Genomic DNA, 56,476 nt, shown 5'->3' with positions numbered 1-56,476 from the left:
GCCCGACACCGGTGAGCAGGGCCTGGAGATCTGTGAGGCCCTGGTCCGCTCCGGCGCCATCGACGTGGTGGTGGTAGACTCAGTGGCCGCGCTGACCCCCCGGGCTGAGATCGAGGGCGACATGGGCGACTCCCACGTGGGCCTGCTGGCCCGGCTCATGAGCCAGGCCCTGCGCAAGCTAGCCGGCTCCATTGCCAAAACCAACTGCATTGTCATCTTCATCAACCAGCTCCGGGAAAAGGTGGGCGTGGTCTACGGCAACCCCGAGGTCACCACCGGCGGCCGGGCCCTGAAGTTCTACGCCTCGGTGCGCATGGACGTGCGCCGGGTGGAGTCCCTCAAGAACGGCTCCGAGATCATCGGCAACCGCACCCGGGTCAAGATCGTAAAGAACAAGGTGGCCCCGCCCTTCCGGGAGGCCGAGTTTGACATCATGTATGGCGAGGGCATCTCCAAGGTGGGCGAGCTGGTGGACCTGGGCGTCAAGCTGGACATCATCCAGAAGTCCGGCTCCTGGTTCTCCATGGGCGAGATGCGCCTGGGCCAGGGCAAGGATTCCGTCAAGCAGTACCTGAAGGACAATCCGGAGGAGGCCGAGCGCATCGAGGCCGAGATCCGTAAGAACGCCTACAAGCTCATGCCCAGCCAGGGCCGCGCCGCGGCCAAGGCGGCGGGCCGGGCCGTGGACGTGAGCGCCGACGACTTTGATGACGGCGAGGATGGGGCCGACGCAGAATGAAACTGCTGAAGCTGGCCCCCTCCCAGCGGGTGCAGGGGCGGTGGCTCCTCCATCTGGAGGACGGCTCCCTGCTGCGCGTGGGAGAGAATGAGGTGGTCTCCTTCGGCCTCTATGCAGGCATGGAGCTCTCCGGGGAGCGGCTGGAGGAGCTGCGCGCCGCCGCCGCCCTGGGGGAACTGAAGGAGCGGGCCATCCGCGCACTCTCCCTGCGTCCCCTCTCCCGGAGAGAGCTGGTGCAGAAGCTCACCGCCCGCCCTCGGCCCACCCGGGACGGGAAGGAGCGGAAGGAAAAAGCGGCGGCCGACCCGGCGGCGGCCGAAGCGGTGGCCGACTGGCTGGAGGAGCTGGGCTATCTCAACGACGCCGAGTACGCCAAGAGCGTGGTGCGCCACTACTCTGCCAAGGGTTATGGGGAGCGAAAGCTCCGGGACGAGCTCTACCGCCGGGGCGTGCCCCGGGACTGCTGGGAGGAGGCCCTGGCCGAGGCCCAGGACCCGGAAGACGAGATCGACCAGTTCATCCGCCGGAAGATGCGGGGGGAGGACCCCCGGGACCCCAGGGCCCTCAAGCGCACCTCCGACGCCCTGGCCCGCCGGGGCTACCGGTGGGAGGAGATCAAGGAGGGGCTGGAGCGCTACGGCGCGGCACAGGATGACGAATAAATCCGCCGGGGCCATTTTGTAGTTGACTTTTGCGGCATATCGTGTAAACTTTCCTAGTATGGACCGGCTGGAGAATCCCTGTTTTCCTCCGGTCCAGAACCATGACGTTATGGAATTGGGGAGGAATCTCATTGAAGCAATATAAAGTGGCCTTTGTGTCCCTGGGCTGTGCCAAGAACCTGGTGAACACCGAGCAGATGATGGCCCTGTGCCGGGAGGCCGGGTATGAGATCACCGGCGAGCCCGCCGGGGCCGATGTGGCGGTGCTCAACACCTGCGGCTTTATCGAGTCGGCCAAGAGCGAGGCCATCGACAACATCCTGGAGCTGGCCCGGCTCAAGGACGAGGGGAAGCTGAAAAAACTCCTGGTGGCCGGGTGTCTCACCCAGCGCTACCGGGAGGAGATCAAGGAGGAGCTGCCCGAGGTGGACGGCATGCTGGGCACCGGCAGCTACACCGACGTGGTCTCCGCCGTGGAGGAGCTGATGGCGGGGGAGCACCCCGAGCACTTCGGCGACATCCACCGCACCTATGAGGACGGGGAGCGCATCGTCACCACCGCCCCCTATACCGCCTTTTTGAAGATCGCCGAGGGGTGCAGCAACGGCTGTGCCTTCTGCATCATCCCCAAGCTCCGGGGCCGTTACCGCAGCCGTACCATGGAATCTCTGCTCCATGAGGCGGAGGAGCTGGCCGAGCGGGGTGTGAAGGAGCTCATCGTCATTGCCCAGGACATCACCCGCTACGGTCTGGACCTGGAGGACGGGAGCAATCTCTCCAAGCTGCTCAAGGAGCTGTGCAAGCTGCCCTTCCGCTGGATCCGGCTCCACTATCTCTACCCCGAGGCGGTGACCGACGAGCTCATCGAGACCATCGCCAGCGAGCGGAAGATCCTGCACTATCTGGATATTCCCATCCAGCACTGCAACGACGCCATTCTCTCGGCTATGCGGCGGCGCACCACCAAGGCCGAGCTCATCGCCCTCTTTGATAAGCTCCGCGCGGCTATGCCCGACGTGGTCATCCGCACCTCCCTCATCTGCGGCCTGCCCGGGGAGACCGACGAGGCCTTTGAGGAGCTGTGCGACTTCCTGCGGGAGCAGAAGCTCCAGCGGGCGGGCGTGTTCCAGTACTCCCGGGAGGAGGGAACCCTGGCCGCCCGGATGGAGGACCAGGTGGACGACGACGTGGCCCGCCGCCGGGTAGAGCTGGTGGTGGACCTCCAGTCCCGGGTGATGGACGAGTGGAACGAGAGCCGCCTGGGCGAGACGGTGGAGGTCCTCTGCGAGGGCTTTGACACCCAGGAGGGCTGCTATGTGGGCCGGACCTGGGCCGATTCTCCGGAGATCGACGGCCGGGTGCTCTTTACCGCGGGCGGCGTGATCCCCGCGGGTGAATTTGTCTACGTACGCCTGACCGGGGTCTCGGACGGAGACCTCACCGGCGAGATCGAGGAGTGATGGCCATGAATACCGCAAACAAGCTGACCATGCTGCGGATCCTGATGATCCCGGTCTTTCTGGTGGTGCTGTACCTGGATTTCCCCTATAATCGCTATGTGGCCCTTGCCGTGTTTATCGTGGCCAGCGCCACCGACTTTGTGGACGGGCATATCGCCCGCAGCCGGGGACTGATCACCGATTTCGGCAAGTTCATGGACCCGCTGGCCGACAAGATGCTGGTCATGGCGGCCATGCTGTGGTTTGTGGAGGTGGGCCGGATGCCGGCCTGGGCCCTCCTCATCGTAGTGGTGCGGGAGTTTGCCGTGAGCGGCCTGCGCCTCATTGCGGTGGATAACGGCCGGGTCATTGCGGCGGCCTGGTCGGGCAAGGTCAAGACGGCCTCCACCATGGTGGGTATCTGCCTGATGCTGCTGCCGGTGCCCCACATGGTGGATGTGATCGTGACGGCGGTCATCGTCATCACCACCGTCTACTCCGGCGTGGAGTACTTTGTGAAGAACAAGGACGTCATCGACTGGAGCCATATGTAACGAAAAATCCCGGAGTTCATTCGAACTCCGGGATTTTTGCACGTTATTGGGCGGAGAAGGGGCTTAGACCCGTTTCCACTTGGTGCCTTCCTTGGTATCGATGAGCTCGATGCCCCGGGCCTTGAGTTCATCCCGGATGCGGTCTGCCTCGGCCCAGTTCTTGTCCTTCTTGGCCTGGGTACGGGCGGCCACCAGAGCGTCGATCTCGGGATCGGACTCCGCGCTCTCCTCCGCCTGGGGGGCGGCGGCCTTGGCGGCCCGGTCCAGGAGGCCCAGGCTCAGCACCTGGTCAAACTCGTCCAGCAGGACCCGCTTGGCGCGATCGCTGATCTTGGCCTTCAGCACGTCGTAGAGGACGGTCACACCCATGGAGGTGTTCAGGTCGTTGTCCATGGCGGAGCGGAAGGAGGCGCGCAGCTCGTCCATGGCGGCCTGGTCCAGCTCACCCTCGTCCTTCAGGGCGGCGACACGGGCGATGAGCTTGTCATAGGCAGTGCGGGCATTGTCCAGGTTTTCCCAGGAAAAGACCAGGCCCTTCCGGTAGTGGGACTGGAGGCAGAAGAAGCGGTAGACCATGGGGTCGTACCCCTTCTCCTCCAGCAGGGAGACCGTGAGGAACTCGCCCTTGGACTTGCTCATCTTTCCGCTGGTGGTGTTGAGGTGGTGGACATGGAACCACTGGGGGCACCAGGGATGGCCCAGATAGGCCTCGGACTGGGCGATCTCGTTGGTGTGGTGGGGGAAGGCGTTGTCGATGCCGCCGCAGTGGAGGTCCAGATACTCGCCGTTATACTTCATGGAGATGCCGGAGCACTCAATGTGCCAGCCGGGATAGCCCACGCCCCAGGGAGAGTCCCACTTGAGGGCCTGGTCCTCGAACTTGGACTTGGTGAACCAGAGGACGAAGTCGGCCTTGTTGCGCTTGTTCTGGTCCTCCTCCACGCTGTCCCGGACGCCCACGGCCAGGTCCTCCTCGTCGTGGTCGTTGAAGACGTAGTACTGCTGGAGCTTGGAGGTATCGAAGTAGACGTTGCCCCCGGCCAGGTAGGCATAGCCCTTTTCGATGAGGCCGGAGACGATCTGGATATACTCCTCAATGCAGCCGGTGGCGGGCTGGACCACGTCGGGGCGCTTGATGTGGAGCTTCTCGCAGTCGGAGAAGAAGGCGTCGGTGTAGAACTGGGCAATCTCCATGACGGTCTTGTGCTCCCGCTTGGCGCCCTTGAGCATCTTGTCCTCGCCGGTGTCGGCGTCGGAGGCCAGATGGCCCACGTCGGTGATGTTCATGACCCGGTTGACGTCATAGCCGGCATAGCGGAGGTACTTTTCCAGCACGTCCTCCATGATATAGCTGCGCAGGTTGCCGATGTGGGCGAAGTGGTATACGGTGGGGCCGCAGGTGTACATCTCCACCTTGCCGGGGGTATGGGTCTTGAAGTCGTCCTTGGTACGGGTGAGAGAGTTGTAGAGCTTCATATTGACATTCCTTTCTCCGGTAAATAGATCTTACAGATTGCCCTGCCGGGACTGCTCATCCAGCAGCATTTCGATGAATTCCAGCCGGGAGCTGAGGGCCTGCAGCTCCTTCTGGACCGGGTCGGTGATGTGGATCTGGTCCACACTGGTGGTGTAATCCACCTTTTCTCCGGCAATGCGCACCACCCGGGCGGGCACGCCCACGGCTGTGGCGTTGGGGGGGATCTCCTTGAGCACCACCGCGTTGGAGGCGATGCGGGCATTGTCGCCCACGGTAAAGGGGCCCAGTACCTTGGCCCCGCTGGAGACCATCACGTTGTTGCCCAGGGTGGGGTGGCGCTTGCCGTGGTCCTTTCCGGTGCCGCCCAGGGTGACGCCGTGGTAGATCAGGCAGTCGTCGCCCACCTCGGCGGTCTCACCGATGACGATGCCCATGCCGTGGTCGATGACGAAGCGGCGGCCGATCTTGGCGCCGGGGTGGATCTCGATGCCGGTCCAGAAGCGGCTCCACTGGGAGACCAGCCGGGCCAGAAATTTCAGACCATGACAGTACAGAAAGTGGGCCAGCCGGTGGTATAGGATGGCGTGGACGCCGGGATAGAGCAAAAAGATCTCCAGTTTACTCCGGGCCGCCGGGTCCCGGGCCTGATAGGCCGCCAAAGTCTCGCCGAGACGTGTCATGTTATCCCTCCTGTCAGATGATGAGAGGACCGTAAGAATGAAAAAACGCCCCTTATGCCCACATGGGCACAAGAGGCGGCGTCTCCGTCGCGGTTCCACTCTTGCATTTGCTCACAGCCGGTCCAGCAACCGGCCCGGCCGGTAACGGCGGCCTGCCGGGGGCCATTACGCCCCGCGCTCCCGGGCGCACTTCACATCCTCCGCCGTGGACACGCTTTCAGCCGATGACGCGTCCTCTCTGTCCGTCCGGTCAGGATGCTACTCTTCCCGTTCTTCACGCTCTTCTTGGTTCATTATATTATCATGCCCCCGGCGGGGTGTCAAGGGGGAGACAGCGGGGGAGAGTTGTGCTATACTGGGAAAAACCGAGAACGGAGGAGGAGTCGCTATGGCGCTGGTCCCGTGTCCCCTGTGCGGGAAGGAGATTTCGGAGTATGCCGTCAGCTGCCCGGGCTGCGGAGAGCCCATCCCCCACTATGCCCTTCTGGTGCTGGATGACCGGGAGGACTGGTTTGTGCTGCTGACCTATGTGTCCGAGTGGAAGGGCTGCACTCGGGAGGAGGCGGAGCAGTGGATCTGCGCGCCCTGTGTGCTCCGGCGGGGGATGACCTGGGCTGAGGCCCAGGAGGCGGCGCTGGACCTGTCGGGCTGCACGGTGCAGATCCTCCCCGAGGAGGAGGCCGATCAGCTCTGCCAGACCGCGCTGCTGCGCCGGACCCGGAAGCAGGAGGAAAAGCCCCACCCGCTCACCTTCTGGGAGACGGTCAAGGCGGTCATGCTGGGAGGCTTCCTGCTCTGGCTGATCCTGATGCTGCTCGGCGGGCTCTTTTTCGGATAGGAGGAGAAAAATATGGCGTTGATGCATTGCCCGGAGTGCGGGCGGGAAATTTCCGATCAGGCGTCGGCCTGTCCCGGATGCGGGCTGCCGGCGGCGGTGGATTACGACGTGCTGGTGGTACGGGTCCTGGAGGAGACGGCGGCGGTGAGCCAACTCCGGAAGGTACAGAGTCAAATGAAGGAGGAGGGGATCCGCCGGGAGCTGAAGACCCTCCCCGCCCTGCTGGCCACCGAGTGCAGCCATGCGGAGTTTGAGGAGCTCCGGCGCAAGCTGCCTGCGCTGCACCTGCGTCTTGTGCCGGGCGGGACCGGCCAGGCGGCGGTGAAACGGACCGCCGTGGGGACGCTGAGCCGGGGCGAGCTCTTCTGGCTGCTGACGGCGGGGAGCGCCACTGGCATATTCCTGGTCTGGCTGATTTCCCTCCTGCTCTCTCAACTGCTGTAAGGGCCGGACAAACAGAGCGTCCGCCGTTCCGATCACTGGGAATGGCGGACGCTTTTTTCGTTTGGTTAGGCCTGGGGGGCGACCTCCACGGAGACGGTGTATCCGTCCAGTCCGGGCAGCGCGGAGAGAAGTCCCTCCACAGCCTCCTCCGCCCGCTGGGCAGCGGCAGTGAGCAGGCCGTTTTCGATGGCCTTGTTTTCGAGAGCCGACTTCTGGTCGGCGGTGAAGCCGGTGTAATCGGTGATCTCGATGGGGTTGAAGATGTTGTGGGTCTGGTCAAAGACCTCGATGCTCTCCTCGTCGATCTCGTGGGAGAGGATGGCCGGAGCGGGGAGGGAGATGGAGATCTTCTCTCCCTGGACCTGAATCTCCACGTCGGAGAGGTCCACGCCCGCCTTGATGAGGCCGTCATAGGCCACGATAAAGCTCTTGGTGGTAAAGGGGACCTTCCAGCCGTAGAAGTCCACCTGGTTTTCGAACTTGCCCATATTGGTATAGTGGTACTCCACCGTGGACAGCTCCCGGATGCTGGAGAGCTGCTGGCCCAGCAGCTCGCTGGTGATGACGGGGGCGGCATCCCGGTGAGTCAGTACGGCGCCCAGCACGAAGGACACTGCCAGCGCGGCCAGCAGAGCCGCGATCAGGGCCAGTTTGGTCTTGAGCCGGAGCTTCCGGCGGACGGGACGCTCGGTCGAATCCTGTACCGGCATATGCATTTCTCCTTTCCTCGGTCATGATAACGGATACCATCATAGCGAAACGGAACGAAAAAAGCAAGAAGTGTCGGCACTTTGAGAGAATTTGTCACTCTTTTGTAAGAATCCCAGGGAAGTGGGGCGGTGCGGTCAGCCCTTCAGCCCCTCCAGGGCAGACTGGGCCAGCAGAGCCGCGCCCAGAGGGAGGGCATCGTCATCCGTCCGGAAATGCTCATTGTGCCAGCAGGGATTGTGCTGTCCGGGGAAGCCGGTGCCCAGCCAGTAGAAGAAGGCGGGGACATCCTGACCGAAGACGGCGAAGTCCTCCGAGCCCATATCGCCCCGGGGCTGGACGATGTTCTCCGCACCCAGGATGGCGCAGGCGGCCCGGCGGGCCAGGGCGGTCATCTCGGGTTTGTTGTCGGTCACCGGGACCTCGGGGATGAAGCGCACCTCACACTTGCACTGATAGGAGGCCGCGATCCCCTCGGCCAGGGCCTTGAGGCGGTTCTGGGTCTGCTCGATCACGGCGTCGGAGTGGGCGCGCACGTCGCCGGTCATGGTCAGGGTCTCAGGCACGAAGTTCTCCGGCGTGCCTGCGTTGATGGAGAAGACCGCGCACACCAGGGGCTCCTGGGGGTCGGTGTTGCGGCTGACGATGGTCTGGATACCGTTGACGATGGCGGCCCCGGCCACGATGACGTCCACACACTTGTGGGGAGAGCCGCAGTGGCCGGTCACGCCGGTGAGGGTGATGACGAAGTGGGACTTGCCGGACATGACGGCCCCGGGGATCACGCCCACCTGGCCGCAGGGGATCTCGGGGCGGGTGTGCAGGCCGAAGAGCCGCTCGGGGCGCTGGGGCAGCTTGTCCCAGAGGCCGTGGCGGATCATGGCCGCGGCGCCCTGGGTGATCTCCTCCGCAGGCTGGAAGAGGAAGACCACATTGCCGCACAGCTCTTCCCGCCGTTCGGCCAGGAGCTGGGCGGCGCCCAGCAGACAAGTGGTGTGGAAGTCGTGACCGCAGGCGTGCATGACGCCGGGGCACTCGGAGACCACGCCGTTGTCGGCGGGCTCCTGCTGCTCAATGGCGTCGATGTCAGCCCGGAGAGCCACGGTGGGGCCGCTCTGGCCGCCCCGGAGGAGGCCGACCGCGCCGGTCTCCATACCCAGATCGATCCGCTCGATCCCCAGCTGGGTAAGGCGCTCCCGGATGATACCGGTGGTGCGCCGCTCTTCAAAGGAGAGCTCCGGATGGCGGTGAATGTCGTCCTTGATGGCTTTGAGCGTGGGGGAGAGTTCCTGCGCACGGGAGAGAAGTTCGGACATAAAAAAGACCTGCCTTTCCAACAGACGGAATATCAGATGGGGGAAACCGAAAAATAGTTTCCTACGCAACCTCTTTCTTGCGGAGCGGGGCAGAACGTACTATAATAACAAAGTGTCGTGTCCGCGGACCGAGGTGCGATGGGTTCCGTAGACACTATAATACGATGGTTTGGCTTTTTCAAGTGGCAAACCTCCAGAAGTGGAGGAGATTCAAACGCAGCAGTCCAAAAATGATTTTTCCAAGGGAAGCATCCCCCGCAACATCCTGAGTCTGGCCCTGCCCATGACGGCGGCCCAGCTCATCAACATCCTATATAATATTGTAGACCGCATGTACATCGGGCGGATCCCGGGGGAGGGGCGGCTCGCCCTGACCGGCCTGGGTCTGTGCCTGCCCATTATCTCGATCCTGATCGGCTTTGCCAACCTCTGCGGCATGGGGGGCGCGCCCCTGTGCTCCATCCACCGGGGGAAGGGGGAGGATGAGGAGGCGGAGGCTATTTTGGGCAACTCCTTTGCGCTGTTGCTGCTCTTCGGCGCAGTGCTTACGGCCCTGTGCCTGTTGTTCCGGGAGCCCATCCTCTACCTGTTCGGGGCCAGTGACGTGACCTTTCCCTACGCGGAGGAGTATCTGACCGTCTACCTGCTGGGTACCATCTGCGTGATGATTGGCCTGGGGATGAATCCCTTCATCAACTCCCAGGGCTTTGGACGGATCGGGATGGGTACCGTGGCGCTGGGCGCACTGGTCAACATCGTGCTGGACCCCATCTTCATCTTTGTGTTCCATATGGGTGTGCGGGGCGCCGCTCTGGCCACCGTGCTCTCCCAGACCTGCTCGGCGGTGTGGGTGCTGCTCTTCCTCACCGGGAAAAAGACGCTGCTCCGGCTGCGCTGGTCCGCTTTCCGCCTCAAGGGCGAGCGGGTGGCCCGGATCCTCAGCCTGGGGGTATCCGGCTTTATGATGTCCATGACCAACAGCCTGGTGCAGGTCCTGTGCAACGCCACCCTCCAGCAGTACGGCGGCGATCTCTACGTGGGCGTGATGACGGTCATCAACTCCATCCGGGAGGTCATCACCATGCCCATCACGGGGCTGACCAACGGCAGCCAGCCGGTGCTGGGCTACAACTACGGCGCCCGGGAGTACGGGAGAGTGCGGGAGGGCATCCGCTTTTCCGTGCAGGTGACCATGGCCTATTCCGTGGTGATCTGGCTGGTGACACTGGCCATCCCGGAGCTGCTGATCCGGCTCTTCAACGACGACCCGGCCCTCATCGCCGCCGGCGTCCCGGCCTTTCGGATCTACTATGCCACCTTTGCGTTCATGTCCTTCCAGATGATCGGACAGTCCATTTTTGTGGGGCTGGGGCGGTCGAAAAACGCCATCTTCTTCTCCCTGCTCCGCAAGGCCTTTATCGTGGCGCCCCTGACCGTGATCCTGCCGGCCTGGTTTGGAATGGGGGTGAACGGCGTCTTCCTGGCGGAGCCCATCTCCAACGTGGTGGGCGGCTTGGCCTGCATTCTCACTATGTATTTTACGGTATACCGCCGTCTGGAGTTTCAGTAAATAGTTCTCCGGCTCCGCTCTCGGTTGAGGGCGGAGCCGGAAAAAAGTTTTTCGGAAAAGAGAAAAAAGAGTTGACAAACGAAGAAGAAGCAGATATAATATTTTACGTTGAGTCGCCGGACCGGCGGCGCGGCAAGTGAATATGGGGGTATAGCTCAGCTGGGAGAGCGCTTGAATGGCATTCAAGAGGTCAGCGGTTCGATCCCGCTTATCTCCACCATGAAAAGACTTGAAACTTCGGTTTCAAGTCTTTTTTGTATAAAGAAAACCACTTGCCTAGCGAGTGGTTTTCTTTATACAAAAAAGGAGAGGCGTCGCGCAAGCGACGCCTCTCCACTTAAATCTCAATATTTCCTATCAGGGCTCTTTTCTGTACTGTCCGCTCAATCTGGGGCTGTTCAATTCCAGTCCTGTCAGCAATTCGGTTACGCCCAGCGCATCCAGCTCTGTGGGATCATGCGTGACAAGCAGCGCGGTTTTTCCCGTGCATCGGCGGCGGGTATCCTCCATCACCAACTGCTTGGTCTCCCGGTCTAAGCCCTTGAAAGGCTCATCCAGGATCAGAAGGTCATAGTCGGCCAGCAGACCGCGGAGAATCGCCACTCTGCGCCGCTGTCCTCCGGAAAGCTCCCGGGTAGGCTGACCGATGCAGTCGGCCAGCCCCACCGTCTCCAAAGCTTTTCTGGCTTCTGCCCGGCTCAGGGACGGAGTTATCAAGCGGAGGTTGGATACGCCGTCCAGTTGGTCACATAGACGATCTTCCTGGAATACTGCGCTGAGGCGGAGACCATCCAGACCGTCGATCCAGCCGCTGTCCGCCTGCTCCAGCCCCATAAGGATCCGCAGCAACGTGGTTTTTCCAGCACCAGAAGGAGCCATCAGCCCGGTGATACGGTTCGCCGCCAATGTACCAGATACATCCCGCAGCACCGATTTTTCCCCAAAAGACTTACACAACCTGTGCATCACAATATCCTGCATAGCTCACATCCTCTCCAAGTGGTGCGCAGCCTGTCTCAGCACTACCAAAAAGAACCGCTCGAATAACAGGCTTACCAGTACAATGACCAGTGTCCAGGCAAACAGATCCGGCGTGTCCAGATAGACCTTGGCCTGCTGAAGCCGCTCGCCGATAGAGCCTGTGGGCATACCGATGACCTCGGCAGCGATTCCCGACTTCCAGCACAAACCCAAAGCGGAGGCGCAGGCCGCCTGAAAATAGGGCAGCACCTGGGGCAGATACACATAACGGATCCGCCGGAGCGTGGGAATCCGGAACAGCTGCGCCATCTCCAGCATCTGACGGTCCATGGCACGGATCCCGCCCAGAACCCCGGAATACAGCACCGGCAGAACCATCAGAAACGAGATCAGGATGGACAGATTGCGGGAAGAAAACAGAATCAGGGACAGAATGATAAACGAGGCCACAGGGATGGACTTGATGGCCAGCAGAAGGGGGGCCAGCAGCTCCTCCACCAGGCGCAACCTGGCAGAGAACGCTGCAAGAACGGTACCCACTGCGGCCCCTAAGAGAAAGCCGCCGGTAATCCGCAGCATGGAAAATCCCACGGCCTTCCAGAACTCCGCCTGAAGGGCCAGCTCCCCCAACCGGGCCAGAACCTGTATGGGCGAGACCAGTAAGATTTGCTGATCCAGCGCCATGGCCCCGATCTGCCAGACCAGAAGCCATACAAACACCGCCCAGGGCCGTAGTATTCCGGCGCGTTTCATCTTCCTCAGCGGCTGTAGTAGAAGTCGTCAGCGGGCAGAGTGCCGCCCACAGACTTGGCGTTCTGGTCGAAGAGGACGGTCAGATAACCGGACAGCTTGTCCTTCATCTCGGCACCCTCTACAAAGACGATATTGCAGGCGGGGATGGCTTTCTGGGCAACCTCCGCGGTGACGATGTCATAGGAACCGACCAGTTGTGCGGCATCCGCGACATTGGAGTTGACAAACTCCACGGAAGAGGCATAGTGATCCAGGAAGGAGGAGACAGCCTCGGGATGCTCCTGGACAAACTCTGTCCGGGCCACTACCACTCCGGTGACCAGAGTAGAGGGTGTTTCGCTGTCCGCCTGCAGTTTGTCCCACTCCTCCGTCAGATCCAGGGCCACCCGGATGCTGTCGCTTTTGCTCTGGGCGGTGGTAACAAAGGGCTGGGGCAGCATGGCGATGGCATTCTCCTGAGCGGTCAGCGCAGCCAGGCATTCTGCCTGTTCGCTTTTCCACTCGATGGTCACATCACTGGTGGGATCGATGCCGTTCTGGGCCAGCACATAGTTCAGAGCATATTCAGGCGTGCCGCCTTTCCCGCTGGCATAGATGGTTTTGCCACGCAGATCCTCCATGGACTGAACGGTATCCCCACTCTCCACAATGTACAGCACACCCAGCGTATTGATCGCCAGAACCTGTACACTGCCCTCTGTGTTGTTATAGAGGACGGAAGCCAGATTGGCCGGAACTGCGGCAATGTCTGTGGTACCCTGGGAAAGGGCCGCAGAGACCTCATCTGTCATGGCTGTGATGGTAAAGTCGTAGTTGTTGTCGGTTATAGAGCCGTTATCGGTCTCACTCATGAACTGCACCATTCCCATGGCGGTAGGACCCTTGAGGACCATCACCTTCACATCCACGGCTTCCGTCGTGACCGATTGACTGGTGGTGGGAGTTTCCGAATCAGAGGGTGTCTGAGAGGCGGTGGGCTCCTGGGGTGTGGAGGAGCAACCAGCAAGAAGCGCCGCAGACAGAGACAGAGAACAAATGAGAGACAAGAGCTTTTTCATGATCGTATTCCTTTCTGGGTGGTTTATTTGGTGTTGGACGGATGATAGAGCAGATCTTCCAGCTGGTCCGGCTTAATCACATGGAACAGATTCCCGTGGGACTCGATAGCTCCCATGGTCTGCAGCGCTGCCAGCTCCCGGAACAGGGCGGCACGACTGACGCCCAAATGGCGGGCAAGATCCTCCCGTGAACCACGAAAGACTACCTCGCCGCCTTTATTGCTATGGGCAAGGAGAAAGGCGATGACCCGCCCCCGGCAGGACTGCATGGTGAGCAGCTCGATCCGCTTCAAAAGAAACTGGATTTTCTCACTGCAAACCGCGGCAAAGCGTAACGCAAGAGTGCCATTGGCAGCCATGGTTTCCTGCAGTACAGCTTTGGGAATATAGAGGATCTCCGTTTCCATGCTGCATCTGAGTACAGTTTCCAGCTCGGATTGAGGCAGGAGATTGCAGATGCCAAAGCATTCTCCAGCCGACAGTTCATTGAGCAGGATATCCTTTCCGTCCAATGCTACGGAATAGACCTCGATCCTGCCCCGTGTGATCAGACCGATGGATGGGATGCCCCGGGGAATGTCGCTGACGATCTGCCCACACCGGAAAACCTGGGTGGATACCTTTTCCCCAGGCAGTGTAACGTCTGTCAGCAAAGCAGAAAGCGCCAGCTTCTGAGACAGCTCAGTTTGTTCCAACACCTCACCTCATTTCATTCAGTTAGCTTTTGCTAACTGAATTATATTGTATATGCCGGACATCGCTTTCGTCAAGAAAAAAAGCTGCGTTCTCAGTCTCACTTGATACTGACAAGTGGCACAGTCAGGTGGTAAGTTAATGCTAACTGCATGACTGGAGAGGAGCACACGCATGCCAAATCACATTTTCTTGTTCTCTGGAGCTTCTGCAGTAGGGAAGACCTCTGTTTTGCGGTCTCTTCTTCCGCTGCTCAAGCAGAGCGGGGCAACCCCCTGTGTTTGCAAGATCGACTGTCTGCAAAGCGGAGATGCCGCAGTCTTTGGGGAACTGGGCTTACCCTGTGTCACGGGCCTGAGCGGGGATATTTGTCCGGATCATTTCCTTGTGTCCAATTTGCCTGAGCTGTGGGATTGGGCCGATGACCGGAATTGCGATACGTTAGTGATTGAGACAGCGGGCCTGTGTCATCGCTGTTCCCCTGCCACCACCCACATGGCGGCGGGATGCGTCCTGGACTGTACTGCCAGCTGCAAGGCGCCGGGACAGCTTGGTCCCATGCTCACCCAGGCGGACTTTGTGGTGCTGACCAAAACGGATATGGTTTCCCAGGCTGAGCTGGAGATCATTTCCTGGCAAATTGGGGAGCTAAACCCAAAGGCAGCGCTGTTCCCGGTAGATGGCTTGGCCGGATATGGCATCGACCGCCTGGCGCAGTGGCTGCTGGAGCAGCCCGCCAACTGTAGCTCCGGAGAGGATGTGCTTCGCCATACCATGCCAAGCGGGGTATGCTCCTATTGTGTGGGAGAACGCCGGGTAGGCGGAGCGTTCCAGCAGGGCGTTGTGGGTAAGATCGACTTTGGAAAGGAGGCGCCGGTATGGAGTGCCTGACCATTTTGCCGGGGCATGACAAGCGCGGAACAGTAGAATCCTTTTTGCCCATTCATCTCAAACGCGGTCAGCTGTACACCATTGTGGGGAACACAGGGTCAGGGAAGTCTCGGCTGATCAAAGATGTGGAGCAGCTTGCACAGGGGGACTCGGTTACCGGGCGCACCGTTCTACTGGATGGAGCTCCTGTATCCCGTTCCCGTCAGCAGATGCTGTCGGGCCAGCTGGTAGCCCACCTTGGACAGAACATGCGCTTTGTTCTGGACACCACGGTGGAAGACTTTTTACGCCTGCACGCTCGCTGCCGCAGCCGGGAGATCACCCCGGAAGAAATTCTGAAATTGGTGAACGAGATCACGCCGGAACCCGTAACATTGGGTCAAAGCCTCAACCAGCTCAGTGGCGGGCAGTCACGGGCCCTGATGATCGGGGATATCGCCCTCGTTTGTGACAGCCCCATCGTACTTATTGACGAGATTGAAAACGCCGGGATCGACAAGCAGCGGGCTCTGCATTTGCTTCGCCGTCAGGACAAGCTGGTTCTGGTGGTCACCCATGACCCCCATACAGCGTTGATGTCGGAGCAGCGGATCGTCCTTGGCGGCGGCGCAATTACCGCAGTAGTGGGACGTTCTCCGGCTGAAGCGGCCCTCTATCAGCAATTAGAAGCCGAATACCAAACCCAGCGTCGTTATCAGACGCTGTTACGAAAGGGAGAACTCTTGGCATGACACATATTTTGCTCTACTGGAATCATATCTGCGTACTTCACCGACAGGAGAAGGCGTTCCTGGATGCGCTGACGCAGAAGCTGCTCCCCGATGGGATCCAATTGGAAGTGCGCTATTTCGGCTTGGGATATCCGGAGCACATGTCTGAATATTTGGCCCGGCCGGATGCCGTTCTTCCCGACCTCATCGTTTCTGCCGATCTGGAGGTATTCGAAGATCCAGACATTTTCTGCAAACTGAACGGTGATCTCTATCCAGTGCGAAGCTGGATGTCCCTGCGTTCCGGTCCTATGCTGGATGCTGTGGAGCGAGGGCCGTTTCTGCTGCCGTTCCTGTCCATTCCTCTGGTCTACTATACGAGGGAACCGGAGGTCTGCTGCCATACCGCCCTGGCTGGCTGGAACGGTCTGGCATTGGGCGGCATCAACAATTCGGCGGTCAAAACCGTAGTGAAAACAGTCTGGGAGCGATGGGGGTCTCAGGCAGCAGAAGCGCTGCTGGAGCGCAGTCTGGTGACCGATATGCCCATTGGCGCCTTTCAGGCCGTGCGTCAGGGGCAGGCGTCCACTGCCCTTGTGCCCTCTCTGTATGCCCTGCGGGCAGACGGACAGGAGACCTTTCTTCGGCTCCCCCGGGAAGGACCTGTTCTGATCCCGTCCTACTTCTGTGCCCGCACTTCTGTTCCCCAGTGGATTGCCTGCTGTATGGTGAAAGAGATTTTGTGTCAGGAGCTTTGCTCCTTTTATGCTGCCAACGGAGATCTGATCGTTTATCCCGAGCACGCCCAGGGAAAAAGCCGACAAGAGAGTCTCCACGCCTGCTGCCCTTCTTTTGAGTGGCTTGCATCCTTGACACACGACAAATTTTATGGACTATACTGCCAAAAACTTTCGAAGGCAGCGGATTGGAAGACTGGCAACAATCTGCATGATTAAGTACTGATTTGTGGATATATTATGATGCCCTCTGGCCACACAGTTTCTGGTTGGGGGGCTTTATTTTCTCTTGTTATATCTAATGTCCATCAAGTACTGGAGAAGGTGTGGTATTAACAATTTGCACTTAAGTGTATGTTACATACGGATAGCGTTTGTTTCAGACTGTTGAAATATAGTATAAACGAGTGTATAATTGGTTAGCGAAGGCTAACTAATGAGATGGGAGAAATACAATGGACATCAAACAACTTGAGTTTTTTTCAGTGGCCTGTGAAAAAGGAAGCTTATCTCAAGCGGCTGCTTGCCTCTATACATCTCAACCACATATCAGTAAAACAATCCGCACATTGGAAAATGAATTGGGGCGCCCTTTATTATCTCGAAGCGGGAAGGGGGTTCGTCCTACAGCATATGGTGAGACGGTTCTTGAGTATGCCAATCTCATATTAAAAGCTGCTGCGACGATCTCGACACTCTCCCTTCCTGACACGCATAACAGTCTGCGGTTGTCCACATATCCCAGCAATATGATTTCAAGACTGCTGGTAGATTTTTATAAAGAGTGGGGGACGCAGTTTCACATCGAGTATCACGAGGGAAGTGTGGAGGAAATTACCGATCATGTTCACCAAGGAATTTCTGAGATCGGGATTGTATATGTTGCGCTGAAACAGGTTCAAACCTTTCAGCATATTCTTTCCCATAAGAACTTAGAGTTTGTACCTCTGGATGTTAAAAAGATCTGCGTCTATGTTGGGCCGAGTCACCCGCTTTATCATACCGAGAGTATAGATTTTGAGGATCTTTCTAATCTGAAATTCATGCGGGGCGTGAGAGATTTTTTCTCCATGGAGCACCATCTTGAACGCGTCAGTATGGGCGTCATTGATAACGAAAAGCTCCATCATGTGGTATATACCAACAGTGACCATCTGATTATTGACCTTTTGCTTCATTCTGATGTGTGTAGTCTGGGATTAGATTTTATGCATGAACCCTACACCCAGTATGCAATCAAATCTCTTCCCATTAACGGATGTGAGCCATTTTTGCAAATGGGGTATGTATTTAATCCGGAGCGGGCACTGTCTGCCCATGCTCGGTGGGTAGTAGAGCGTTTTCGAAAGATGCTGTAAGCAGTGGAGAACTATAACAAATCGTTATAGTTCTCCATGAAAATTTGTGCTCTGGTAAGCTGATGCTAACTACTGTATACTGAATAACAGTCGGTTGATAATTCGACACTGCTTATCGGAGGGAAAAATGAAAAGAAAACTACTTTCTGCCGTATTGAGCGGCGCACTTGCACTCACCTGTCTGGCTAGTTGTGGCCAGACCTCGGATCCCGGCCAGACCACATCCGGTACGGGGGAAGAGGCAAAAAATGAGCTGGTCTTCGTCAACTATCGGGACATTCGGGATCTCAATCCCCATCTGTATGCCGGTGAGATGTATGCCCAGAGTATTCTCTACGATACCCTGGTGAGTATCACGGATGATGGCTATAAGGGCTGTTTGGCAGAGAGCTGGACCATCAGCGAAGACGGCTGCATCTATACGTTCAATATCCGTGATAATGTTTATTTTTCGGATGGAACGCTGTGTGATGCCAATGCTATTCTGGCGAATTTCAACGCCATTATCGAAAACAAGGAGCGGCATACTTGGCTGGAGATGATGAATCTGCTGGTGGGAGTCTCCGCGCCGGACAGCGATACGTTTGTGATTGAGCTTAGCGAGCCCTACTATCCCATGCTTACCGAGCTGGGCTGCATTCGTCCCTTTGCGATGATCTCGCCCAACTGTATGATTAACGGCAGCACCAAGGATGGAGTGGAGGGCTACATCGGAACAGGTCCCTATGTGCTGACCGACTTTGTTACTGACGAATACGCTGTATTTGAGCGCAACGAGAACTACTGGGGCGAGGCTCCGGCCATTGAGAAGATCACCGTCAAGGTCATTCCAGACAACCAGACCCGTATCATGGCTTTGAAAAAGGGAGAAATTGACCTGATTTTTGGCAAGAACATGCTGGATGCCGATGCAATCAGCCAGTATGTGGACAGCGATCAGTTTACGGTGAGTTTGTCTGAGCCCACCTCTACCCGCCACATTGTTCTGAATACTACACACGAAATTCTGGGTGATAAGGCTGTCCGTCAGGCTCTCCAGCACGCCACCAACCGGGAGGCCATCTCGGAAGGCATCTTCTATGGCTTGGAGCAGCCCGCCGACACCTTGTATGCGACCAGCGTTCCCTACTGCGATGTGGATTTGGAGCCCTATGCCTACGATACCGCTGTTGCAGGACAGGTGCTGGATGAAGCTGGTTGGGTGATGGGCAGCGACGGAATCCGTGAGAAGGATGGTAAAAAGCTGGAGCTGGATCTGCTGTACAACAGTGACAGCGTGACGGAAAAGACCATCTCTGAGTACCTTCAGAGTGAGTATCAGAAGCTGGGTATTTCTCTGAATATTCACGGCGAGGAAGAGCAATCTTATCGAGACAATATGAAGGCGGGCAACTTTGACATGGTCTTCAATATCTGCTGGGGGATGCCCTATGATCCTCAGTCTTCTCTGGCTGCAATGCGCGCCCCGGTTTACGGCGACTATGCTGCGCAGCTGGGTCTGGAGGATAAGGCAGAAATTGACCAGGCCATCACCGATATTCTTACCTCCACAGATGAAACCGAGCGTCAGGAACTGTATACCTTTGTGCTGACTCGCCTCCACGAGGATGCCGTCTACATCCCCCTGACCTATGAGTGCAACAAGGCCCTTTATACCTCTGAACTACAGGGCGTCCATTTTGGCAGCGATCAGTATGATGTCCCCTTTGCGGACATGTATTTTGAGTAATCACCTGTGTCACAGAAGGGCCGCTTCTTCGGGAGCGGCCCTTCTGCTGGGACTGGATCGCCATAAAAGGAAGGGAAATTTATGAAACGCTATGTCATCCGTCGGCTGTTGCTGACGATTCCGCTGTTGCTGGCAATTTCCTTTGTCTGCTTCGTATTTATCAATCTCATTCCATCAAATCCAGCCGAGGTAGCTCTACGAGTGCAGCAGATGCCAGTCATCACGGACGAAGCAATCGCCGAAATGGAGGAAATGCTTGGTCTGAACAAGCCGTTTATTATCCGATATTTTGACTGGGTGCTGGGGTGTCTGCATGGAGATTTTGGCATCAGCTATGTCAACCCTGCCCGCACTGTGGCCGGAGAACTTGTGCGCTGCATACCTGCCACATTGCAGCTGGCTGCTGTATCCTTTGTGATCGTGTTGGTACTGAGTGTACCCATCGGCTTTTTGTGTGCCGTGTATAAGGATGGCTGGTTTGATAAGATCATGCGCGCCATTATCTTCATTTCTACTGCCATGCCTGCCTACTGGGTAGGCCTCCTGTTGATGTGGGGTATCAGTGTAAAACTCGACCTTCTACCCACCAATGGAAGTGGTACCTGGCAGCATCTGATTCTGCCGGCTTTTACGGTGGCGCTGAGTTATATCTCTACTTATATCCGGCTGGTCCGAAATAATATGCTGGAAAACATGAATCAGGACTATGTGCTTTATGCGAATGTTCGGGGATTACCCCAGAAATCTATCATGGTCAAACATATCCTGAAAAACTCTATGCACACCTGCATTGTTGCCATGGGTATGAGCATCCCCCAGATGATCGCCGGTACCATCGTGGTGGAAAATGTGTTCTCCTGGCCTGGGCTTGGAACCTTGTGCATCAGCTCTATTTTCAACCGGGATCTGCCTGTCATTCAGACCTATGTGCTACTGATCGGCGTGCTGTTTGTAGTGTTCAATCTGGTCTTTGATGTGCTCCAAACCGTATCGGATCCCAGACTGAGAAAGGAGAGCTGAGCAGTGAGAGAACGCTTTTTTCATAATCGCACAGCAGTAATGACTGTGCTCTTTGTGCTGATTATTGCTACAATTGGAATTCTGGCGCCGGTTCTGGCCCCTCACGATCCATATGAAACGGATATTCTAAACAAATTTGCGAAATACAGTTTGGAATATCCCCTTGGAACGGATCACTTGGGACGGTGTGTTTTGTCGCGGCTCATTTACGGCATCCGTCCTACACTAGGACTGGCGCTTCTGACCATGCTGGGCACCATTGGCTTGGGTGCATTACTCGGCATCATGGCTGGATATTTCCGGGGCGTAGTAGAAGAAGTTATCATGCGTGTGGTGGATGTGATGCTTTCTTTCCCCAGCCAGATCATGGTATTTGCTGTGGTCGGACTGCTGGGTATCAGCGTACAGAACGTGATCATCGCCAATGTGTTCATCAAGTGGGCTTGGTATGCCCGTATGATCCGTACCGGCGTCATGCAGTACCGGGACCGGAACTTTGTACAGTTTTCCCGCTGTGTGGGCATGCCGGAGCGATTTATCCTCTTCCGGCATCTGCTTCCCTCCATTACCTCGGATCTGGCAGTTCTGGCATCCCTGGACGTAGGCTGGGCAATCATCAATATTTCCACACTGTCTTTTCTGGGCTTGGGTGTACAGGCACCTACGCCGGAGTGGGGTGCCATGTTGAACGAGGCCAAGGAAGTGCTGACCAGCAATCCGGTACAGATGATCGCACCCGGTGTGGCCATCGTGGTGTTGGTGTGCTGCTTTAACCTGATGGGTGATGCGCTGCGGGATGTGTTGGATCCCAAGGAGGTGGAAAAATGATCCCGGTTTTGGAACTTACCGATTTACATGTGACCCTTCGTCAACACCGCCGAAACATTGAACTGGTCAAGGGTGTTTCCTTCTCTGTTCGTGCGGGCGAGTGCTTAGGCGTTTTGGGCGAATCGGGCAGCGGAAAATCCATGTCCATTAAAGCTGCTATGGGTTTGCTGAATAAAAGCTTCCTGGTTTCTGGCAGTGCCCGCCTTCAAGGTGAGGAACTGTTGGGGAAAAGCGCAGAGGAACTGCGCCGTCTGCGGGGCGGCAAGGTGGGGATCGTGCTGCAAAACCCGATGACCTGTTTTGACCCGCTCTACCGAATTGGACAGCAGATTTCTGAAACCTTTCTGGCTCACAACAGCTGGAGTGCGGATGAGATTCGCAGCCGCTCACTGGACCTGCTGGAAAAAATGCGGATCCGGAATCCGGAGGAGGTCTTGGAAAAATACCCCCACCAACTTTCCGGCGGTATGCTTCAGCGCATCATGATCGGCATTGCCACCTCCATGGAACCTGCTCTGCTGGTGGCAGATGAACCCACCACGGCGATTGATGCGATTACACAGTTTGAAATTTTAGATGAGCTGGTTCGCATCAAAAAAGAAGCACAAACCGCGATGATTTTTATTTCTCACGATCTCAATGCCATTTCCCGAGTAGCAGACCGCATTTTGGTGCTGAATCAGGGCCAGGTGGTAGATCGGGGAGATTTTGAGCATATCCTTCACCACGCCTCAGATCCGTACACAAAGCTGCTGGTAGAAAAACGAGCCGATGTGATGCGCCGATACTGCCAGGTGCTGCAGGGAAAGGAGAGAAGCTATGCTTGAGTTAAATAAAATCTGTGTCAGTTTCCGCAGCGAGCGCCAGGATAAGATCTTTGGGCACACTCGCCAACAGGTCTTGTTCGATATTTCCATGCGGGTAGAGAAGGGAACTTGCCTGGGGATTTTGGGTGAATCGGGCAGTGGAAAATCCACCATGGGACGAGTGCTGTGCGGATTACTCAAGCCCGACAGCGGAGAGGTCCAGTTGGACGGCGTATCGGTTTATGCCTCCCGCTCTGGTCGCAGGAACCTGCAGAACAAGCTCAGTGTGGTCTTTCAGGACTACACTACCTCTGCCAATCCCCGTTTCAGGGTAAAAGACATTATCGGCGAGGGGCTGATGGTACGGGAACGCCGGGAGGGAAGCAGACTGGATCGTGACAAGGAAACGGCCTCTTTGCTGGAACTGGTGGGGTTACCCTCCGAGTTTGCAAAGCGTTTCCCTCATGAGCTATCCGGTGGACAGCTCCAGCGGGTGTGTATTGCTCGAGCTGTGGCCTGTAACCCGGAGATCATCCTGTTTGATGAGGCTATTTCCTCCCTGGATGCCCATACACAGGTTCAGGTGATGGACCTGCTGCGGGAACTGAAAGAGAAGTTGGGGCTTACTTATATCTTCATTACCCATGATCTGACCTCGATCACCTATCTGTGCGATGATGTGCTGTTCTTATATCAGGGGCATGTGACAGAATATATGCCGGTCAGCCGGATCAGTCAGACCAGGGACGAGTATGCCCGCCGTTTGCTGGAGTCCATCGTGGTCTTTGATGCCGACGAGGAGGTAGCCGTATGATTTTTTGTGGTGAGACCATTTTACCCGGTCAGAGGAATTGGGTGCAGCTTTCGGTTCCGGATGCTAAGCCGCTGGAGTGCGTCTGCTTGTGCGGCAAAAATCCCGGCCGGACATTGGTGGTGACCGCTGGGGTACATGGCTGTGAGTATGTGGGTGTACAGGCGCTTCGAATTTTGGCCCAGGAGCTGGATCCGGGTGCCATGACGGGGAATGTCATTTTGCTGCCTCTGGCAAATCCCTATGGGTTTTATGCGGGAGCAAAGCGAGTGATCCCTGAGGATGGGGTAAATCTCAATGCGGCGTTCCCAGGCGACAGAAACGGCAGTCTTAGCCGACGGCTGGCCTTTGCTCTGGAGGATGCTCTCTATTCCTCAGCCGACTTTCTGGCAGATCTGCACAGTGGAGACTGCAATGAGTCCCTCCATCCGTTGGTCTTTTTCCCGACAGCCGGTGAAAAAGACGTCAATGCGGCAGCACTGGAGGCGGCAAAGGTGCTTTCTGTAGACTATCGAGTGCGTTCCACTGCCAGAAACGGTTTGTATAGCTGGGCGGTACAGAGAGGCGTTCCTGCATTGCTCATTGAACGGGGAGGCCAGGGGCGATGGTCTCAGCCGGAGGTGGACGCATGCAAGGCGGATGTCTATGCATTGATGGGACACTTGGGTATCCTGCCTGGAGGCGAGAAAAACCGGGTGCAGCAGGAAATTGTGGAGGCCAACTATGTGAGATCTAGCTCTGACGGCTTCTGGTATCCTGTGGTGGTGGAAAACCAAGTTGTCCGCGCGGGAGATATTCTGGGCCGTCTGGAATCGTTGACAGGGGAACTGCTTCAGGAGGTACGGGCAGAATTTGACGGCATTGTTCTCTACCACACCACCGCATTGGGTGTTCATGCGGGAGAAGCGTTGATCGCCTATGGGCATACATAAAGTTTTCTGGAAACTGGCCTGGCCGGCAGCGGCTGAAGGGTTGCTGCTCATGCTGCTGACCGCTGCTGATCTGTTGATGGTCTCCGCTTTGGGGACCACAGCAGTGGCGGCGGTCGGTATTTTTTCGCGGCCCCGTATGGTGATCCTCTATCTGACCCAATCTTATTCTGTTGCATTGAGCGCCTATGCGGCTCGTCTGTGAGGACAGAACCCGGACTGTCCGCTGACCGCTTGTGCAAGGGCTTCCCTGATTCTGTGAGTCTGCATTTCTTTTTCTTACATGGATCTGCACTGTTCCGCTTTTACGGCATGCTGGAGCGCTGGCCGTGGCGCTTCAGTATTGGTAATCTTGGCTTTTCCGGCCCTGCAATTGTCCTGCATGGCGTTCTGATTGGGGTAGGCGATACGCGTAGTGTTCTGATTGCCAATGTGATAGGAAACGGGGTTAATGTTGCACTCAATGTACTGTTGATTCACGGAGTGGGCCCATGTCCATCCTCGGGTGTCTTGGGTTCTGGTATAAGCACTGCCATTGTACCAGCTTAGTCGTGCAATATGCTCGCACTTCGGCGTTTACAAAATACAGGATCAAAAGCTTTCAGCGAACACAAGCCAAAATTATAAAATGAAAGGAGAGACAATCTTATTGACTGCCTCTCCTTGATTATTATAGCGGTTTCTTTTTGGCGAGCGGTAATGCACTCATGCTCCGCAAGCTAACGCCCAGAGTGGAGATGTTATGCAACATAGCCGAGATGGCGGGAGGAATGATTCCGGCCATGCCCAGAGCGATCAGAGTACCATTAAAGCCGATGACAAAGCGGTAATTGGAGTGGATGCGGGCCATGAGTGCCATAGCGATCTGACGTAGCTCCACCAGCTCCCAAAGGCTGTCAGCGGCAATGGTAATGTCTGCAATCTCTCGGGCGATGGCGGCGCCATCGCTGATAGCAATGCCCGCATCTGCCTCGGACAAAGCCGGCGAGTCGTTGATACCGTCGCCTACCATCAGGACGGTATGGCCCTCCTGACGGAGTCGAGCTACATAGTCCGCCTTGTCTGCAGGAAGTACCTCGGATCGGAAGTCATCCACACCAACCTGAGCGGCAATGGCTGCAGCGGTGCGATGGCTGTCACCGGTGAGCATAACCGTATTGGAAATTCCCAGCTCACGGAGTGTGGCGAGGACTTCTTTTGCCTCCGCCCGCAGCGGGTCAGAGATGCAAATCACTGCCGCCAGCTGTTCGCCCATAGCCAGATACAGGTGGGAATACTCCGGTGACAGCGCTTCAAAGCATTCCTGTTCTCCCTCCGGAATCCGGCAATGCTCGTCCTCAAACACGAAATGGGCACTACCGATGAGAACCCGCTCACCGTTGACTGTGCTGGCAATGCCGTGGGCCACCAAATACTCTACTTTGGAGTGATATTCCTCATGGGTCAGGCCCCGGCGTTTGGCTTCCTCCACCACGGCATTGGCCATGGAGTGGGGGAAATGTTCCTCCAGACAGGCGGCCAGCCGCAGCATCTCCCGTTCATCCTTACCACCGAAGGGGATCACCTGTGCCACCTGGGGGCAAGCATGGGTCAGGGTGCCGGTCTTGTCAAATACAATGGTATCAGCAGCGGCTACTGCCTCCAGGAATTTACCACCCTTGACGGTGATATGGGAGCGACCTGCCTCCCGCATAGCGGATAGGACGGCCAAGGGCATGGCCAGCTTCAGCGCGCAGGAGAAGTCTACCATCAGCACCGAAAGAGCTCTGCCCACATTACGGGTAAGAACAAAGCTCAGCAGGCTTCCTGCAAAGGTATAGGGAACCAGCTTGTCGGCCAGATTAGCAGCCTTGCTTTCGGCCGCTGACTTCATCTGCTCCGACTGCTCGATCATGCGAACGATCTGGTCATAGCGGCTTTGCCCGGAGACCTGTTTGACCTCGAGCACACATTCGCCTTCCTCTACCACAGTTCCGGCATAGACCGCTCCGCCAGGACGCTTAGGCACAGGGATAGGTTCCCCGGTGAGGGACGCCTGATTGACAGTGACCTCCCCCTCCAGTACCAGACCGTCCACGGGAATGATGCCGCCGGCGCGGACGACTACGGCATCCCCCGGTTGAATCTGGGATACAGGGACCAGCACCTCGCCCTGAGAAGTGCGCAGCCAGACTCGATCCACATTCAGCGACATGCACTGAGCCAGATCTGCCACAGACTTTTTCCGGGTCCATTCCTCCAACAGCTCACCCACTTCCAGCAGGAACATAACCATTCCGGTAGTTCCAAAATCCTTCCGACAAGCGGAGATGGAGATGGACAGGGCGTCCAATAGCTCCACCTTGATGCGGCGGCGCAGCAGACAGTGCACCCCCCGACGTACAAAAGGAATCATGTGCCAAAGGATACGGGCGATCCGAAGGGGCGATGGGAGAAACAGCGTGCAGGCAGCTTTGCAGAGAACCTTGCCTACCAGCTTCTCTTCAAATTCTCGGTTGAGCGCTCGGCTGCTGTGGGCGGGTAAATGGGTTGTCGGCTCCGCTTCCGTCCAGGAAAAGCGCCGGATCTCATCCAACACGGTTTGACGCGTACCATCATAATGCAAAATGACACAGCAGGTGCGCTCGTGAACAGTGACCTGCCGAACCCAGGACTTTCCCTGGAGCCACGCCTCCAAAAGGTCAGCTTGAGCAAGGCTCATCTGCTTTTGACGAAGCCTTAGCCGGATGCGGCCGTGGCTTTCGTGTAAAATCGTTGCGTTCATAAGCTCCTCCTTCAAGAAAAGAGGGAGCCACAAGCGGCTCCCTCTGCGGATATCAGGCTTCTTCGCTTTCCAGATTGGAAGCAGCAGTTTCCTCTGCTTCCTTGGCTGCGCGAGCCTCATTCAAATCCTTGGCGGAGGCCAGGATATCTGCGGCATTCTCCTGAACCGTAGTCGCAGTTTCCATGACCGAGTCCTTCATACGCAGACCAGCGGCCGCAACATGGACATAAGCCTTCTTCGCATCCTTACTGGAAAGCAATTTGATGCCGAAGGAGCCAAATAACGCACCGCCCGCAAAGCAGGCCAGTTTTGTGTAGACACTCATTATGATACTTCCTTTCCTTTATTTCCTTTTGTAGCCAGTGACCATGACCATGATCATGCAGATGACCGCGCCCCAGGCCCAGAAACGATGCTGTTTCATTGCAATTACTCCTTTTTATTTGGGAGACAGTTAAGTATTTTGTAATTATAGCGGCCTTGACTTATATTGTCATTATTTAAAAGGACATCATGTTCCGGTTTTCGACATTTTTTTAAACTGGCCAGGGGTTATTCCGTAGTATTTCTTAAACACTGCACTGAACTGGCTCATCCCCTCATAGCCAACATCCTGAGCAATCCGATAAATTGGCTGGTTTGTGCAGCGAATCAGCTCGCCAGCTCGCCGCATACGCAAATCGATTAAACAGCGATGAACAGATATTCCGTGTATGCGGCGGAATTCCGTTTTCAGATAGGTGGGCGAAACGGAAAGTATGCGGCTCAAGTCTGAAATCGTAATTTTTTCAGACAAGTGTGTTTCCAGATATGATCGTATATGCAGGATGGTCTGAGGATTCTGCTGATTCTCAGGATCTGCTGCCAAACGTTCCATATGAAAACTCTTTACAGAAAGAATATATAGCAGTTCTATGGCTTTGAAGACGCAGTATCTGCAAAATATGTCATCCGGTAAGTATCCCCGCAAATCGAATACAGCCTGACTCCAACAACGATTGCAAAGAGCGACAGAACCATACTGCAGAGCTAAATTTGATTTTAGACGGTACAGATCTATGTTTAGCCCTAAGGGCGGAAGGAGAGGTGGGGGACCTTCCTGAAATGACGAAAGGTCAATCGCCACTAAAATCCCATGCAGATTCTCGCTGATTTTTAAGGAAAGCAGTTCAGATATATCGGAAAGAACGAGAATGTGATGCTTTTCAATTTTCTGCGGCTCTGTGCCTGCCGGCATGGCGGTGATTTGGCCGCCCAGACAGAAGAAAACCTCAAATGTATCGGAAGACTCATATTTTTGACGTGTCAATAATCTCTTTTTCGATAATTGTACCAATTTAAACTGGCAGACACGCACGCCTGGCATGACATTGATCCATTGCGTGTATACGGGGGTGTCACTTCGCAAATACTCAATAAACATATCTAACACCTGTTTCTAAATAGTGAATACCGGTTTTGTCATCTGTATAGACAAGACATGCTTCCGATAGTGCCTTAATGGAGACAGAACCTGTAGAGAAAACAGAAAAGCATGGGGCAGGCTGGCAGTCCTTTGCATGATATGGGAGAAACAAAAATGGAACCCAAAAGACTGGCGAATGCTAACCTATGTTCAAAAACGGAGATTAGCAATATCTAACTGCTTGATACAGAAACCGTATTCCAGATGGTTATCAATATGGTTGTCCAATTTTTGCCGATTCCATAGATCGCGTATATTTACTTAAAAGAATGACATCTGTTCAATATTGAAAAAGGATCGCGGCTTTTCTGAGGGAAAAGTCGCAATCCAAGGAATAGATTCTATGAACGATGCTCGCCGCAGCTGCACGATGGCCACGAGAATCATAACGACGAGATAGTCGATCATCAGCCTTTCGCTCCACAAAGTGCGTATTCACGCTTTCGATCTTTATCAGCCTTCAGGCAAAGATAAGTGAGCATCGCAGCAAAAACGATCACGGCGATCAAGCCAGGGCTAAAGCATGTGCCCAATGTGCCAGTGGCAACCAGGGTATCAATTTGATGAACCGAGAAGCCAGCAGTGTAGCAGGCGCCAGTAGATAGCCAAGGCACCACCACAGGGATGCCAAGTTCCAGTAATTGCGTGGTGAAGAACAAACTGCGGTTAGCAAAAGGAAACTTAAATTTATAAAAAATAGGTTAGCCATATCTAACCTCGATAAACAAATGATACCTCACCTCATTGGGTTTGTCAAGGGTGGAATGGATGGTTTTAGTCTTGCTTACAATAAACCTGCTCAAAAGATTCTTTTCGCTGGTTGTTTGGCGTTTTCTCTGCTCTTTGGGAAAATCATACTACTAAATACAAAAACATAAATCGCCAGGAAGAAAACTACTACAATGGAAATCATTTTATGTAGCGCAAGGATGATTGAAATTTCTTCAAAAATCAGCCCAAACAGGCCTGTCAAAAATGATGTAAAAACCAATCCAAGGACGGCGACTCTTCGCGCTGCCATCTTTTTCTAGTGCAAACCGGTATGTACCAGACAGAGTAGAAGAAACAGCACCGGTGCAAATTTGTGAATATGAACACCGGTAATGGGCATTAAAAACGTCAAAACAAAGGTGGTTATCCAAAGAATATTCAAGGCTTTTTCATTTTACCGGATCCTCCTTGAGTACATAGCTTTTCACCCTACAGCAGAGGAGGGTAACAGCGACCATCACGCGGATTTTGTTTTCCAGGTCATGCATGATAAAGAAGCATCTTGGGGCCTGAAAAGCACATAATATCCCGGATTTTTCCCCTATCTCCGGTCGATAGCAGCTATTTTACAGCTCGAGCAGAAGGTTTTGCGCTCTATCAACGGGCAGAGGTCAGAACGGTCCATGGCGTAGGACAAAACTTCCTGGCAGTCCGGACATAAATCAATCTGGCGATGCAACTTTTTACAGAAGAGCCGGATCATTTGTGCAGCGACTCGTTTTCCGGTTCCCACTTATAATCGGTGGATTTGATGGCGGGGATCCTTCTTGTATTTTTCTGGGGTTAGCTGTGGCTAATAAATGTTTAAAACAAATTGCCCTTGCAGAAAGGGCAATTTGTTCAACTCATACGGCTCTGCTCCACAGGATAAAGCAGCTCCACAATTCCCATCGTAGACTGCCACTGAGATACCAGTGCAAGGGTTTGCTCACCCTGCACCTGTTGGAGGGAACGCAAAATGACAGCTTTGTTCAAACTGTCAAGATTGCTGGTGGGCTCATCCAGCAGCGGTGCCTGGTGTAAAAAGCTCGGACAAGCCCCAATCGCTGCCGTTCTCCACCAGACAGGGAGTCGCCCGGTTCGGCCACCGGCGTATAGCCGTGGACGTCTTCCGCCACCGGTTGTTCCTCCAGAAGATCCAACACCCGGTTGCCCGCAGCAAAGGTGTTTTGTAGGGCAGCACCCAGAGCGGGCAAGGCAACGCTGGGTCCGAAGAAATTCATCAAGGTGAGGGTGGCAATGAGGGCAGTCAAAAATCCGCAGAGCGTGGCCGCCACATACAGCATGACAAAATCAAACAGCAGGATCCAAATGGATTTCTTCCACACTCCCAGGTCGATCCCGGCGGAAAGCGGACTTAGAAAAAGCAAAATTCCGTACATTAATTATTTGATGATGAACCAAGTGAACCACGCAAAGATTGGGGTTCTCCGGTGTGCAGCCGTATTTCAAAAGCAGGGATCTGACATTTCAAATCCCTTCTTATTCCTCTCGTAGAGAGGGAAGGGACATTATTGGAGTGGGTACAAAATCAAGGTCATCGTATAGGTGTTCCGATATGCTTGTTCAATCTCCATTGTGGAGCCGTTCCGTCATCTCCCCAGTACTCGTCAATAGAAGTAATTTTTTTGTCCCGTATTTTAATAAAAGATGTTACATGGAAGGAGCTTTCTCTGTTGCGTGAATATACATGAACAACCGTAATGATTAAATCACCGATTTCTTCAAGCTGTTCAATATCCCCTGCCCAATTTCCTGGATATTCGCAGTTTGCTTTGATAAATTCATTGACAGTAAAATGCTCATTTGTATTATGCCAGTTAATAAAAGCGTCTTCATGAAAGAATGTTTGCATTTTTTCTGGCTGCTGCAAAAGTGCCGCGTTCCAGTAAGCGTTTATATCCATTGTCTCTATTTCCTTTCCGTTTCTTGTTGGTAAGTTTATCATACTTTATCCAGCTCGATTAATACAAGATATTGTACATACTTTTTGAATAGGGAAGCCTTACACGGATTATGACTGCAATTGATGCGCGGAGCTCCAAAATCAGAATGATATCAAATAAGCATCTCTTAGCCTTGACAAAGTAGGTCTGCCATGATATTCTACACAAAATACAGTTGGATATCACTGTTGTTTTTGTTGCCGTCATGAACGGCATTTATGTAGTTCTATAGTTAGCTATAGCTAATTATAGAACTCTTGCTAACAGCGGAAGAGGGAGGATGAGACTCGCCTTTCTGCTTACACCATGGCATACAGTGGTTGCGTGCAGGAGCAATATTCCGTTTCGGCCCTCCTTTTGCGGGAGGCAGGTACAGTACAGGAACAGTTCCCCACAGTGTGTAACGGGTTCCTGCTTTTTTATAAAAAGAAGTTAGCTGCAACTAACTTAGAGGCGTGTTACGATTCTTTGTGATAATAGTTTGATGAAAGGACAGACTGTTATATATTTTAATCCATTTTACGAAAGGAGAAACCAATGAAGCAACTCGCCAGAAGATCACTTGGCATTTTCGTGGCTGGTATGATGCTGCTTACCACCTTGCCCAGAGCTTTCGCTCTGGAAAGCGACATCAGGGGGCATTGGGCGGAAGAAGCGCTCCAAAGCTTTGCTGACAATGGCTATCTTGCAGGTGACGGCAGAGGACACTACATGCCAAATGCCATGATGACTCGTGCGCAGTTCGCCACAGTCATGAACCGACTCGTCGGACTGACAGAGGAAAGTGCCGCGATTGCCAATTACACAGATGTCTCCACGTCCGACTGGTATTACCGAGAACTGGCCAAGGCACTGGCTGCCGGATTTGTGAGCGGGACATCTGCTACGACGATGTCCCCCGATGCGCCGATTTCCCGCCAACAGGCGTTTACCATGCTCTCTCGCTATTTGAAGCTGAATACATCCGACACCAGTGCGCTGAATGCCTTTGCAGATCAGGATACCATTGCAGACTATGCACGTGGACCGATGGCGGCCATGGTAGATGCCGGATATGTGCAGGGTTCTGATGACAGAAGGCTCCTGCCGGAAAAGCAATTGACCCGCGCTGAAGGTGTCACGGTCCTCTATCGTGCGAAATCTTCACTGCAGGCTGGGAGCCGTTCCTCTGCCAATGGGCTTAAGGATGGCGTTTACACTGGAACGGGTGCCGGTTACGGCGGTACGGTTAAGGTACAGATGACGGTATCCGGCGGCAACATCACCGAGCTGGAAATTTTAAGCCACAGCGATACCGGCGGGTACATGAACAGAGCCAAAAAACTGCTGGACACAGTAGTGAAAAAGCAGAGTGCCGACGGTGTAGATACAATCTCTGGCGCGACGTTGTCCTCCAAAGGTTTGCTGACTGCGGTCAACGCCTGTATTTCCCAGGCACAGGGTGGCAAAGATACCTCCAAAACCGGAGCTACCGGAGGCGGAGGTCACGGCGGCATAAATACAGACAGACCCGCCGGCACTGAGATCAGTAAGGTAACAACCGGCACCTACATTGGAAGTGCTCGTGGATACAGTGGTACCACAACTGTGCAGGTCGCGGTGGATTCCAATGGAATAATTACCAAGATCGACGTCATGAGTCATGGAGATACGTCCTCCTATTTTAACCGGGCTAAGCGCATAGTCGATTCCGTCATTTCAAAGCAGTCTACCAAAGTGGATGCGGTTTCTGGTGCTACATATTCCTCCTATGGCATCCTCTCCGCCATTGAGAACGCGCTGAAAGGGGCTACCGGCTCCCAAGACCATGCGCAGACGTACAGCGTAGTGTCCTGGAAAGAGTTTACTCAGGCGTTGGCACAGGCGAAGGATGGAGATACCATCAGACTGGCAAAGGATATCACCGATGCTGGACAGGTGGATGCTGTTTCCGCCGCGACTGCCACTATCAACAAGGCTGTGACCATCGACGGAAACGGGAAGTCCATTTCTGCCTACAAGGGCGGCAAGGTTACAAAGAACACCACGGATAAGAGCGGTGCCATCATTTCTACTTCGGAAGTGGAAGCCACATTCTGCTTTGATGTAACTACCGCAACAGGGATCCAGCTCAAAAATCTCACGATTGATGGAGCCTCCTTTGGCACCAAACTGGGCGGAGCCATGTATGTGGAAACGGGTGCAGGTGTTACCTTGAGCGGTGTTACTTTTAAGAATTGCGCCGCAGGGAATACCAGCGCCGGCAACGGAGGCGCTGCTATTTACGCGGAGCCCCACAAGGGAGCGTCTCCCACAATTACAGCTGTAAACTGTAAATTCGAAAATAACGCTGTCAATAGGGGCGCTACCGGCCGAGGCGGTGCCATATACGGCTATAATGCCAATGTCACGCTGCAAGGCTGCACCTTCAGCGGTAACAAAGCTGCATACGGCGGTGCTGTGGCGGCAGCAGGAACCACAAAGCTGACGGTGACCGGCTGTACCTTTGCTTCCAGCAATGACGGTGTGTATGGTGGAGATGATATTTACATCTTCGATGGCTACACATTCTATAAGAAGACAATGGCGACCGACTCTGCTGTATCCAGTAACTTCTCCGGGAATACGCACAGCGCTGACGGGAATGACTTCGCGGGCTACCGCGTGATCTGTGGCCGCGTGCTGGGTGAGATCTCGGACACTACCAGCAGCAGTGGGAATACCATCACCAAAACATGCGCCGGCAGCGGGGCATTGTTCCTCGGCGGCCATGATGTAACCTTCGCAAATACGGACTACGACCGCATGGGCAAGACGGCTCCTGCTGAGAAGACCGCCGAATACAAATATGTGCTCATGAACATTCCGTATGACGCTTTCTATGCAGCGGAACTCAGCGGAAACCAGGTCAAGGTGGATGCCGTTTCCTCTGCTACGAAGAATAAGACCCGAAACGGCGGCATGATGTCCGGCGGCTCCTACCATGTCAATGCGGACGGTACGGATATTACCGGCATCACATTCCCTGTCATGATGGCAAAAGAGGTAGATCTGTCCAACTACAAAAAAGTGACAGACAGTGACAGTGTCTCCATCACAGTGATCAGCCGGGGACAGTCCTCTGCTGTTTCTTACACTGGCAAAGATGCCTTGTTTGAAAGCCCAAGCTACTCCTACTATGAGTTAAGCGAGATTCCTGCGTTCTATAAGGTCATGACCGTGGGAGTTGACGGGACATTGTCTTTTGGTAAGATCCAGGGGATGGCGACCGACTTGATCCCAGAGGCTGTTGGAACGCTGAGCACCAACAGCAGATACGGAGACTATCAACTGAATCTGATGAACACAGGATTGGACGAAAAGAAGCCGGTCATCTATGGTGTTGTGCTCCGTACCAAGGAGGGTGCTGACTATGGACTGCGGCACCTGGAGAACATCTGGCGCTATACACAGCTGGCCTTTTGCACCGGATTCAAGACAGAAGTACATGGCTGTGTTACCAGCGCGGACCATTACAAGAGCATCATGGGAAAAACTATTACCGGCGTGACCTATTTCACTGATCAGGGGCAGTTCGATTTGACACTGAGCGAGAGTTTGTATGTTCCTGTGAAGTTCGCCAATACTTTTGAGGTGGCTGGTGCTGTGGCAAATTCCGGAACCACTACGGTTACGATGAGCGGCTTCCCGGATGACTTTACTGCAGAATATACCGTTGCCACAGCTGCCGGGGACCTGTTAGAGGGGTTCAGTTGTGATGGAAGCACCTTGACCTGGAGCGGTATTGCGCCAAAACCCGGGAACTACACGCTGACTGCAGCGGATCGCAACAAGGTATACGCCAGTGTGGCCACTTCGTTCACCCTTGCTTCTGATAGCGCGGTTGCGGAATATGACAGCCAAACGCAAAAGTTGAAGGCGGCTTCTGATGTATCTGAGGAGGCTCTTTCCAACTACCTTCGCAACATCACTTCCGTGTCTGTGGATGGGACGGCATACGGAGCCAGAGGGCGCGGGGCGGTCCCTATCATCGACGGTAAGACCGGCCTGATCGATGTCTCTGCCAAGCCTTTCCAGATCAAGCCGCAGAGTACTGACTCCGGTTACGCTGTCACGGTGACTGCAACAGGTTATCCGGAGCTGTCGTTCAGCATGACCATTCCGGATAAGATTTATGCCGCCGCATCCTTGACTGGAGGCAAGCTGATCCTGACATTAAAAGATGCGCATGACAGTGCTGTGGAGCTGAGCAAGCTGGAAAACCCCAAACTAACGCTTTCCTCCGGGGCGGGAAAAAATACCGTCAAATTGCTGGAGAATTTGGGCCTCACCGACTTGAATGTGGAAATTCCCGATGCTGTTGTGGGAACGGAGTACACTGGCATCATTACCAGCGACAATCATCCTGCAATTGTTTTTCAGGCAACTGCGGAAGTGGCTGATACCATGAGAACGGAAGCCACTTCTTGACCTCAAAATTAAACTTCTGATCCTCTAAACGGCAAGGCCCGTATGGTGGAAACACCGTACGGGCCTTCCAATACTATGATGTGTATCGTTTGATTTTCTTTTGTTGAGGTATTCAATATGATTTTTTTGATTTCTCTGGCTCTGACAGCTGTGTTGATCGCTGTGGGGAAGGGCTTTTTGAAAAAGCATGCTGTAGTCTGTTACCTGATTGCGGCGGCACTCTCTGCTTCGGTCGTGGTCTGTGGGCTCACTGGGGTATCCGATGTATTCCCTGAGTGGGTGCAGACATGGGTCTGGCCCATCTTTGCCAGAAGCGCCTTTTCCACTGCGCTGTTTGTCGCTGTGATGTATGCCGGCGCCGTTCCTCGTGGCTCCAGATGGATGCGGGGCATCATGCCGATCCGGGGGGAGCTGTCCATCATTGCGTCCATTCTGACACTAGGACACAATATTACTTACGGTAAGACCTATTTCTTGATGCTGCTCACCCGGCCGGAGCGGCTTCCAATGAATCAGTTGCTTGCATCCGTCTGCTCTCTGGCGATGCTGTGTATTATGATGCCTCTGTTTATCACCTCGTTCAAATGCGTACACAGAAAGATGAAGGGAAGCAGCTGGAAGAAGCTTCAACGGCTGGCCTATATTTTTTATGCACTGGTCTACATTCATGTGCTTCTCTTGACGATTCCGGGCGCACAAAAAGGCAACGGCAATTATCTTTTGACCGTGATAGCATACAGTGTGGTCTTTTTGACCTATGGTACCATGCGTATCCAGAAATCCCTTAGAAATCAGCCGGTGCGGGTGCGGCGTGTGCCTGCTATGGCTGCAATCTTTACAATGCTGTTGATCTCCTGTGGAGCAGTTGGGCCCTTTTTACAGGCATCTATGGTCACTGCCGGAGATTATGACCAGAGTCTGGCGCAGGAATCCAAATCACTGGATACCACGGAGCCGGTTTCTGTTGAGGAAACAGAGATTTCTCTGGAAACCCCGGAACAGGATGCAGCTACATCTGCCGGGGCAGAAGCGGCGGATGCAGCACAGCCACAGTTGACTTCTGCTGAAGCACCCGCCCTGGGTACTCCGGAGGCAGGTGGCGCCAAACCGGAAATTTTCCCAGAGAGCCCGTCCGCGCCTCCTTCTTCCACGGCAGTCACCGCCAACGCAGCAGAAGCATCCAAACCTGCTGCTGCGCCATCAGTGCCCTCAAATAAGCCGCAGACAGCGCCTTCGACGGAAAAGGAGAAATCTGTGGCGATTGCGGAAAATCCAAAACCTGCAGCAACTGCAGAGCCAGCGCAGCCTGCTTCTACTCCACAACCCTCCATCGTGTATCAATATCAGAATGGAAAATTCACGGGTTCCGGAGAAGGATTCGGAGGAACGATCACCGTCAGCGTGTCTATTGAAAACGATAAGATCATCGGGATCAGTGTGGTGTCTTTTTCCGACGATGAGCCTTATTGGTCGGATGGAAAGACTGTCATCAACCGAATTCTCTCCGCTCAAAGTGCCAATGTGGATACCGTAAGCGGAGCAACCTTCAGTTCTGGGGGTATCATTGAAGCGGTCAGAGCGGCGTTGAACAGTGCAAAAAACTAACGAGAGCAAGGGTATTCCAACTATGAAACGATACATAGGACTCCTGATAGCAGCGATGCTGCTCACCGGCTGCTCCTGGCACGAATCCGTCCCGGCGGGGCCATCCCAAAGTGATAACGGAGCGCCAAACAGCATATCCGTATTTGCTATGGATACCTTTATGGAAATGACTGCTTATGGCGGGAATGATGCGCTGATGTATGATGCCGAGCAGCGGATATTGGAACTGGAATCACTGCTTTCTGTCACCGACAAAAACAGTGAGATCCATACTCTGAACCAGAATGGAGAGGCAGCGCTCTCGGCCGATACGGAGGAACTGATGCAACAGGCGCTGGAAATGTGCACCAGAACACACGGTTCACTGGATATTTCTATTTATCCTGTCTTGCGGGCATGGGGGTTTACCACAGGAAGCTATCAGATTCCAGACAGCGATACGCTTTCCGAGCTGCTTGCCCGTGTGGATTACCGAGAAATTTCTCTGAACAATGGAACGGCGGTCATCCCTGATGGGATGGAACTTGATCTGGGCAGCGTGGCAAAGGGCTATGCCGGCGACCAAGTGGCAGAACTACTGCGGGAAAATGGCGTAACTTCCGCTCTTTTGAACCTGGGCGGGAATGTTCAGGTAATTGGTAGTAAGCCCGATGGGAGGGCCTGGCGAGTCGCTGTGCAGGCTCCAGAAAACGATGGGTACCTGGGTGTTTTGGAGATCCGGGACAAAGCGGCTATCACTTCCGGAGGATATGAGCGCTATTTTGTCGGAACAGACGGCCAGGTTTACTGGCATATCATCGATCCCGTCACCGGCGCTCCGGCTCACAGTGGCCTGGTTTCCGTCACGATCATTGGTGAGAGTGGAGCTACTTGTGATGCACTTTCAACAGCTCTGTTTGTGATGGGGTTGGACAAGGCTGCGGAGCACTGGCGACAGCACCAGGATTTTGATGCTATCTTTGTTCTAGAGGATGGCAGCGTAGCCATTACAGCTGGATTGAAGGACAGCTTTTCGCTGGCTGATGGAAACGAATACCGTACCTTTTCGGTGATTGAATGATATTGAAAACACGAACTTGGATGCTTGCCTTTCTTACAGTCCTCCTTCTTTCGGTGACTGCAAGCTGGATGCTTCTCACCGAGAAGACAACAGATACGGTAGCAAATCTTTATCTGGATGGGGTGTGCATAGAGAGCATCGACCTTTCCACGGTCTCAGCTGCATACAGCTTTTCTGTGGAAGGAGTTTATGGCCGAAACCTGATTACCGTAGATCCGGGGCGTATTTGTGTTTCGGACGCAGACTGCCCGGATAAGTCCTGTGTCCATCAAGGCTGGATTGGCAATGGGGTGACTCCAATCGTTTGCCTGCCCAACAAGTTGGTCATTCAAATTGAAGAAACTGCAGAGCAATCCTTGGACATCGACAGCGTAACAAAGTGAGGTAATTATGCTATGAAACCGAGGCGATTGACCCGAATCGCTATGTTGACTGCGATTGCATTGACCATCTTTCTGGTGGAAGCTCAGATTCCGGCGCCACTCCCTGTCCCGGGGGTCAAGCCGGGCCTAGCCAATATTGTGACGGTCTACGCCATGTTTTTCCTGGGGCCGGTGGATACACTCTGTATCCTGCTTTGCCGCATTTTTCTTGGCAGTGTACTCTCGGGGCAGCCTGTGACACTGTTTTACAGTCTGGGAGGAGGCGTCTCATGCTATGGCGTTATGTTGCTTTTTCGGAAGCTGGTGACTCAGCGGCAGCTCTGGGTATGCAGTGTGGTCGGGGCCATGGCGCATAACACTGGGCAGATTTGTGTCGCTATCTGGATTACAGGAACCCCCTCTTTGATTTGTTATCTTCCCATCTTGATGGCATCCGGCATCATCGCCGGAGTTTTTACAGGCCTGTGCGCGCAGTTCCTCTCAAACCGGATGGCGCCGATTCGCTGTTTGCGATAGGGGTTGAAAACAGTAATCCAGTATTTACGTTCTGCAAAAGGAGTGTTCAAGATGAAAAAAGGCACTATCACACTGGCTGTTATGTCAGCACTCACACTAACAGGCTGCATTTTCCAAGCGAACCAGCCGGACAACAGTGTGGCGCAAGTCATATATGATACCAGTTTGGAAGCAAAAAAGTTTGCAGATGCGTTATTTGAGGGGATGGTTGAAGAAAAAGACATCTCAGAATATAGCATAGATTTGACTTCCCATGGCTTTGTGACCGATGATCCGCTCATATATATAGTTGGCTACCGCTATACCTACAATGGACAAACGACAACATATGGATATAAAATGCACCAAACGGAAGAAGGTTTTGCTGTTATTGAAGAAGGTGTTGAAGTCGGAGAGTTTATTACCGGGAATGGTGGCAATAACGATGAAAACAATGGATGCGTCTGATGCTTTGCTGCATAGGCAAAGATGAGTTTCCGTACATAAAAAAGCAAGTGATTGAAAACTTGATTCAATCACTTGCTTTTTAGTTCTGCAGGTGTTTTGGGCAAAATCTTTTACGGGGTTATAGGGGGTGTCTTTCATTCATCTTCTAAAAAATAAAATCGCAACTGTTTACAACAAGTCCTCGATTTTTCCTAAGAAGAACTCATCTGTATGTACGTTCAGCTAGCCTTTGATGGTACTCATGACAAGCTTATGTTCCTCGCACCGCCAAAATACAAAGTCTGTGTTTGGCCGCATCATGGTCAACTGTGATGCTGGAAAATTCGGCTTCATTTAAAAATATAGACAGTTGTGTCTTGTTGAAAATGCGGAGACCATCGATAGCTGACAACCACATATTGTCAGAGAGGCTCATGCCATCTGACTCATTTACAATTAAAAAAACTCCACCTGGTTTCAAAATTCGATAGACTTCGCAAAAACTGTCTGTGGGGCCCGGCCAGAAGTAGACAGTTTCAAAAGCAGTTACCAGATCAAACTCTTCGGACCCAAACGGCAATTGGGATACATCTCCTTGCAACACACGGCAGCGGCCGCTCTGAATCTCGTACTGATTTACCCGTTTTGCCTTTTGTACAGAAATTTCAGAGTAATCCAGAGCAGTCAGATTTGCCTCGGGGAACCGCCGAAGAAGCTCCCTGGCATTTCGCCCGCCACCGCAGCCTAGTTCTGCAATCATAGTGGGGTGTAATGCAGACACGTGATCCATCCCCCAATCTGCAACGGCAGCATGGGCATGGTTCATGCTGCTGACCATCCACTTTCCCAACATGCCTTCCGGCTTGCGTGTGTTTTTGAAAATAGCCTTAAAAACTCCCATAACTACCTCCAGATATTGCAATACAGGTTAGCCTTAACTAACTAAAATTACTATACAACAATTTTGTAGAAAAAGCAATCTAGAAGCATAGAAATTGACACTATTAGGGCTTATGGAATAAAAAACCAAGAACCTATGCCTGATATTGAAGAATTCATATGAGCGGGAATAAAGATATGAAGTACCGATGTTTTGTTGTGGAATTTTTGCGGCTCTCGTTCTTGCTGACCTCTATTGTTTCCAGAATCTAGACCTCATTTTTTCTCTATTCACTGTTATGGTCATTCTCGCTAGTACGATCCGGTGCACCGCCAAACGAACCCTACGAAATCTTCAGAGTCATCTGATCCTTCGGCAAAGAGACACTTGGGCTACGGATAATGGTGTGCTTGCCAGTGGCTGAGAATGCGATGGTTTCTCCATCACGAAGTTTCACGTCGTTTTCCAGCACATAATTGGAGAGACTTGCCAGAAAATCTCGCAGATCCTGGGGGGTGGCATCTACGTCCAAAACTTCCATTTCTTCTTTGTCAAATAAATCCAGACCATAGGTGTAGGCGTTCATGCCCTTTTCACTCCGGTACATCCCAAACCAGATCCAGTTGAAGATGGGCAGCTTGTCCTCCTTCATCATATCGGCGAAATCTTCATAGAACTGGGGCTCAAACACCACGCCACTGGTATAGATGCCGGAGGCGTATTTCTGACGGCAACAAGCGGCCATCAATTTGGTGTAAAGCTTGCCCATCTCCAAGGCATTCTCTTTTCTACCAAGAACGGCCACCATGATATGGGCGCGGTGCTTTCTGGCCGCCTTTACCGCACGAGGCCACATATAGTTGTTTTCCGCATGCTCTTCAACTTCAACGTGGGGAATCGGATCAGTCATCAGACTGGCTATGGCAATCATGCCGTCCACTTCAAACACTGCGGCATCGTCGATCTTATCATCATCTTCTTTTACACAGATATCCCACTTTTCTTTCATGTCCCGGATGAACTGCTGCTTGTGCCACCTTCCCTTGGAGAGGAGAACAAAACCGGAAAAAGAGTCTTTGAGGGAATCTGCATTCTCATCCTCGCCGTTGTTGATGTGAGCACCCGCACTATCGCTGGAGTAATTATTATCAACACTAGAATCAGTATCATCCTCGTCTGATTCATAGAGAGACTCGTGTTTTAAACCGCAGATGAACAACTCAAAACTGTCTGCCAAGTGGGTAATCTTATAGTCATTCTCCCGATCCACATGGACAACCGCAGGTTCTCCATGTGGACCACAGGCCCGATAATCCAAGAAAATCATATCGTGCCCTGCGCTGGGGCAGTCACAGATGGCAACACCGATGGCTGGATAGTTCCACTCGTCGATCATGAATCGACTGCCCAGTGCCCCACAAAGGGAGTAAATCTTTTCCCGTCCGATGCCAAAAATGCCGGTGATAGGTACATGATCCGCTGCCCAGCTTGTTGGCTCATTGGTTGGAAAGCAGGTATTGACGGGTATACCGCCATTGTGTTGCTTCATCAGCCAGATATACGAGGCAGGTAGCTTATAGCCCAGTTCCTTTTCCACGCTGGAAATCAGCTCATCAGATGGAGGATCACTGACATACCCCTGTCTGGCATACTCTCCGTCGTTCCAAAAGTTTGTAAAATTAAAGCCTTCAAAGTGTTGTTAATAGTCAAAGTCTCATAGCATTGGCGCAAACGGGAGTGTAATTGCAGAGCTTACCGATCGCAGCAGTTTTTGACATGGCTGTCCACAGGGGGCACATGGTCAGCTTGGGTGTGTATTTCATATTGAGCTTGCAGTTGCTGAAAGGTTTCCTCGTGGCCGCCAACATCCGGATGGTAGACTTTGCATAGGGAACGGTATCGTTTGCGGACAGCTTCTATCGAATCGCACCCGGCAAAAAAGTTGATTGCTCCCTGTTGTTTTCCGGCTGTACAGGCGTAGTGATGCAGGATGGAAAAAACTTCTCTTTCCAGCGTTTTTTCTTTTTTCTTTGCGGTGTCGATGAGTGGGACTAGCTTGTGTTCAAAATGGTCACATGGGATTTGTCCAACAAAATGATCCAACTGTTTACAAATTTGAGAAAGCAATTCTATGTAGGATGTGAATTCATAGATCAAAGAGGAGTCCTGCTTAACATGGATTGCAGCATCTACCTGCTGATGGAGTGTTTCCAGATTTTCGAATAATCCGTGCAGCATTTCCATGGACTGACGGCAGACTTGGGTGGCGCGGCCTGCGGCAAAGGTGCGTTCAAGCGGGGCTGTCTCATTCAGATTTCGGGTACGCTCTGCTATAGCAGCCCAGTAGCTTTGATGATCCTGGGTGGAAAGCTTTAATATTTGCCCCCACTCACCCCATTCGATGCCGAGCGAAATGAGAACCACTATTGCAGAGAAAACTACGACAAGAACATACAGTACGGAAAAAACCACATCCAAACCGGAAAACAGCTGTAAATAGTGAAGGATCCCTATGCCGAAATTAGTGGACACTGCATAACTTATACGGAGAGTCACATAGCAGAGAAAACCGACTGCACATAAAACAGAAATTGGAAAGGCCAGTGAAAACAGAAATACAATAAGCTTGTTTAAGCCGGTCAACAGATACCAAAAAACACAGGTAAATCGCATATTCCTACCAGACTCGGCAGTCTCAATGCGCTGAAAGTCGCCTTTACAGATGTCGTACAGTCTGGAATATCCCCGGTGACACAGATAAAATACCGCATCAAGCAGCCCTATGCAGATGGTAACCACGGCGGTAACGGCAGCCGCAGCAATGCCACCAAAGAAAAACAGAACCATGACCACGGTTGAGATAATTGCACCACCCAGAATCATCAGCGCAATAAACAGGCCTACGCCCTCAAAAAAACCTCCGGGGTTATCGAAGATGGCGTGTAGGATTCCAAGCGCTAAAAGTGCAGTTCCAACGCCCAGGAAAACCATTACTTTTTCCAGAGCCTTTTGCAACAATTTCGTTAGAATCGAAATGGCCAATAAGGGAAGCGCGAGTAGCGCACAGGCATTGACTTTTATGATGGGAAGTAAGTGCTCCATATGTCATTCCTCACCTATTGATAGACATCAAACTCGTAAGAGATGGAAGTAACAACGCTGCTGCTGGAATCAATAGTCAGGGAAAGCCGGTCGCCTGAGGCGTGATCCAGATATACAAGAGCGCTGCGATTCAGGCTGAACCCAATCAGTGGAGAGCCTGTACAGTAGCTGGGAGTCCCCAATAGTCCGCTTCTTGCGTTGGCAACATCCTTCAGCGCGCTCCCTATGGTGAGCCCGCCTGGGAAAACTGCGTTGTTGTTGGTGAATTTCACGCCCACAAAGGTTGCTTCATTAAGAGAAATTATACTGGTGGTGGTATTTTTCACAATCAGACAGACTCCGCTGTGACTGGAAGATGGGATTTCATAGGTTTCTCTGGAAGAGAGTCTCTTATCCTGGATATCAGGAAAACTCATGACCTGGGGGATGCTGTTCAGGTTCAGGACTGTACCGGCATATTGTACCTGACGAGAATAAGGCGCTGCCTGTAAAATTTCCGGGGTGGGGGTGTTCAACTGGATTGTCTGAGCAAGAGCCGATGGATCTGCCAGAGAAACGGCCAGATGTGTTTCGTGATTCTGCTCCAGCAAAATATTTTCTGCTTGTGCAGCAGCACTTAACGGCATGATGGAATGGTTTGAGACATAGACCTCACTGACTGAATAGTTCCCTGGCAGCATATCAACTTCTTGGCGGTAGCCGTTTTTCTCCGTTAGTGCAATGCGATACACCCTGTCAAGGGAAATATTGGAAATGCTAAAGGTAATGGTGGTTTTCTCGCGAAGTTCCAGCGGCAGAAGATTATATTCCTTCGGGAGGTTGTCCAGGTAGACTGTACACACGGCTCCCCATTGGGCATCCTTGGAATGGTTGGCGCAGCCGTAAAGCATCAAGCTGCAGCACAAAGCCAATATCACCAGGATAAATCGTCGATTCATGACAAGGCTCCTTTCTGACAAAGGACTGACGGGATACGCGGAAGGATATTAGCTATAGGCTCGTTGCCGGATGGAATGACGGTACAGTCAGAGCTAAAATTGTAATTTTTTGTATAACAAAAACGCCTTGCGACAGCCTGTCATATTGTCAGACTGCTGCAAAGCGTAATGAGGCCGCGAGGACAACCCATACACGGCCAGATGTGGTTTCCTCCACCGTTGACATTGTTTCCTTGTACTGCACAGAAAAGGGAGGCGGAACTCGGGTATTGATGCTCATTGTATACCTCCAGTTCATTCAAAGGCGGCGCTCGCTAAGGCGGGGATAGCTTATTTGAAATAGAGCAGGCGTATCCCAACCTTTGAACATAGAGTCCAAAGGTTGGGATAGCCAGGTATCAGCTTATAATCAAAAGGGGGTTATTCATCCTCGTACGGCTGAGCCGTTTCTGGTGCAGTTCTGCGGGATCTGCTTTGGCGAAACGCCGTCCACAGCGAAGATGTAGCGCCCAGTATAGTAAACAGATACAACATGGCCAGATCGATCCAATACGATGTCTTATCTATGTATTCTTTTGCCAACATGTCGCCTATGGCCTGAAAAGCGGTAAATACATCCACCTCAAACACACGCGCCACACTTACTGCATAGTCAAGTTGATATCCAAAATAGGTCATGGCGATGATAAGGATAGCGGCAATTATAACACCCTTCCTGCTTGTTTTTCCTCCCAGCAGAGAGTACCCTTTGATCGTACAAACGCCCATAACCACACCGCTGACGGACGCCACATAGCCCAATTGGCCAATGGCCACAATACAGGCAACCCCGATTAAGGAACCGAGAAAGGCGCCAATCAAACCTGTAACTATATTTTCGTGTTGTTCTTGATGCTTGGGTTCCATTTATATCTCCTCACTTTGCGTTGATTGTTCTGCAGACTTGGCCTGCTCTGTACAATTCCTCATGCATTGTTATGAAGGATCAACTTCTTTTGTAAAGGGTTCTGAGCGTTGCGTGAAAGATCATGCAGATGACTTGCTGGACATTATACCTTAAAGTTGATATAATTTCAATACAATTAGCGTTGATTACATGCTAATTGTTTGTATTATGTTTGATGAAAAGAGGAGGGGCACTCATAAATCCGGTGTGATGGATGCCGCTCTTCTGACCCGGGATGACACTTTTAGAGGTGAAATATGCTGTTAAATACCAAAAACAAAAAGAAAAAGTTCGTTTTTGTTTGTTTGATACTGTTAACTGCCATGGCCATGTGGGTCGTGTGGGGAAATACTTCTGTTCAGAGAAGCTGCGTTACGGTCCGGTCCAATGAGCTTCCAGAAGCGTTTGCCGGATTTACTATCGCTCACATATCAGACCTGCACAATGCGGAGTTTGGGAAGAACAATGAGAAGCTGCTCCGCATTTTGAGGGAAGAAAGCCCTGATATCATCGCTTTTACCGGGGACTTGGTTGATTCAAACCATACGGATATAGATTGTGCTTTATTATTTGTACGGCAGGCAGTGGAGATTGCCCCTTGCTATTATGTTACAGGCAATCACGAGGCTTGGCTTGGCACACAGTATGAGGTGTTGCATGCAGAGCTGATCAAGATGGGCGTTGTTGTGCTGCAGAATGAGTCGGTCAAATGGAGTACAACGGAGCATCCATTCAACTCATAGGGGTGAATGATCCGGCCTTCTCAAGAGAAGGAGACTACTTGGCAGAGACTATCCTGGAAACCGCACTCTCACAGATACAGATAGAAGTTCGGGAGGGCTATACAATTCTTTTGGCGCATAGGCCCGAGCACTTTCGTGTGTACCGCGATAAAAACATTGACCTGGTATTGAGCGGTCATGCCCATGGCGGACAATTCCGCCTGCCATTCATCGGTGGGGTCATTGCTCCTGATCAAGGATTTTTTCCGGAGTATGATGCCGAGACTTACACTGAACAAAATACCACCATGATTGTCAGTCGAGGCCTTGGAAACAGTATCATCCCTGTTCGTATCAACAACCGCCCAGAGATTGTCATAATAGAGTTGGACCGGCTGCAGACATAGTGTCTGGCTTCGATGATAAAACGTTAGGAGCATCGAACATACTGACACGATACGCTGAGCGGACAAAAGCTTTTTCTGAGCGTAGCCGAATATCAAAAAAGACCGCTGACATATATTACGGTGTCAAAGTCAGCGGTCTTTTTTGGGGCGCTTACGGGCAGTGTGGTGCGGATAATCACAGAGGAAGATCGCTGTGTGCACAAGAGCTTGTATAGGCAAGACTAAACGGACAAAAAGCCTTCGATGTTTGGAGTACCGCTGGTACGAAAACCCTTATAAATCAAGGATGATCGGCACTTTCCATTACTTGATAAGTAGCTTAAATTTGCACTGATATCCCAACAATGAGCATTGGTTCAACTCTGATTGATTGTTTGATGTCCGCTTGGCTCAACTTATACTATTAGTGATACTCTAATACAAGGAGGAGGTATCACAATGGAACTTGAGTCTATAGGAAAAAATATTCGTAATTTCCGGCGAAGTAAGAAAATGCGCCAAGAAGATCTGGCTGAGAAAACCGGATTGAGCACAAATTATATTGGGTCTTTGGAACGAGGAGAAAAAGTGCCCTCACTGGAGACCTTCATTGAAATTGCAAATGTGCTGGGTGTTTCTGCGGACATGCTGTTATACGATTTATTGGATCATGGATATCAAGTCAAAAATTCTGTCATTTTAGACCAGATGCAAAGTCTTTCCTTGGAGGATAAGGCGAGAATCTATGATGTTATTGACGTGTTGATCCAGCATGCATCCTCAGACAAGCAGTAGTCGAATCGTTTGGCTCATTTGGTTGATGGGCGTAAATTTACACGTAGACTATAAAATGAGCAGATTCTCCCCTTGTGGGGAGGCCTGCTTTTCTTTTTGCAATTAGAGGTGAACGGTTTGGAACGGAAAGTACAATAATAGGAAGAAAGGAGAGACTTAATTACGGAGCGGTACCGATATGCTCGAAGGTTATATCCTCCAGACGGAGAGTTAAAATTCCAAGATATTCTAGAGTGCGATTGGCCTGGATTGTAGCAACTATAGTTACTTCTGACTGCGTCGGAGGATAATCATCGGGGTAGCGGAAATGGTCTGGCATCACCACATCAAATCCCTGCGCACAGCAGGCCGCGGCATCCTGTACGATCACGCCGCAATAGACCTGCCCTGTCTCGGGCTCTTGATATACCGTGAAGAGTCCATTCAGCCTTATGATTTTTCCGATATAATCGTCCGGTGTCGACATCATGTTGAATACCTCTCCGTATACCATGGTGCTACTGAGGGTAGTCAGATCCAAATCCACAGCTGCAGGAGCCTCCTTTCCAGAATCCGGTTGTGTTTTTTCAACCGAATGCTTCTTTTTATCTCCATTGGAAGCAGAAGCAGTTCCCTGCAGGGCTTGAATATCTCTGGTTGAGTTGTCCCCTTGAGATGGAGAGAGAGACGAACTCACCCTGGGGGAAATAGTGGCTTCAGGCTCGCTGGACGGTTGATCCATCGGAAGTGGTTCTGACTGCTGTGAAATAGATGAGGGGGACGGTTCTTTAGACTGTGCGTTTTTTTCATTTCCACCGCATGCAGAGCAGGTCAGGAACAAGATTCCGACCAGGAGCAGAATCATTGGGCGTTTCATAGGTCATCTCCTTCTAAGCCATCCCACAAGGGTGCAAAGTGCAAAGAGCAGGATATCTGCGGTAACAATGGTGGCACCCACCGGAGTGCCGGCCAGAATGGATGTGAGAATCCCGGCGGTGGCACAGAATACAGAAAAAACAGCTGCAAAAATGGTAACTGTCCGGAAGCTTTTAAACAGTCGCATGGCAGCCATAGCCGGAAAAATCACCAGAGCGGAGATCAGCAAAGAGCCCACCAGATTCATGGCCATCACGATAACCACTGCTGTTACCACAGCCAGGATCAAGTTGTACTCCTTTGCCCTGATTCCGGTGGCCGAGGCAAAGCTCTCATCAAAGGTGACGGCAAAAATTTTATGGTAAAAAAAGATGTACAAGAGCACCACCACTACTGAAAGTGCTACGCACATCCAGACCTTGGTTTTGGTGAGAGTGAGGATGGAGGTGGAACCGAAAAGAGTGGTACAGACATCTCCTGTCAGGTTGGCAGAGGTGGAAAATACATTCATTATCAGATAGCCCACAGCCAGCGCTCCCACGGAGAACATGGCCATGGCGGCATCGCCATTGATTCTGGCATTCCGGCCTGTACCCAGCAGCAGGATGGCACACAGCACCGTAATTCCCATAACCAGGGGCATATCGTTGGTCAGGTTTAGGACGGATGCCACCGACATAGCCCCGAAAGCTACATGGGATAGTCCATCCCCGATAAAGGAGAACCGCTTGAGTACCAGTGTGACTCCAAGCAGGGAGGAGCACAGGGCTACCAGCACTCCCACCACAAGGGCGTATCGAACAAATGGATAGGACCAGTATTGAGCTAACTTCTCAATCAGCAGTGCCATGCTCTTCCACCTTCTCCCTGCTCCAGATACCGGCATCCAGAATTGGATTGAGCAAAGGCATCCCGGGTCCCAAAAAACACCTTCTCCCCCAGATAGAGAATATGGCTGGCATAGCGGAGTGCAGCCTCCATATCGTGGGAAATCATCAGGATAGTCACGCCGTCTTTTTCATTCAGCTGGGCGATGATCTGATAGAATTCCCGGCTTGCTGCCGGATCTAGACCAGCCACCGGCTCGTCCAGAAGCAACATCTTCCGGGCGGCACATAGAGCGCGAGCCAGCAGCACCCGTTGCTGCTGACCTCCCGATAGCTCTCGATAGCAACGCTTGGAGAATCGTTCCATATCCATACGCCGGAGGGACTGCCGCGCCAGTTCCTTTTCTTCCTGCGTATAAAAGGGGCGCAGCCCGCACCGGCTTTGACAGCCGGATAGGGCAACCTCCCAGACTGTGGCGGGAAAATCCCGCTGGGCCTGCAACTGCTGAGGCAGATACCCGATCTCGTTGGCGTGCACTCCGCCGCCCAGGTCCACTGAGCCCTCCAAAGGTGTCAACAGCCCCAGGATGGTCTTCATTAGGGTGGATTTTCCAGCGCCGTTTTCCCCTAAGATGTATAGGCAGTCTCCTTCGGCCACGGTAAAACTCAGGTTCTGCACCAAGGCGGAATCATAACCTAAGGTCAGGCCCTTGCAGCTCATCTGGATCATGTCATGGTGCTCCTCTCAGCGCAGTGCGGTCTTCAGTGCTTCCAGATTTTGTTCCATAATGGAGAGGTATGTGGCTCCCGCTGCTACATCGGCAGCAGTTACTGCCTGCATGGAGTCCAGCATGAGGATATCCTGATTCTTCGCGTTGGTATTGCCAATTACCGTCTCAGCAATGCTGTGGGTAGTCCCTTCAATGGTCAGCACACAGGGGAGAGCCAACTCATCTACCTTGCCGGCCAGGAAGGCTACCGTCTCAAAACTGGCCTCTGTTTCTGCCGAGCAGCCGGAAAAGGCCGCATAGTAAGTAAGCCCGTAGTCATCTACCAGGTACCGGAACGGGAACCGGTCGGCAAAAAGCAAGGTGCGGTTGGGAGATACTTCCACGGCAGTTTGGTACTGCGCGTCCAGATCGGTCAGCTTTTGGATGTAGGCGGAAGCGTTTTCAGCATAAGCATTTTGATGGTCAGGGTCAATGGTTCCTAATGTATCGGCGATGGCACCGCAGAGAACAGCAGCATGCTTCAATGAGAGCCAGATGTGCTCATCATCATGAGGATGATCCTCGTGGTCGTGCTCATCCTCATCCTCGTGGTCGTGATGATGATCGGTTTCCTGCATCCCATCCACCATTTCCTCTGCTTTCACAGCATCTCCCAGCACATCCATCAGGCACAGTGCTACCCGCCGGGAATTGGCAGGGTTAGATAAGGCATCCTCTACCCAAGAGTCCGATTCTCCCCCGGTGTAAAGGAACAGGTCACAGTTGGAAATCGTCACCATATCATTGGCAGTAGGTTGGAAACTGTGGAGATCCACTCCGTCATCCAGGAGCATGGTAAGTTCGATACGGTCGGCCTGATCACCTACAATCTCCCGTACCCAGTCATACTCAGGGAAAATGGTGGTAACGATCCGCAACTTTTCGCCACGGTTTTTCGAGGCGGAAGGCGTTTGGCAACTTGTGAGCATCCCGGCTGTCAGCATGAGAGAAAGTGCGATACAAATTACTTTTTTCATATAGATAAAACCTCCGAATTGGCACAGAAACTAAAAATGGGTGCAAAAATACAAGGGGTTCTGGGCGTGCGCCGAAAGAGTCTGCTCTGCTTGAGCAGACTCGACCCCTTGTCTCTGGTTTCTGTTTAATTCAGTAGCTTTACCCGCAGTAAAACTGGCGAAGATGCGATGATCGCCCTCTGCGTTCGCAGGACGAGAAGCACGGCAAAGAAGCAGAGTACCGTCGTCCCGGCAAGTGTAGCGCGGACCGTGGAGAGCTGCTCCAGAAGTGTTTGACAGATTTGAACCTGATGACAGACAGTACAATGTTCACCGCTGCAGTCATGATTAGCCTCAACAGCCACAAAGAACACAGAGAAAATCAGGGCAAAGATCAACAGCACCGCTCCACAGGCGGCGCTCAAGCGCGTTCTTTTGCTCATATTCTTCTCACTCCTTTGTAGATGGGGAATGACAGTATAAATGATGACAGTCTTGGCAGATGTCATATAAGACAGTATCTAAGAATATCCGGGTCGAACCCATCCTATTCTAACATGATGCAGATCAAGTGTTTGGCATGCGTTGTATTCATATGAAAGGTCTTTCCACATCGGGTACAGGACATATGGAGGTGGGCCGGGCAGCCCGGTGTCCCCACATACTGGTAATATGCCTCCCAGCTGCCGGCCTGTCAGACTGGGGGAGAAGTCTTGCTGCCTCCAAATGGGAAAGATTTCGGTAGACAGCGCTCAGGCTGATCTGCTGTGCGCACAGTGCCTGGGCAATTTCCCGGACAGATAGCGGCTGGTCGATATGCTGCTCCAGAAAAGGAATCAGATGATCTCGTTGCCGGGTGTCATATTTTTTGTCATGGCTCCTCACCTGAAATGGGCAAATCAATATGGCATATGTGGCATTCGCTGTCAATGATAATTGGCACAGTACAAAATCTAAAGAGAAAACTAATTTTTTAAACGGTTAGTAAAAGGTAACCACAATGATAACAGATGCTGACGTGTTTTGCAAGATGCTATACATCAAAACAAAGCTTTATTATGTCAGAAAGTAGGTGTTGAGTTTGAAGCCGAAGAAAGGGAATCAAAGAAATATCTCTGGGAACTGGATATCTAATCCAGTACTTTTTATATCCGCGGTAGTATAACGATAGCTGCCGCTGCATGGTCTTTCATCTTCTTCATAGTTTCCCTCATTGGGGCTGTAGGGAAGGTATGTTCCTTGATTACAGCTGCTCATATGGATCTGGCAGCAATGTGATTTTGGCCTTTGTGCACCGGTGATTGGCCCTGCGGTAAATTCAGATATATACCGCGCAGTTGGCAGATCATCTGTGATGGTATGGTACGGAATAACTAATATTTATCTAAAATCCCGACAAAAGGCAATAATCTGTCCCGCATTCCGACGGAAGAACGGAGAGAAAAAAGCTATATCAAAGTTTAGCGTTGTTGATATACACAGCAGATTCAAAAGCAAGAAGCAGAGAAGGACTTTGGCCTTCTCTGCTTCTTTTTTGGCTGGGAGACAGATATACCGCACACTTCTGCGTGCCATTTTTTCTTGTTGATGAAATAAAAATAGAATACAGGAACGCATAAGGAACGCATTTATGCCATAAGAAGAACGCATGGCATGCTAAAATGGCAAAACGAGCATTGACTCGTATCCTTGTTGCAAGATTTTAAAAAGCAACAAATCTATAAAAAGGAGAGGAATGACTAACACATGATATCCTATACAAAAAAGCGCCGAAGATGGGTAGCGCTGCTGCTTACCGTTCTTTTATTGTGTTCATTTTGGAGCCCCGTATCAGCACAAGCCCTGGATACGGCGATGGATTCCGACATGCTTTACACAGAAACCGCAGAAACCATATCCGATGAAGCGGCCGATGTGGACCTGGCCACGGCATCGGGAGACGAAGTGTTCAGCCAGCCTTTGGACGAAGTGGAACAGCCTGCTACCGTATCAGATACGGTGCCGACAGCAGAAACAGAGGTGACCGAAGAATCCACGGAATATTCAGTCTCGGGAGTTGAAGCGGAACTGGATTCAAATGCCGAAGTTCTCTATGAAACATATGACGGCCAGTGGATTGCAGGCAGCCTGACAGAAGCGTTCGCCGTGGTGGATGGCGGTTCCATCAAGCTACTGCGAGATATTACAATTAACAACAGCAGCAACACTGCGCTGCGGCTCTCCAAAGAGGCAACTCTGCTGGGGGAAAATCATTCTATTTGCCTTGAACGTGGCTCTATTATTATGGAAAGTCCATCGCTGCTGCATCTGGGTAAAGAAGGATATAATAAAACACTTACCATTTATTCCAGAGACGACACCAACTGCATTTTTGATATGCGTGAATCTTCTATATTAGAGATGTACGACGGTGTGACCATAGGACCTTCCCGGGCAGGTGGACAGCCTGCCGGTGTCTTTCTGCAGGGTTGGTCAACATTTAATATGTACGGCGGCTGCATCACCGACTGTGAGAACTGGGCAACTGTGACGGGTGGTGTACTGATTACCGACAACGCAAGGTTCAATTTGTTAGGAGGCACAATCCAAAGCTGTTCTGGGTATATGGGCGGTGCTGTGGGGATCCTTGCCAACAGAGATTCATCGGAAAAACCATATTTTAGAATGTCAGGCGGCGAAATTAAGAACTGCAGACATGTCGGCTCCAGTTATGGCGGCGGCGCCGTCTTCGCATACACAGCCAAACCGGTCGACATAGAGATTACCGGGGGAAAGATATCTGGTTGTTCTGCCCCTGGCCTATGGGGCGGCGGCTTGTATCTGTATGTCAACAATAATCAGGCAGACATCCGCATCTCAGGTGTGGAGATCAGCGGATGCTCCGCCAAATATGGTGGAGGTGTGTTTCTGGGTGGAGGCAATACAATCCTGGGTGAAGGCACAGTATTGCACAACAACACTGCAGACAGCGAGGGCGGTGGCCTCTGGGCCATACACCAGACCGGCATCCACTTCGGTGCGGTCACAGTAACCGGAAACACGGCGGCCAGCGGCGGCGGTGTAGTGCTCAGTGGTGGCTCCAGCGATATGAGTAAGGCTGTGATCCACAATAATACCGCAAGCGTTGCTGGAGATGATCTGATGCTCCGTAAAGGGAGCACTGGTGTTAGCGGCGCGGTGCTGCCCGGTGGTATGAGCGAGCTCACCCTGATTGCCTGTAATCACGCCATTGACGGCTGGTATGCCGATGGCCCGGACAGTCGCTGGACTTGTCCCGACACGGAGGACTGGAGTGGTGGCGAGCCGCTTGCCGGCACAATCAGTACCGCAGGATCAGTGACCCACCTATATTTGAAAGCAGCTCACGGCAAAGTCGAACCGAAGCCCATGGAACCTCTGACCATCACTCCTGCGGATATTATCGTCTATTCCGGCGGCCGGGGTTATGTAGGCGTAGTTGCTGGCGACGGTGAACCCATCTCCCGGGAAAACGGTATTCCTGAACCTGGTTACTATATTACCCTTCCTGAATCACTGAACACATTGCTGGGAAGTGAGCTGCCAAACAATCTATCTGGTTCTCTGACCTTCCATTATGATGATTATAACGGCACAACCCGCCAGTGGAGCCTCGCCCTATATGGTACGGAGGAGCACAGTACGGGTAGACATACTGATACAGCCGGAAGACCTTGCTATGTCTACAAAATATTACCGGGTGGCCCACAGCAGGCTCCGGTGCGGCTTCAGATTATCGATCCTGAAACCCGTAAAAGCGTTCTCAATGACAGCTTTGTGCCAACCACATCTCAGGAATACAAAGAATACGACATGACCATCTATCCTGGTGCGCTGAATGCCGGATATGTAACGGCAAAATTGGTAATCGGGAACAAGAGCTACATCTGCCCGGTTCAAATTGTGCCGGGTAAACTGGTTGTCCGGGGGGTCAATGAGCAATCAACTTTTGCCATTGCCACAGACGAAAGCACTGTAACCTCCGGCAATATCACTGCATTAGCCGCCGCCGGAACAACCTACTTTATTAACAGCGGGAATGTACAGTTGGCCGATGCGGCTGGTGCCCGTTTGCTGGTGGATATAGTGCAGCAGCAGGACGCCCTGACCGCTTACGCGCAGGCACACCAAAGCGGAGAGTTGCAGCCGGATCACTGGGGCTATATGACACGGTATTTGGATCTGGTAGATGTCAACAACGGCAACGCTTACCTCACCCTGGCCAACGGCCAGGAGAAAACTATTTACTGGCCCGCTCCGGCAGATTATGTTGAGGGCGGTAAAATTCAGATATTACATTTTGAATCTTTGAATCGGAGCAGCAGAGCTGCGTTAAATGTACTACTGGAGCAGAATCCGCCCCAGCGGATTATACCGGAGACCGTAACCGTTAATGGGGGATGCTATTTCAAATTCTCCACCGACGATTTCTCTACCTTCGTCCTAATGTATGAGAAGGTGTCCGGCGGCGATTCTACGTCCGGCGGCGATTCTACGTCCGGCGGCGGTTCTGCGTCCAGCGGCGGTTCTGCGTCCGGCGGCGATTCTATGTCCGGCGGCGATTCTGCGTCCAGCGGCGGTTCTGCGTCCAGCGGCAGTTTTGCACCTTCGAAAGATAGGGCATTCTCACCGGAAGTCACTTCTCAAGTTACTGCAAACGTCCCTCCGGCGGTATCCATCCCTCGGCACGCTGTACCGAAAACAGGCGACGTTGCCAATATGGAGCTTTGGACGGCTGCTCTGCTCATTTCTTCTGCCGCCATGGCGTTAACCGCTGTACTTTACTGGAACCCAAAAAAGCGTTCCGGTACCTGAATTCCAGCGTAGCCCCCATTTTTGACATAAGCGGAAGCCCTTCTTTCTGGTAACAGTACAACAAGGGAACTGGCACAGTTGGGAGCCCGGCTGGCGATATGATTGCGCCGGGCTCCTATGTCTCTAAGGACACGATTAGGGGGCAAGGGAAAACATAGGCAGAAAAAAGAAACTATGCTAGAATAAAATCACCGACGTATACCGGCGGAATCGCGAAGGAGGGAAACCCCATGACAACAGAAGTTATCGACCGGAGTTCTACGGCAGATTGGAAACTTCAGTTTCGTTTGGATCGTGATCTGGAGATACTTCATCTCCCAACGGGGCTTGCCCAGGAACTGGGATATGAGTGCCCAGAAACCCTCCTATACTATGCTGGCAGTTCTCTTCTATTTTCTCTACATACGGAGGATATTGATTCCTTTCGACAGTTTGTGGAGCATGCATCACGGGATACTGCGGCGGAACGCTGTTTCGCACGACTTCTTACAAGAGAGGGGCAATTCCTGTGGTATCTCTTCTCCGACTGCCATATTTGTCAGGAAGGCGAAGGGCTGGCGGCACAGTGCAGTTGTAAAAACTTGGGCGGCGAGATGATGTCTCTGCAGGAATACCTGCGTAAGGAGGAGAACCGACTGCGGCATCTTAGAGAAGATTTGCTGCACAAGGATGTGGTAGCTGGCCGCCCATTGATTGCAGGAACATTGTCTGCGGAGAGCACAACTGACTGGGGGTTTCCTCGTGGTGCCATAGAGGGTCTGCCCAGCGGCGCTATGGAGCAATTTGTGGATCCCCTTCCTTGCGGCATGTTGATCTGTGAATACTGGCCGGATACAGCCCAGATGGCGGTGCGTTTTTTCAATGATACCTTTTCACGGCTGATGGGCTGTTCAACCGGCGAACTGCGGGCATTCCGAGGACAGCAGATTCTAACAGAGCTAATCGTCGAAGATGATACTGACAGACTGCGAGAAGCCGTTAAGACCATGTGCACCTCTGGCAGGCCTCTTAACTGCGAAGTGCGGTTGCGGCGGACAGAAGCTGTGCAGTGGGTACGGGTAACCGGAAGCGTTACCAACTTGGAACCGGAAGCTTTTCTGATAAAGCTGGCTTTTTTGGATATTTCGGGGCAATCCCAAATTCTGTGTAACCGCCAAAAGCGGTGCAAATAGAGTGAAATTTATCATGGGCGGCAGACGGGTAAAACGGCTGCCGCCTTGTTTACAACATAACGCCAGTGGGACGGGATGTCAAGGCGGAGCTATCATATCCCCTCAGCCATCGATCTGAACCGGCGTTACTCAGGCATGCGCTCGGCGAAGTAGACCGCCATCTGGGCGTGAATCACAC

Annotated in this window: 55 protein-coding genes, 1 tRNA gene and 2 pseudogenes (1 of these 58 cut by a window edge); 30 read left to right on the top strand and 28 right to left on the bottom strand. The window is 52.8% G+C overall.

Annotated features, from left to right (window positions below; genetic code table 11):
- From recA to pgsA, 4 genes are all read left to right on the top strand, one after another.
- Positions 1-739, top strand: the 3' portion of a protein-coding gene (gene recA / locus H8S34_RS05590; RefSeq protein WP_186963281.1) for a recombinase RecA. It extends 386 nt beyond the left edge of the window; the window shows 739 of its 1,125 coding nt (coding positions 387-1,125); the start codon falls outside the window, past its left edge; its stop codon occupies positions 737-739.
- Positions 736-1,401: a regulatory protein RecX gene (locus H8S34_RS05585; RefSeq protein WP_186963280.1), complete on the top strand. Its 666-nt coding sequence runs from the start codon at positions 736-738 to the stop codon at positions 1,399-1,401. Before recA ends, H8S34_RS05585 begins: the two co-directional genes overlap by 4 nt.
- A gap of 101 nt (positions 1,402-1,502) precedes the next feature.
- Positions 1,503-2,861 (top strand): 30S ribosomal protein S12 methylthiotransferase RimO, encoded by a 1,359-nt coding sequence (gene rimO, locus H8S34_RS05580; protein WP_101691235.1) that lies wholly within the window; start codon positions 1,503-1,505, stop codon positions 2,859-2,861.
- 5 nt (positions 2,862-2,866) lie between these two features.
- Positions 2,867-3,394 carry a CDP-diacylglycerol--glycerol-3-phosphate 3-phosphatidyltransferase gene (gene pgsA, locus H8S34_RS05575; RefSeq protein WP_101691236.1) on the top strand — a complete coding sequence of 176 codons (528 nt, stop codon included), beginning with the start codon at positions 2,867-2,869 and terminating at the stop codon, positions 3,392-3,394.
- Between the two features lie 63 nt (positions 3,395-3,457).
- Here the strand turns inward: pgsA and cysS are convergent, their stop codons facing one another.
- Together cysS and cysE are read right to left on the bottom strand one after the other, a co-directional pair.
- Entirely contained in the window at positions 3,458-4,870 is a 1,413-nt protein-coding gene (cysS, locus tag H8S34_RS05570) for a cysteine--tRNA ligase (RefSeq protein WP_101691237.1), read from the bottom strand.
- A gap of 30 nt (positions 4,871-4,900) precedes the next feature.
- A complete protein-coding gene (gene cysE / locus H8S34_RS05565; protein WP_101691238.1) occupies positions 4,901-5,551 on the bottom strand; it encodes a serine O-acetyltransferase in 651 nt (216 codons plus the stop codon).
- Positions 5,552-5,939: 388 nt separating this feature from the next.
- Here cysE and H8S34_RS05560 point away from each other — a divergent pair, with 388 nt between their 5' ends.
- On the top strand, positions 5,940-6,389 hold the full coding sequence (locus tag H8S34_RS05560; protein WP_101691239.1) for a zinc-ribbon domain-containing protein: 450 nt from the start codon (positions 5,940-5,942) through the stop codon (positions 6,387-6,389).
- 12 nt (positions 6,390-6,401) lie between these two features.
- Positions 6,402-6,833, top strand: coding sequence for a zinc ribbon domain-containing protein (locus tag H8S34_RS05555; RefSeq protein WP_186963279.1), 432 nt, complete (start codon positions 6,402-6,404; stop codon positions 6,831-6,833).
- Between the two features lie 65 nt (positions 6,834-6,898).
- On the opposite strand, the gene H8S34_RS05550 is transcribed toward H8S34_RS05555, so the two are convergent.
- Positions 6,899-7,543, bottom strand: a complete 645-nt coding sequence (locus tag H8S34_RS05550) for a DUF4230 domain-containing protein (RefSeq protein WP_180956692.1) — start codon at positions 7,541-7,543, stop codon at positions 6,899-6,901.
- A gap of 135 nt (positions 7,544-7,678) precedes the next feature.
- A complete protein-coding gene (locus H8S34_RS05545; RefSeq protein WP_101691242.1) occupies positions 7,679-8,857 on the bottom strand; it encodes a M20 family metallopeptidase in 1,179 nt (392 codons plus the stop codon).
- 283 nt (positions 8,858-9,140) lie between these two features.
- On the opposite strand from H8S34_RS05545, the gene H8S34_RS05540 reads away from it, so the two are divergent.
- Both H8S34_RS05540 and H8S34_RS05535 read left to right on the top strand, forming a co-directional pair.
- Positions 9,141-10,427: an MATE family efflux transporter gene (locus tag H8S34_RS05540; protein ID WP_101691300.1), complete on the top strand. Its 1,287-nt coding sequence runs from the start codon at positions 9,141-9,143 to the stop codon at positions 10,425-10,427.
- 144 nt (positions 10,428-10,571) lie between these two features.
- Positions 10,572-10,647, top strand: a tRNA-Ala gene (locus H8S34_RS05535).
- 137 nt (positions 10,648-10,784) lie between these two features.
- On the opposite strand, the gene H8S34_RS05530 is transcribed toward H8S34_RS05535, so the two are convergent.
- The 4 genes from H8S34_RS05530 to H8S34_RS05515 are packed head-to-tail and all read right to left on the bottom strand — an operon-like array spanning position 10,785 to position 13,917.
- Complete coding sequence (locus H8S34_RS05530) at positions 10,785-11,393, bottom strand: ATP-binding cassette domain-containing protein (RefSeq protein WP_279287843.1); 609 nt, start codon at positions 11,391-11,393, stop codon at positions 10,785-10,787.
- 18 nt (positions 11,394-11,411) lie between these two features.
- Positions 11,412-12,161, bottom strand: a complete 750-nt coding sequence (locus H8S34_RS05525; RefSeq protein WP_186963277.1) for an ABC transporter permease — start codon at positions 12,159-12,161, stop codon at positions 11,412-11,414.
- A 5-nt stretch (positions 12,162-12,166) separates the two neighbouring features.
- A complete protein-coding gene (locus H8S34_RS05520) occupies positions 12,167-13,219 on the bottom strand; it encodes an ABC transporter substrate-binding protein (RefSeq protein ID WP_186963276.1) in 1,053 nt (350 codons plus the stop codon).
- Between the two features lie 23 nt (positions 13,220-13,242).
- Positions 13,243-13,917 (bottom strand): Crp/Fnr family transcriptional regulator, encoded by a 675-nt coding sequence (locus tag H8S34_RS05515; RefSeq protein ID WP_186963275.1) that lies wholly within the window; start codon positions 13,915-13,917, stop codon positions 13,243-13,245.
- Between the two features lie 169 nt (positions 13,918-14,086).
- On the opposite strand from H8S34_RS05515, the gene H8S34_RS05510 reads away from it, so the two are divergent.
- From H8S34_RS05510 to H8S34_RS05460, 11 genes are all read left to right on the top strand, one after another.
- Entirely contained in the window at positions 14,087-14,803 is a 717-nt protein-coding gene (locus H8S34_RS05510) for a GTP-binding protein (protein ID WP_186963274.1), read from the top strand.
- The gene (locus H8S34_RS05505) at positions 14,791-15,534 is read left to right on the top strand and encodes an ATP-binding cassette domain-containing protein (protein ID WP_186963273.1); all 744 of its coding nucleotides are present in this window, start codon (positions 14,791-14,793) and stop codon (positions 15,532-15,534) included. The genes H8S34_RS05510 and H8S34_RS05505 overlap by 13 nt, the downstream gene beginning before the upstream one ends.
- Positions 15,531-16,469 carry a hypothetical protein gene (locus tag H8S34_RS05500; protein ID WP_186963272.1) on the top strand — a complete coding sequence of 313 codons (939 nt, stop codon included), beginning with the start codon at positions 15,531-15,533 and terminating at the stop codon, positions 16,467-16,469. Before H8S34_RS05505 ends, H8S34_RS05500 begins: the two co-directional genes overlap by 4 nt.
- A 236-nt stretch (positions 16,470-16,705) precedes the next feature.
- Entirely contained in the window at positions 16,706-17,608 is a 903-nt protein-coding gene (locus tag H8S34_RS05495; RefSeq protein WP_101691249.1) for a LysR family transcriptional regulator, read from the top strand.
- Positions 17,609-17,762: 154 nt separating this feature from the next.
- The gene (gene nikA, locus H8S34_RS05490) at positions 17,763-19,337 is read left to right on the top strand and encodes a nickel ABC transporter substrate-binding protein (protein WP_366485687.1); all 1,575 of its coding nucleotides are present in this window, start codon (positions 17,763-17,765) and stop codon (positions 19,335-19,337) included.
- An 81-nt stretch (positions 19,338-19,418) separates the two neighbouring features.
- Positions 19,419-20,357: a nickel/cobalt ABC transporter permease gene (opp1B, locus tag H8S34_RS05485; RefSeq protein WP_186963271.1), complete on the top strand. Its 939-nt coding sequence runs from the start codon at positions 19,419-19,421 to the stop codon at positions 20,355-20,357.
- Positions 20,358-20,360: 3 nt separating this feature from the next.
- Complete coding sequence (gene opp1C, locus H8S34_RS05480) at positions 20,361-21,185, top strand: nickel/cobalt ABC transporter permease (protein ID WP_101691252.1); 825 nt, start codon at positions 20,361-20,363, stop codon at positions 21,183-21,185.
- A complete protein-coding gene (locus H8S34_RS05475; protein WP_186963270.1) occupies positions 21,182-22,012 on the top strand; it encodes an ABC transporter ATP-binding protein in 831 nt (276 codons plus the stop codon). The genes opp1C and H8S34_RS05475 overlap by 4 nt, the downstream gene beginning before the upstream one ends.
- Positions 22,005-22,805: an ABC transporter ATP-binding protein gene (locus H8S34_RS05470; RefSeq protein WP_186963269.1), complete on the top strand. Its 801-nt coding sequence runs from the start codon at positions 22,005-22,007 to the stop codon at positions 22,803-22,805. Before H8S34_RS05475 ends, H8S34_RS05470 begins: the two co-directional genes overlap by 8 nt.
- A complete protein-coding gene (locus H8S34_RS05465; protein WP_101691255.1) occupies positions 22,802-23,734 on the top strand; it encodes a M14 family metallopeptidase in 933 nt (310 codons plus the stop codon). The genes H8S34_RS05470 and H8S34_RS05465 overlap by 4 nt, the downstream gene beginning before the upstream one ends.
- On the top strand, positions 23,721-23,936 hold the full coding sequence (locus H8S34_RS05460; protein WP_186963268.1) for an MATE family efflux transporter: 216 nt from the start codon (positions 23,721-23,723) through the stop codon (positions 23,934-23,936). The genes H8S34_RS05465 and H8S34_RS05460 overlap by 14 nt, the downstream gene beginning before the upstream one ends.
- Positions 23,937-24,401: 465 nt before the next feature.
- Here the strand turns inward: H8S34_RS05460 and H8S34_RS05450 are convergent, their stop codons facing one another.
- From H8S34_RS05450 to H8S34_RS05410, 9 genes and pseudogenes are all read right to left on the bottom strand, one after another.
- Positions 24,402-26,495: a heavy metal translocating P-type ATPase gene (locus tag H8S34_RS05450; RefSeq protein ID WP_186963267.1), complete on the bottom strand. Its 2,094-nt coding sequence runs from the start codon at positions 26,493-26,495 to the stop codon at positions 24,402-24,404.
- Positions 26,496-26,547: 52 nt separating this feature from the next.
- Entirely contained in the window at positions 26,548-26,820 is a 273-nt protein-coding gene (locus tag H8S34_RS05445; RefSeq protein WP_101691258.1) for a DUF6110 family protein, read from the bottom strand.
- 18 nt (positions 26,821-26,838) lie between these two features.
- Complete coding sequence (locus tag H8S34_RS15445; protein ID WP_242964725.1) at positions 26,839-26,919, bottom strand: DUF6219 family protein; 81 nt, start codon at positions 26,917-26,919, stop codon at positions 26,839-26,841.
- A gap of 87 nt (positions 26,920-27,006) precedes the next feature.
- Positions 27,007-27,918: a helix-turn-helix transcriptional regulator gene (locus H8S34_RS05440; protein WP_101691259.1), complete on the bottom strand. Its 912-nt coding sequence runs from the start codon at positions 27,916-27,918 to the stop codon at positions 27,007-27,009.
- Between the two features lie 303 nt (positions 27,919-28,221).
- Positions 28,222-28,368, bottom strand: a complete 147-nt coding sequence (locus tag H8S34_RS05435) for a hypothetical protein (RefSeq protein WP_180956694.1) — start codon at positions 28,366-28,368, stop codon at positions 28,222-28,224.
- A complete protein-coding gene (locus H8S34_RS05430; protein WP_145996801.1) occupies positions 28,368-28,619 on the bottom strand; it encodes a hypothetical protein in 252 nt (83 codons plus the stop codon). The genes H8S34_RS05435 and H8S34_RS05430 overlap by 1 nt, the downstream gene beginning before the upstream one ends.
- Positions 28,620-29,272: 653 nt before the next feature.
- Positions 29,273-29,434, bottom strand: a complete 162-nt coding sequence (locus tag H8S34_RS05420) for a nitrous oxide-stimulated promoter family protein (protein ID WP_243207946.1) — start codon at positions 29,432-29,434, stop codon at positions 29,273-29,275.
- Between the two features lie 137 nt (positions 29,435-29,571).
- Positions 29,572-29,825, bottom strand: a pseudogene (locus tag H8S34_RS15505) (P-loop NTPase family protein); the annotation flags it as partial.
- Positions 29,826-30,268: 443 nt separating this feature from the next.
- On the bottom strand, positions 30,269-30,679 hold the full coding sequence (locus H8S34_RS05410) for a nuclear transport factor 2-like protein (protein WP_436277847.1): 411 nt from the start codon (positions 30,677-30,679) through the stop codon (positions 30,269-30,271).
- A gap of 535 nt (positions 30,680-31,214) precedes the next feature.
- Here H8S34_RS05410 and H8S34_RS05405 point away from each other — a divergent pair.
- The 6 genes from H8S34_RS05405 (at position 31,215) to H8S34_RS05380 (ending at position 39,137) form a co-directional block, all read left to right on the top strand.
- Entirely contained in the window at positions 31,215-35,126 is a 3,912-nt protein-coding gene (locus tag H8S34_RS05405) for an FMN-binding protein (protein ID WP_186963266.1), read from the top strand.
- 117 nt (positions 35,127-35,243) lie between these two features.
- Complete coding sequence (locus tag H8S34_RS05400; protein ID WP_186963265.1) at positions 35,244-36,731, top strand: FMN-binding protein; 1,488 nt, start codon at positions 35,244-35,246, stop codon at positions 36,729-36,731.
- Positions 36,732-36,879: 148 nt separating this feature from the next.
- Positions 36,880-37,791 (top strand): FAD:protein FMN transferase, encoded by a 912-nt coding sequence (locus H8S34_RS05395; protein WP_243207926.1) that lies wholly within the window; start codon positions 36,880-36,882, stop codon positions 37,789-37,791.
- The gene (locus H8S34_RS05390) at positions 37,788-38,174 is read left to right on the top strand and encodes a NusG domain II-containing protein (RefSeq protein ID WP_101691264.1); all 387 of its coding nucleotides are present in this window, start codon (positions 37,788-37,790) and stop codon (positions 38,172-38,174) included. Before H8S34_RS05395 ends, H8S34_RS05390 begins: the two co-directional genes overlap by 4 nt.
- 42 nt (positions 38,175-38,216) lie before the next feature.
- Positions 38,217-38,690 (top strand): Gx transporter family protein, encoded by a 474-nt coding sequence (locus tag H8S34_RS05385; RefSeq protein ID WP_243207925.1) that lies wholly within the window; start codon positions 38,217-38,219, stop codon positions 38,688-38,690.
- A gap of 51 nt (positions 38,691-38,741) precedes the next feature.
- Complete coding sequence (locus tag H8S34_RS05380) at positions 38,742-39,137, top strand: hypothetical protein (RefSeq protein WP_101691266.1); 396 nt, start codon at positions 38,742-38,744, stop codon at positions 39,135-39,137.
- Positions 39,138-39,387: 250 nt separating this feature from the next.
- On the opposite strand, the gene H8S34_RS05375 is transcribed toward H8S34_RS05380, so the two are convergent.
- The 5 genes and pseudogenes from H8S34_RS05375 to H8S34_RS05355 all read right to left on the bottom strand — a co-directional run bounded on the left by H8S34_RS05375 (position 39,388) and on the right by H8S34_RS05355 (position 44,942).
- Entirely contained in the window at positions 39,388-40,017 is a 630-nt protein-coding gene (locus H8S34_RS05375) for a class I SAM-dependent methyltransferase (protein WP_186963264.1), read from the bottom strand.
- Between the two features lie 325 nt (positions 40,018-40,342).
- Positions 40,343-41,689 (bottom strand): annotated as a pseudogene (locus tag H8S34_RS05370) (SMI1/KNR4 family protein); the annotation flags it as partial.
- A 59-nt stretch (positions 41,690-41,748) separates the two neighbouring features.
- Entirely contained in the window at positions 41,749-43,098 is a 1,350-nt protein-coding gene (locus tag H8S34_RS05365; RefSeq protein WP_186963263.1) for a J domain-containing protein, read from the bottom strand.
- A gap of 14 nt (positions 43,099-43,112) precedes the next feature.
- On the bottom strand, positions 43,113-44,036 hold the full coding sequence (locus tag H8S34_RS05360) for a hypothetical protein (RefSeq protein ID WP_186963262.1): 924 nt from the start codon (positions 44,034-44,036) through the stop codon (positions 43,113-43,115).
- Between the two features lie 420 nt (positions 44,037-44,456).
- The gene (locus H8S34_RS05355) at positions 44,457-44,942 is read right to left on the bottom strand and encodes a hypothetical protein (RefSeq protein ID WP_186963261.1); all 486 of its coding nucleotides are present in this window, start codon (positions 44,940-44,942) and stop codon (positions 44,457-44,459) included.
- Between the two features lie 297 nt (positions 44,943-45,239).
- Here H8S34_RS05355 and H8S34_RS15440 point away from each other — a divergent pair, with 297 nt between their 5' ends.
- The 3 genes from H8S34_RS15440 to H8S34_RS05345 all read left to right on the top strand — a co-directional run bounded on the left by H8S34_RS15440 (position 45,240) and on the right by H8S34_RS05345 (position 46,885).
- On the top strand, positions 45,240-45,725 hold the full coding sequence (locus H8S34_RS15440) for a metallophosphoesterase (protein WP_366485682.1): 486 nt from the start codon (positions 45,240-45,242) through the stop codon (positions 45,723-45,725).
- A complete protein-coding gene (locus tag H8S34_RS15435) occupies positions 45,692-46,111 on the top strand; it encodes a metallophosphoesterase (protein WP_366485680.1) in 420 nt (139 codons plus the stop codon). Before H8S34_RS15440 ends, H8S34_RS15435 begins: the two co-directional genes overlap by 34 nt.
- Positions 46,112-46,549: 438 nt before the next feature.
- Entirely contained in the window at positions 46,550-46,885 is a 336-nt protein-coding gene (locus H8S34_RS05345; protein WP_101691274.1) for a helix-turn-helix domain-containing protein, read from the top strand.
- 160 nt (positions 46,886-47,045) lie between these two features.
- Here the strand turns inward: H8S34_RS05345 and H8S34_RS05340 are convergent, their stop codons facing one another.
- The 6 genes from H8S34_RS05340 to H8S34_RS15430 all read right to left on the bottom strand — a co-directional run bounded on the left by H8S34_RS05340 (position 47,046) and on the right by H8S34_RS15430 (position 51,178).
- Positions 47,046-47,741: a hypothetical protein gene (locus H8S34_RS05340; RefSeq protein WP_186963260.1), complete on the bottom strand. Its 696-nt coding sequence runs from the start codon at positions 47,739-47,741 to the stop codon at positions 47,046-47,048.
- 3 nt (positions 47,742-47,744) lie between these two features.
- The gene (locus H8S34_RS05335) at positions 47,745-48,590 is read right to left on the bottom strand and encodes a metal ABC transporter permease (protein WP_186963259.1); all 846 of its coding nucleotides are present in this window, start codon (positions 48,588-48,590) and stop codon (positions 47,745-47,747) included.
- A complete protein-coding gene (locus tag H8S34_RS05330) occupies positions 48,578-49,297 on the bottom strand; it encodes a metal ABC transporter ATP-binding protein (RefSeq protein WP_101691277.1) in 720 nt (239 codons plus the stop codon). The genes H8S34_RS05335 and H8S34_RS05330 overlap by 13 nt, the downstream gene beginning before the upstream one ends.
- Positions 49,298-49,312: 15 nt before the next feature.
- On the bottom strand, positions 49,313-50,314 hold the full coding sequence (locus H8S34_RS05325; protein WP_186963258.1) for a metal ABC transporter substrate-binding protein: 1,002 nt from the start codon (positions 50,312-50,314) through the stop codon (positions 49,313-49,315).
- A gap of 125 nt (positions 50,315-50,439) precedes the next feature.
- Entirely contained in the window at positions 50,440-50,736 is a 297-nt protein-coding gene (locus H8S34_RS05320; protein WP_101691279.1) for a hypothetical protein, read from the bottom strand.
- 148 nt (positions 50,737-50,884) lie between these two features.
- Positions 50,885-51,178: a transcriptional repressor gene (locus H8S34_RS15430; RefSeq protein ID WP_186963257.1), complete on the bottom strand. Its 294-nt coding sequence runs from the start codon at positions 51,176-51,178 to the stop codon at positions 50,885-50,887.
- An 861-nt stretch (positions 51,179-52,039) separates the two neighbouring features.
- Here H8S34_RS15430 and H8S34_RS05310 point away from each other — a divergent pair.
- Together H8S34_RS05310 and H8S34_RS05305 are read left to right on the top strand one after the other, a co-directional pair.
- Positions 52,040-55,126, top strand: coding sequence for a hypothetical protein (locus H8S34_RS05310; protein ID WP_186963256.1), 3,087 nt, complete (start codon positions 52,040-52,042; stop codon positions 55,124-55,126).
- 230 nt (positions 55,127-55,356) lie between these two features.
- Positions 55,357-56,298 carry a PAS domain-containing protein gene (locus H8S34_RS05305; protein ID WP_186963255.1) on the top strand — a complete coding sequence of 314 codons (942 nt, stop codon included), beginning with the start codon at positions 55,357-55,359 and terminating at the stop codon, positions 56,296-56,298.
- Positions 56,299-56,476 lie beyond the last annotated feature (178 nt).

Source organism: Pseudoflavonifractor hominis, assembly GCF_014288125.1.
Taxonomy (GTDB): Bacteria; Bacillota; Clostridia; order Oscillospirales; family Oscillospiraceae; genus Pseudoflavonifractor_A; species Pseudoflavonifractor_A gallinarum.
Note: the sequence above shows the minus strand (reverse complement) of the source record. Positions and strands in the feature narration are given on the sequence as shown.

What these genes read in the sequence shown, in the direction of transcription:
- H8S34_RS05585 (WP_186963280.1), top strand. Translation starts at nt 736, where the DNA reads ATGAAACTGCTGAAGCTGGCCCCCTCCCAGCGGGTGCAGGGGCGGTGG.
- rimO (WP_101691235.1), top strand. Translation starts at nt 1,503, where the DNA reads ATGACGTTATGGAATTGGGGAGGAATCTCATTGAAGCAATATAAAGTG.
- pgsA (WP_101691236.1), top strand. Translation starts at nt 2,867, where the DNA reads ATGAATACCGCAAACAAGCTGACCATGCTGCGGATCCTGATGATCCCG.
- cysS (WP_101691237.1), bottom strand. Translation starts at nt 4,870, where the DNA reads ATGAAGCTCTACAACTCTCTCACCCGTACCAAGGACGACTTCAAGACC.
- cysE (WP_101691238.1), bottom strand. Translation starts at nt 5,551, where the DNA reads ATGACACGTCTCGGCGAGACTTTGGCGGCCTATCAGGCCCGGGACCCG.
- H8S34_RS05560 (WP_101691239.1), top strand. Translation starts at nt 5,940, where the DNA reads ATGGCGCTGGTCCCGTGTCCCCTGTGCGGGAAGGAGATTTCGGAGTAT.
- H8S34_RS05555 (WP_186963279.1), top strand. Translation starts at nt 6,402, where the DNA reads ATGGCGTTGATGCATTGCCCGGAGTGCGGGCGGGAAATTTCCGATCAG.
- H8S34_RS05550 (WP_180956692.1), bottom strand. Translation starts at nt 7,543, where the DNA reads ATGCCGGTACAGGATTCGACCGAGCGTCCCGTCCGCCGGAAGCTCCGG.
- H8S34_RS05545 (WP_101691242.1), bottom strand. Translation starts at nt 8,857, where the DNA reads ATGTCCGAACTTCTCTCCCGTGCGCAGGAACTCTCCCCCACGCTCAAA.
- H8S34_RS05540 (WP_101691300.1), top strand. Translation starts at nt 9,141, where the DNA reads ATGACGGCGGCCCAGCTCATCAACATCCTATATAATATTGTAGACCGC.
- H8S34_RS05530 (WP_279287843.1), bottom strand. Translation starts at nt 11,393, where the DNA reads ATGCACAGGTTGTGTAAGTCTTTTGGGGAAAAATCGGTGCTGCGGGAT.
- H8S34_RS05525 (WP_186963277.1), bottom strand. Translation starts at nt 12,161, where the DNA reads ATGAAACGCGCCGGAATACTACGGCCCTGGGCGGTGTTTGTATGGCTT.
- H8S34_RS05520 (WP_186963276.1), bottom strand. Translation starts at nt 13,219, where the DNA reads ATGAAAAAGCTCTTGTCTCTCATTTGTTCTCTGTCTCTGTCTGCGGCG.
- H8S34_RS05510 (WP_186963274.1), top strand. Translation starts at nt 14,087, where the DNA reads ATGCCAAATCACATTTTCTTGTTCTCTGGAGCTTCTGCAGTAGGGAAG.
- H8S34_RS05505 (WP_186963273.1), top strand. Translation starts at nt 14,791, where the DNA reads ATGGAGTGCCTGACCATTTTGCCGGGGCATGACAAGCGCGGAACAGTA.
- H8S34_RS05500 (WP_186963272.1), top strand. Translation starts at nt 15,531, where the DNA reads ATGACACATATTTTGCTCTACTGGAATCATATCTGCGTACTTCACCGA.
- H8S34_RS05495 (WP_101691249.1), top strand. Translation starts at nt 16,706, where the DNA reads ATGGACATCAAACAACTTGAGTTTTTTTCAGTGGCCTGTGAAAAAGGA.
- opp1B (WP_186963271.1), top strand. Translation starts at nt 19,419, where the DNA reads ATGAAACGCTATGTCATCCGTCGGCTGTTGCTGACGATTCCGCTGTTG.
- H8S34_RS05475 (WP_186963270.1), top strand. Translation starts at nt 21,182, where the DNA reads ATGATCCCGGTTTTGGAACTTACCGATTTACATGTGACCCTTCGTCAA.
- H8S34_RS05470 (WP_186963269.1), top strand. Translation starts at nt 22,005, where the DNA reads ATGCTTGAGTTAAATAAAATCTGTGTCAGTTTCCGCAGCGAGCGCCAG.
- H8S34_RS05465 (WP_101691255.1), top strand. Translation starts at nt 22,802, where the DNA reads ATGATTTTTTGTGGTGAGACCATTTTACCCGGTCAGAGGAATTGGGTG.
- H8S34_RS05460 (WP_186963268.1), top strand. Translation starts at nt 23,721, where the DNA reads ATGGGCATACATAAAGTTTTCTGGAAACTGGCCTGGCCGGCAGCGGCT.
- H8S34_RS05450 (WP_186963267.1), bottom strand. Translation starts at nt 26,495, where the DNA reads ATGAACGCAACGATTTTACACGAAAGCCACGGCCGCATCCGGCTAAGG.
- H8S34_RS05445 (WP_101691258.1), bottom strand. Translation starts at nt 26,820, where the DNA reads ATGAGTGTCTACACAAAACTGGCCTGCTTTGCGGGCGGTGCGTTATTT.
- H8S34_RS15445 (WP_242964725.1), bottom strand. Translation starts at nt 26,919, where the DNA reads ATGAAACAGCATCGTTTCTGGGCCTGGGGCGCGGTCATCTGCATGATC.
- H8S34_RS05440 (WP_101691259.1), bottom strand. Translation starts at nt 27,918, where the DNA reads ATGTTTATTGAGTATTTGCGAAGTGACACCCCCGTATACACGCAATGG.
- H8S34_RS05435 (WP_180956694.1), bottom strand. Translation starts at nt 28,368, where the DNA reads ATGATCGACTATCTCGTCGTTATGATTCTCGTGGCCATCGTGCAGCTG.
- H8S34_RS05420 (WP_243207946.1), bottom strand. Translation starts at nt 29,434, where the DNA reads ATGATCCGGCTCTTCTGTAAAAAGTTGCATCGCCAGATTGATTTATGT.
- H8S34_RS05410 (WP_436277847.1), bottom strand. Translation starts at nt 30,679, where the DNA reads ATGATAAACTTACCAACAAGAAACGGAAAGGAAATAGAGACAATGGAT.
- H8S34_RS05405 (WP_186963266.1), top strand. Translation starts at nt 31,215, where the DNA reads ATGAAGCAACTCGCCAGAAGATCACTTGGCATTTTCGTGGCTGGTATG.
- H8S34_RS05400 (WP_186963265.1), top strand. Translation starts at nt 35,244, where the DNA reads ATGATTTTTTTGATTTCTCTGGCTCTGACAGCTGTGTTGATCGCTGTG.
- H8S34_RS05395 (WP_243207926.1), top strand. Translation starts at nt 36,880, where the DNA reads ATGGATACCTTTATGGAAATGACTGCTTATGGCGGGAATGATGCGCTG.
- H8S34_RS05390 (WP_101691264.1), top strand. Translation starts at nt 37,788, where the DNA reads ATGATATTGAAAACACGAACTTGGATGCTTGCCTTTCTTACAGTCCTC.
- H8S34_RS05385 (WP_243207925.1), top strand. Translation starts at nt 38,217, where the DNA reads ATGTTGACTGCGATTGCATTGACCATCTTTCTGGTGGAAGCTCAGATT.
- H8S34_RS05380 (WP_101691266.1), top strand. Translation starts at nt 38,742, where the DNA reads ATGAAAAAAGGCACTATCACACTGGCTGTTATGTCAGCACTCACACTA.
- H8S34_RS05375 (WP_186963264.1), bottom strand. Translation starts at nt 40,017, where the DNA reads ATGGGAGTTTTTAAGGCTATTTTCAAAAACACACGCAAGCCGGAAGGC.
- H8S34_RS05365 (WP_186963263.1), bottom strand. Translation starts at nt 43,098, where the DNA reads ATGGAGCACTTACTTCCCATCATAAAAGTCAATGCCTGTGCGCTACTC.
- H8S34_RS05360 (WP_186963262.1), bottom strand. Translation starts at nt 44,036, where the DNA reads ATGAATCGACGATTTATCCTGGTGATATTGGCTTTGTGCTGCAGCTTG.
- H8S34_RS05355 (WP_186963261.1), bottom strand. Translation starts at nt 44,942, where the DNA reads ATGGAACCCAAGCATCAAGAACAACACGAAAATATAGTTACAGGTTTG.
- H8S34_RS15440 (WP_366485682.1), top strand. Translation starts at nt 45,240, where the DNA reads ATGCTGTTAAATACCAAAAACAAAAAGAAAAAGTTCGTTTTTGTTTGT.
- H8S34_RS15435 (WP_366485680.1), top strand. Translation starts at nt 45,692, where the DNA reads ATGGAGTACAACGGAGCATCCATTCAACTCATAGGGGTGAATGATCCG.
- H8S34_RS05345 (WP_101691274.1), top strand. Translation starts at nt 46,550, where the DNA reads ATGGAACTTGAGTCTATAGGAAAAAATATTCGTAATTTCCGGCGAAGT.
- H8S34_RS05340 (WP_186963260.1), bottom strand. Translation starts at nt 47,741, where the DNA reads ATGAAACGCCCAATGATTCTGCTCCTGGTCGGAATCTTGTTCCTGACC.
- H8S34_RS05335 (WP_186963259.1), bottom strand. Translation starts at nt 48,590, where the DNA reads ATGGCACTGCTGATTGAGAAGTTAGCTCAATACTGGTCCTATCCATTT.
- H8S34_RS05330 (WP_101691277.1), bottom strand. Translation starts at nt 49,297, where the DNA reads ATGATCCAGATGAGCTGCAAGGGCCTGACCTTAGGTTATGATTCCGCC.
- H8S34_RS05325 (WP_186963258.1), bottom strand. Translation starts at nt 50,314, where the DNA reads ATGAAAAAAGTAATTTGTATCGCACTTTCTCTCATGCTGACAGCCGGG.
- H8S34_RS05320 (WP_101691279.1), bottom strand. Translation starts at nt 50,736, where the DNA reads ATGAGCAAAAGAACGCGCTTGAGCGCCGCCTGTGGAGCGGTGCTGTTG.
- H8S34_RS05310 (WP_186963256.1), top strand. Translation starts at nt 52,040, where the DNA reads ATGATATCCTATACAAAAAAGCGCCGAAGATGGGTAGCGCTGCTGCTT.
- H8S34_RS05305 (WP_186963255.1), top strand. Translation starts at nt 55,357, where the DNA reads ATGACAACAGAAGTTATCGACCGGAGTTCTACGGCAGATTGGAAACTT.